Raw genomic sequence first — 41,055 nt, 5'->3', positions numbered from 1 at the left:
TAAGGAACCAATTGATTCTTTTTTGTAAACAGCAAACAAGCCAATAACAGGTAATTCACCACTAAAAAATAAATAAGATGAACGAACGTAGATCTGTAATGAAAAAGCTTTTGGCCTCTGTTATCGGCCTGGCAGGGTTTGGTGTTGCAGCAAGCGCAAGAACAGGTAACGACACTAAATCGGAGAAAGAAGTATTTGATGTGGAGTCTGATCAGGATATTCCATTATTTTCAGGAGCAACAAAGCATAAGGGCCTTGTTTTCATTGCTGGAAAAGGTGCCCACACCGCGCCCTTTGAAATTAAAGAACATACTGAAATTGTTATAAAAGAACTTGAAAAGGGACTGTTGGCTGCAGGATCTTCAATGGAGAAAGTTCTTAAAGTAAACGTTTACCTAAATGATATTGCTGACTACAAAGGCATGAATGAAGTGTATAAAGGCAAATTTGGAAAAAATCCGCCTGTACGTACTACTGTTGCAGTAGCAAAGGGGGGGGTTCCAGGAGACTCACTTGTTGAAATGGATTGTATTGCTTATGTGTAGCAATACTTGTAAATGCGGTATTATAACGAGGAATATGCTGGCGCATACGGAAGAGGATAAATTTTTAAATAGAGCATGTTTTATGGCTTTTATTGTTGCTATGAAAAATTATCAGTACAAGTGAGTGACACAACAATGATGCTTTAAAAAACCGCTGCTGGTTTCAAAGAAATTAGCAAACTTTAATTACTTAAATAATAAAAACTTTCTTCTATTTATTGAAGAAAGTTTTGTTATTGCCTTATAATTATTCTTCATTTCGGAATTGTCAACTTCGATTTGTTAAGAGAGGCAAGGTTGTATTCCACCTACTAAATCTGCTGCTTTTATGAGAAAAATATTTCTACTTTTTGCCATTTCATTGCCCTTGACACTGCTTTATTCGCAACCCTTTGCTATAGTAATAAAAGAGGGCCGGGTGATTGATCCCAAAAACAATATAGATGCTGTTATGGACATAGCCATTAACGATGGCAAAATTGTTAAGGTAGCAAAAAACATTGAGACCAAAGGGGCCTTACAGGTGGTAAATGCAAAAGGGTTGCTGGTCACTCCCGGTTTAATAGATATCCATTCTCATAACTTTTGGGGCACCGAGCCGGACCACCAATATGAAAACGGCCATCTTGCGCTTCCTCCTGATGGATTCACTTTTAGAAATGGCGTTACCACAGTTGTTGACGCGGGCAGCTCGGGGTGGCGTACGTTTCCCACTTTCAAAGCTCAGACAGTTGACGTAGCTAAGACCCGCGTTCTCGCATTTTTGAACATTGTGGGCGAAGGAATGCGTGGAGGCTACGAGCAAAACTTAAATGACATGGACTCGCGCATGGCCGCTTTAGTGGCAAAGCGGTATAAAGACATTATTGTCGGGTTTAAACTGGCCCACTTCGAAGGTCACGACTGGACGCCTACTGACAGAGCGGTAGAAGCAGGGAAACTGGCAGGCGGAATTCCGGTAATGGTAGACTTTGGAGGTAGTACGCCTACCCTTCCCCTTGAAGAATTGTTGATGCAACACCTTCGCCCAGGTGATATTTTTACACACTGCTTTGGCCAGTTAGCAACACGCGAATACCTTGTAGATATACAAACAAATAAAGTAAAACCTTTTGTTTGGCAGGCGCAAAAACGGGGTATCGTTTTCGACGTGGGCTATGGCGGAATTAGTTTCGCATTCTCCCAGGCTATTCCTGCTGTGAAGGAAGGATTTTATCCTAATTCGATCAGTACAGATATTCACGTCGGCAGCATGAATAATGCTATGAAAGACATGCTTACCACCATGTCTAAGTTTATGGCCATGGGTATGGATTTAAAAAGTGTTATTACCGCAAGCACCTGGAACCCTGCAAAAGAAATTAAGCGTGAAGAATTGGGCAACCTGTCTGTAGGGTCTGGTGCAGACGTTGCCATCTTAAATGTGCGAGAGGGAAAGTTTGGGCTTTTTGATTATACAGGTTTTAGAATTCCGGCGGGTAAAAGACTTGAATGCGAAATGACCATAAGAGACGGAAAAATTGTGTACGATTTTAATGGTATTGCAACTCCGGTAACTGTTCCTGCCAGGCCAAGCCGGCAACTCACTAAACAAAAATAAAATTACAGAAGCTTCAATAAAATAATTTCATAAGTGAAATATACTATTACGCTGCTAAAACATTTAATGTTTTCAATTAAAGCCATTGCTTACAAACCCTTGTCTTATATCGTTGCTGTTTTTTTATTGTTTTCGTTCATCAGTTTCACCGCTTTTAAAAATAATAAACGCACTCCTCCATCTGTTATTAAAAACGGGGGACTTGTATTGCCAGGCGGGTTTGAAGCCGTTGTGGTAGTAGACAGTCTGCAAGGACGTTCAAGACATATTGCCGTAAATAACAATGGTGATATATATGTGAAACTTAGGTTTCCTGATTCTATTGGTGGCAATGTTGCCTTGAGAGATACGAATAAAGATGGCCGAGCCGACATTGTTCAGAAGTTTGGCAATTATGATGATAAAGGCAGTTACGGCACTGCCATGCGTATACACAATGGTTATCTCTATTTCAGCTCTGAGCTGAACGTATTCAGGATGAAGCTAACTCCGGGCAAATTAATTCCTGAAGGTGAGATGGAATGGATTCTCAAAGACGACTTTGCACACGGCAGGCACGAGCACATTACAAAGCCAGTAGCCTTTGATGGCAAAGGTCACATGTTTGTTCCTTTCGGCGCTGGCTCTAACGCCTGCCAGGAAAAAAACCGGACACCTGGCTCACCAGGAATAAAAGAGTGTCCCTGGCTAGTCGATCACGCAGGGATCTGGATGTTTGATGAAGCCAAAATAGGGCAAACACCTAAAGATGGAATTAAGTATGCAACAGGATTACGAAGCATTGTAGCCCTTGCTTTTAATAGTTATAATAACTCGTTATATTGTTTAAATCATGGTCGTGATGACCTTACTTCTTTATGGCCCGATGTTTTCTCTCCCTGGCAAAATGCCTTACTTCCGTCGGAAGAATTTTTTAAAGTAGATAAGGGTCTCGATGGCGGATGGCCGTATTACTATTATGACCAGGTTCAAAAGAAAAAGCTATTAAATCCGGAATATGGCGGAGATGGCAAAAAAGAAGGTGACGGGGCAAAACTAAAAAAACCCATTATTGGTTTTCCTGGTCATTGGGCACCGAACGATTTATTTTTTTATACAGGAACCCAGTTTCCCAATCGGTATAAAAACGGAGCATTCATCGCTTTTCATGGTTCAACCAACCGTGCACCTTATCCTCAGTCTGGTTTTTTTGTCGCATTCGTGCCTTTTAAAAACGGAGTTCCATCGGGCCCTTATGAAATTTTTGCAGACAACTTTGCACAGGTAGAGCCATTAATAAGCGTAGGCGATGCAATGTACCGGCCTATGGGTTTAGCAATGGGACCCGACGGCTCTTTATACGTTAGTGAGACAGAAAAGGGTAAGATCTGGAAAATAAGGTACAGGGGAGATAAAAATAACTTCGGCACTCAGCAGTTAGCATCGATGGAAAGAAGAAAGATGCTACCTCATTTTAAAACTCCCCACGAGGTCAAGGATAACCTTATAAGGGGAATGGAAGCCGGAGGAGCAAAAATATATGCAACCCGCTGTATGTCGTGCCACCAGCTCGATGGCAAAGGGGATGGCAACAGGTTTCCGCCGCTGGCAGGCTCAGAATGGGTGGTAACGGGTAGAAGCCTCAGAGATAAAGAAAGGCTGATCAGGGTAGTTCTTAAAGGGCTCGAAGGGCCCATAGAAGTGGCAGGCAAACCTTACAACAACACAATGCCTTCTAATACTTATTTAAGTGATGATGATGCCGCCAAGGTGTTAACCTACATCCGTAATAATTTCGGAAATAAGGCACCTGCAATTTCTGCAAATGAAGTAAGGATCGTAAGAAGTACTCTGGATATAAAATAGGCATCCGACATAACGAAATTGTTATTTATTATTCCAGGTGCGACGTACCCTTATTATCATATAGGAACAGGCTTTTAAAAGCCCTCTTTTTAGGCTCATAGTTTTATCAGTCGTTTTATTTTTTTGTAAACAGCAGTTGTTTTTCAACCAATCTTTCTTTGTGTCACTCACTTGTACGAAAAAACAGATGGCGGCTTTTTTCGAAGCGTTTATGAAAATTTGTTTGTACTTTAAAATGTCATTTTTAAAGCATTGTTGCCAATAGTTGAATTATTAGTAAAAGAGCCAAATACGATATAGGCACAAAAATCAAAATCACTTTATGAAACGAAGGCAACTCCTTAAGTACTTTTCCTTTGCTCCTGTAGCCGGTGCTGTTATAGGCACCAGCATTCCTTTTAAGTCTGTTATTGCTGGCACAAAGGCCTCAAAGCGCGACCTGGTGAAGGAATTAGGATTACGAACGTTTATTAATGCCGCCGGAACATATACTGCCATGACCGCCTCATTAATGCATGACGAGGTGCTGCAAGCTATCAGCAGTTCTTCCAGGGAATTTATCATGTACGATGAAGTACAGGATAAAGTGGGGGAGAAAATAGCGGCCATATGTCATTCTGAAGCTGCGCTGGTAACAGCAGGTTGCTGGTCGGCCCTGGTTTTGGGAACTGCAGGTGTACTTACAGGTATGGATTTAAAAAAAGTTGCTTTGCTGCCTAATGTTGACAGTTTTGAAAAAAATGAAGTAATTGTGCAAAAAGGTCACAATCACGGATACATTCATGCCCTTACCAATACCGGAATTAAACCGGTAGAAATTGAAACTGGGGAGCAACTGCAACGAGCAATTACGAGCAAGACTGCTTTAATGTATTTCTTAAACGAAAGTTCTCTTTTGGGCAAAATTCAGCACCAGGAATTTCTTGAAATAGCAAAGAAAAATAATATCCCAACCCTGATAGATATAGCAGCGGATATACCTCCTGTTGAAAATCTCTGGAAATACAATGACATGGGTTTCGACCTGGTGTGTGTTTCGGGAGGTAAGGCAATCAGGGGCCCTCAAAGCGCAGGCTTGCTGTTAGGAAAAAAACATTTGATTGCTGCTGCAAGATTGAGTGCCCCACCACGTGGCGGAAATATAGGCCGGGGAATGAAAGTTAACAAAGAAGAAGTGCTTGGTATGTACGCTGCCTTAGACAGGTATGTAAAGCAGGATCATGATAAAGAATGGAAAATGTGGGAAGCACAGGTAGCCGTAATTGAAAATGCTGCTAAAAAAGTAAAAGGCGTAACTACCCAGGTTACTGTTCCGCCGATTGCTAACCATACGCCTGCTTTAAAAATTTCGTGGGACCCGGCTGTGGTTAAATTAACCAAAAAAGAAATGCAGGAAAAATTGCGTACCGGAAACCCGTCTATTGAAGTAATGAGTACGGCTGATAATACGATCAATATTACTGTCTTCATGCTAAAGCCGGGACAGGAAAAAATAGTAGCAAATCGGGTCAATGAAGAACTGGTTAGAGCTTCTGCATAATTACTGTGTTCGTTTTATCTATACAAATAACAGTCGCCGGCACGTGCTTGTGCTATGATAACGTAGCAAATTGAAATCGAATAATACAGAACAAAAAGTACAAGAGTGCGACGCAACGGCGGCTTAATAGTAGCATTAAAGGTTGGCTCAAAAAAAACACTTGCCCCGTTTTTACTTTGCAGAAACTATAAACAGATAATAAATATTAAACTAAAACAATGCTGATAAAGAATTACCTACTTCTCTCTACTTTTTTCCTTTTGTTCGCTTCTTTACAAGTTCAGTCACAGACCTATGCAATAGTAATAAAAGGGGGCCACGTAGTTGATGCCAAGAATAATATAGATGCAATAATGGATGTTGCTATTGACGACGGCAAAATTGCGTTGGTGGCTAAAAACATTGATGCAGGTAAGGCAAACCAGGTAGTAGATGCGAAGGGTCTGTACGTAACCCCAGGCCTGATAGATATACATGGGCACGTGTTTGCAGGAACCGAACCCGACCATTACCTGAGCAATGGTTTGGTTGCATTACCACCCGACGGTTTTACGTTTAGGGTTGGGGTTACCACCATTGTAGATGCAGGAGGTGCGGGTTGGAAGTCATTTGCTACTTTTAAGAAAAACATTATTGATAACGCTAAGACAAGAGTACTCTCCTTTCTCAATATTGTAGGTGAAGGCATGCGGGGTGGCGTATACGAGCAAAACCCCCACGATATGGACCCCAGGATGGCTGCGATGGTAGCAAGGCAAAACCGAAATTATATTGTGGGTTTTAAAGTAGCTCATTATGAAGCGGGAGAATGGATAGCTGTTGACCGCGCAGTTGAAGCTGGCAAAATTGCCGGTCTACCGGTTATAGTTGATTTTGGGGGAGATGATACCCATGCGCCGCTTTCAATAGAAGAGTTGTTTTTTAAACATCTTCGTCCGGGCGATATCTATACGCATGCATTTACCGAATTAGACAGAAGAGACCCGATTGTAGATTTAAAGACAAGGCACTTAAAGCCTTTTGTTACTGAAGCACAAAAAAGGGGAATTGTTTTCGATGTAGGGTATGGCGGAGGCAGCTTCGATTTTCGCCAGGCCATACCTGCACTTAAAAGTGGCTTTTATCCAAATACAATGAGCACCGACCTGCATACGGGCAGCATGAACGGAGCAATGAAAGACATGCTAAACGTAATGTCAACTTTTATGGCATTGGATATGAAAATACCCGATATTATCAAAGCCAGTACCTGGACTCCTGCACAGGTGATAAAGCGTGAAGAATTGGGTAATCTTTCTGTTGGCTCAGTAGCGGATGTGGCCATTCTACATGTTCTTCAGGGTGATTTTGGTTTGTTTGACAGAATGGGCTATAAAGTAAAAAGCAAACAAAAGTTTAGTTGTGAAATGACCATCAGGGAAGGGAGAATTGTATACGATCTTAATGGTATTGCAACTCCGATAAATGCGCCGGCAAGGACCAGTGCGGTTCCCAATGCAAACAGACATTAACACGTACGCGACTAATTTAAAATGATTTTTAAAAACTAATCTGTAATGCAATGAAAAGAAGAGATATTATAAAAGGCATTGCCATGCTTCCATTAGCTGCCGGTGTTGCAAGCCGGGCTAATCCCGTTTCCGCAGGACGGGTGGCGGGTGGTACGAAATTCCTGCCAGGAGCATTAACGCCTGGACCCCAAATTTATCAATCAATAGGAGTTGAACCTGTTATCAATTGCCGTGGCACTTTCACTATTATTGGCGCCTCTGTTGAACTTCCTGAAGTAAGGCAGGCAATGGAGTCAGCGTGCCAGTATTTTGTTCAATTAGATGAGCTGGCTATGGGTGTGGGAAAACGCCTGGCCGAAATTACCGGAGCTGATTGGGGAATGGTTTCAGCTGGCTGTGCTGCAGGAATAAAACACGTAACGGTTGGCTGCGTCACGGGGGGTAATCCAGAGAAACTTATTCGTATACCAAATCTCGAAGGATTTGAAAAAACGGAAGTTATTATTCCGCGCTCTTCCCGAAATGTTTATGATCATTCAATCCGTAACGCCGGTGTAAAGATCATTATGATCGAAACACTGGAAGAGTTAAAGAGCGCCATTAGCCCCCGCACCGCAATGATCTATTTTAATTCGGAAGCCCGGGGAACCCTTTCGCTTGAAGATATCGCCGCTGTGGCAAAACCAAAAAAGGTTCCTATACTTGTAGATGCGGCTGCAGAAATTCTTACAGTCCCTAACGTGTACCTGGCAAAAGGTGCAACCGTTGTAGCCTATAGCGGAGGAAAGGCGATCAGGGGACCGCAATGTGCAGGCCTTTTGCTGGGAGATAAAAATGTACTGATGGCTGCATGGCAGGCAAGCGCCCCACATCATGGACCGGGCAGAGACAACAAGCTAGGACGCGAGGAGCATATAGGAATGCTTGCTGCGGTTGAAGCATGGGGCAAGCGGGATCACGACAAGGAAATGAAACTTTGGAATTCGTACCTGGAACATATTGCAAGTAAGGTATCAGGTATTGAGAGTGTAAAAACTACTATAAAGCAACCTGAAGGACTTGGTAACCGCACCCCTACTTTATCTATTCAATGGGACCCTTTGAAACTGCATGTTACAGGACAGGAAGTGGCAAATGAGTTATCAACCACAAAACCACGAATTGCACTTAGTACAGGAGGCGGAGCAGCAGTGCGCACCCAGGCTACGGACCCACCAGTTGCCCCCACCACATCCTTATCCCTTGCTTCCTGGATGATGCAACCGGGAGACGACAAAATTGTAGCCGGTAGAATATTTGAGGTACTCTCGAGAAAGCGCAATCCTAAACCGCAGGAACCAAACACTACGGTTACAGACATAAGTGGACGGTGGGACCTGGTGGTTGATTTCTTTACCAGCCAGGGTCAGCACCAGTTATTCATTGAAAAACAGGATGGAAAATGGCTGGAAGGTTCGCATAAAGGCGATTTTTCTGTAATGGCTATGGCGGGTACCATTGAAGGAGAGCAGGTAAAACTTCGCAGCCAATATAGTGTGCCGGGTGATAGCATCGTATATACCTTTAATGGCACGGTAAACGGAGATACAATGACCGGAAAGATACATATGGGCGAATACCTTACTTCGAATTTTTCTGCGAAAAAATATTTATACAAAAATCCGCGCGTGCCTGTAAATATACCTGTTGGCCCCCCATTGTCCAGCTAAAACCAAAGTGTCATTAACAACAGCCGACAGTTCGAATCATGATGAAATGCTTTGGGAAACTTTAGATTCTATCACTGTTAAGAAGAAAGAAGTTGTATATTTATTTCTATTAAAGAAACGGTTATCTATCAAGGACAGATCATTACTGATAGCTACCTGCCCCTGGTTTTAGTTTCTTAATGCCGTCTATCCTAACGATTGCTTCCATTCACGTTTTATTTCCCTGTTACCAGTTTGATTTCTATCATAATTCAAATTGTAATTCTTAACCAATAACCAAATATTACGCTTATGTTGAAACACTTATGTAGAGTATTTTTTCTGCTCTTACTCTGCCAAACGCAGACTATCGCCCAAACTTTACGAATTACGGGCAAAGTTACTGATGCTGAACACACTCCCTTATCAGGAGTAAGTGTTGTGGTAAGCGGCAGTAACCAGGGTACAACGACCGATTCAAAAGGTGATTATTCTATTAGTGCACCGTCTAACGGAACTTTGGTATTTACTTCAATAGGATTTGGAGTACAGAACATCAATATCCAAGGAAAATCAGTTATTGATCTTCAGCTTTCTTCCGATGCTAAAACATTAAATACAGTTGTTGTTACGGCTTTAGGGCTTCAGAGATCCTCGAAGAGTATTACTTATGCAACACAAAATGTATCAGGCGAAGAATTAAACAGGGTAAAAAGTCCTAATCTAATAAACGCGCTTGCAGGTAAGGCAGCAGGCGTTGTAATTACAGCAGGAAATGGGCCGGGTTCATCGTCAAGAGTATTACTGCGTGGCAGTAAATCTATTACGGGAAACAATCAGCCATTATACGTAATCGACGGCATTCCCATGAGTAATGCCAACGGACCTCAAAGTGGAGGCATAGCTTTTACAAGGGACGGAGGCGATGCAATTTCTAACCTTAATCCTGAAGATATTGAAAGTTTGCAGATCTTAAAAGGAGCTTCGGCTGCTGCTCTTTATGGAAGCCAGGCTGCTAATGGTGTTATTATAATTACAACAAAAAAGGGACGCAGAGGGGTGGCCGCAGTTACCTTTAGTTCAACTGCTATGTTTAGTAATCCACTAGTACTTCCGGAAATACAAACAAGTTATGGACAAGGTGCAGGAGGAAATGCAAATACTGCTATTAATGATAGCTGGGGTCCTAAAATCACTACCGGAAGTGACACACATCTTAAAGATTTCTTTGTAACAGGTACCGACTTAATAAATAGTCTTTCGGTTACTAATGGAAATGAAGTAAGTCAGTTTTATTTGTCTTATGCAAATACTTCTTCTAAAGGTATAGTTCCGCAGAACACTTACTACAGGCACAATATTAATTTACGTGGTAGTACACGGGTGTTTGATAAAGTAACTATTGATGCATCTATCAATTATATCAACCAGAATGCAAAAAATCGTCCCGGCTCCGGATGGAACAATAGTCCGTTGTTTAGCTTGTATTTATTCCCGGTAGGCGACAATTTTTCCAGGTACAGCGGCGCTAATTACCAAAGATTTGACCCTGCCAGAAATATGTTTGTGCAGAACTGGCCCTATGTAAGAAACGAGGCAAGTTCTAATCAAAACCCTTATTGGATACAGAACAGGATTCAAAGCGAAGAAAAACGCAGCCGTGGTATTTATGCCTTATCTGGCAAATGGGATATTGCTGAAGGGCTTAACTTCCAGGCCAGAGGTACTTACGACAGGGCTGCGGATCATTATGAGCAAAGATTACATGCATCCTCCGATCCCATTAATGTTGGTAATAACGGTGGATATACTACCAATCCAACCACTACAGAGCAATTATATTCTGATGTACTGCTAAGCGGAAATAAAAAAATAAAAGAAGCTGTTTCGCTATCCGGAACAGTAGGTTTCAGTAATACAGTAAATACTTTTCATTCTTTGAATTTAGGTACAAATGGCGCTAACACAACCTTAGCTTACCCTAATTTCTTCTCTGCATATGCTTTGCAGGGAAATTTCGTGCATACTGAAAGTTTGCAGAAAAGAGTTTCACGTGCAGTATTTGCTACAGCAACTGTAGGATATAAGGAGACCGTGTTTCTTGATGCTACAGCAAGAAACGAATGGTCTTCTACCGTACCACAATCATTCTTCTATCCATCAGTTGGAGTATCATACGTCTTAACCCAAAACATAGGTACCTCAAATATTCTGTCCTTTGCAAAATTAAGAGGTTCTTATGCTGAAGTTGGTAATGCATTACCATTCGGTGTAGCTAATTTAAATCCTAATTATTCTCTGGCGGTTGACGGGAATATTAATGGCAGAACAGCTTTACCATTCTTTAGCGGTACAGATACTTCCCAGTTAAAGCCGGAACGAACACGTTCTTATGAATTAGGTGCAGAACTTAGATTTTTTAAAGACAAATTGAGCTTAAATGTTACCTATTATCATGCAACTACTTTTGACCAGGTGTTTCAGATAGGTGCTCCTGCCGGTTCAGGCACAACCAATTTCTGGATTAATGGAGGTACTATCTTAAATAAAGGAGTAGAAGCTATAGCAAGCTATAATGGACAGATTGGAAAAGTCAGGTGGACACCTACTCTGAATTTTTCTAAAAATGTTAACCAAATCAGAGAGTTAAGTAATTTATTGGTAACGGACAGGTTTGTATTAAATAGTGGTTTTAGACTTACTCAATTATTCTTAAGCAAACCAGGAAGCCCGACGTTAGGAGGCAGAGAATATGGAGCCTATGGAGATATATTCGGAAGAACCTATCTTAGAGATGATAAGGGCGGCATGCAATATAATGCAACAACAGGCCTACCATTGGTTGCCCCGGCAAATGACCGCTATCTGGGAAATTCAAATCCTAACTTCTTACTAGGCTTCAATAACAGTTTCAATTATAAGAGCTTCGTATTATCATTTCTTATTGACAGCAGGTTTGGAGGCCAGATTGCTTCATCAACAGAACAGTGGCTGGATTTTAAAGGTTTGTCAAAAAGGTCAGGTGAAGCAAGAGACAATGGTGGCGTTATGGTCAACGGAAAATTGATACCTGCAGAAACTTATTATCAATACATTTCTGGTAAGGCAGATATTGCCGCAGCCGCCGAAGAATATGTTTTTGATGCAACGAATATACGTTTCCGAGAACTTGCCATAGGGTTTTCTCTTCCCCCGGTTACAAAGGCAATTAAAAACATGACCCTATCGCTGATCGGTAGAAATTTGTTGATTTTTTATAAGAAAGCGCCTTTTGATCCTGAAATCAGCATCTCAACTGCCAATGCTTTACAGGGTATTGAGGGTTTTTCAATGCCTTCTCAAAGATCCGTTGGTGTGTCACTTAAAGTAACATTATAAAATTTTAAAGTCTATTATCATGAAAAGAAAATATTCAATAAAAAAAGCACCTTTTAAGGTGCTTGGACTAAGCTTGTTAATGTTAACTGCTATGTCTTGTCAGAAGCTCGAAGGTTTAAATGCAGATCAGAAATTGCTTTCCGATCTGGACTTACAGCAGGATGCAAATGAAGGTGGCTTTTTATTGCCTTCAATGATGAATAGTGTTGTTTCTACAGCGACCAATGTTCAGACGCAACAAAATCTGCAGGCTGAGTCCTACGCAGGATACAATGAGTCACCTACACCATTCCTCAATAACGAGAATACCATGACCTACTTTATGGTAGGAGGATGGATTAATACAGCCTGGAATCTAACTACACAGGGAGTGATGGATAACTGGCTGTTGTTGAAGAAAAGGGGATACGATACTAAATATCCTGATTTGTATGCAATTGCTTTGATCATTAAAGTGGCCGGCGGGCATAGACTAGTGGACACCTTTGGCCCATACCCCTACACAAAATATGGCACAGCGGCCCAGGTAGACTTTGATTCTGAAGAGGAAGCATACAACGCATTTTTCGCTGATTTAGACCAGGCTGTTGCTTCATTAAAGGCTGCGGAAGCCGCTAATCCAAATGCTGACATGTCTCGTTTTAGCAAATGGGACAGATCTGTTTTTAAAGGCGAGTATACTAAATGGATAAGACTTGCTAATACTTTACGGCTGCGTCTCGCTATGCGTATTTCCCTGGTTAGCCCAACAAAAGCAAAGACTGAAGGAGAAAAAGCCGTAAATGCAGCCAATGGTGGAGTTCTTGAAGATGCTACCGGATCTTTTTCAATAGTGCCTACTGCTACAAATCCTTATTTCACCATGACTAATGCCTGGTCAGATACGCGTGTAGCAGCACCAATTGAAACCTATTTAAAAGGGTTCGCTGATCCAAGACTTCCTTTATATGCACTTCCTGCTATAGATCCTGCTGCAGGAGGTCAAATAAAAGGAATACGGCCCGGAGTTGAAAAACCAGCGAAGGATCGGTACCAGGATTATTCAAAACCAAATGTCACTGAAACTTCTCCAGTTAAACAAGTGGATGTGGCAGAAAGTTACTTCTTACGAGCTGAAGGAGCTTTAAGAGGTTGGGACATGGGTGGAACGGTGCAACAGTTTTATGAAAACGGGATAAGAGCTTCTTTTAAAGCAACCGGAGCTACAGGAGTGGATGCTTATTTACAAAGTACAACTACGCAAATACCCTACGTAGATCCAAAAAATGCAGCTAACAATTCCCCGGCTTTAACCAGCGTTACTGTAAAATGGGATGAAGGCGCAACAATGGAACAAAAGCTGGAAAAGATCATTACTCAAAAATGGATTGCACTATATCCTGAAGGAACGGAAGCATGGTCTGAATTCAGAAGAACAGGGTATCCGAAGCTGTATCCTGTTATGGTAACTAAAAATGCAGACCTTCCGTTAGGTTCGTTTATCAAACGCTTAACTTATCCAAATGTGGTAACCAATGCCAGTAAAGCTGCAGTAGATAAAGCAGTGGCTGCTCATTTGAATGGAAAGGATAGCCCTGCAACCCGTATTTGGTGGGATGTGAGGTAGTAGAAAAATGAATAGAAGAAAGCATCTTTGAAATAAAAGCACTCCCAAAAAGAGTGCTTTTATTTTTTAGTCTATGAAATTCTTTTGTTACCAGCGTTACACCTTTGGGGCGCTTATGTTGTGTCACTCCCTTTTACTGTTGTAAGTAATTTCATCAAAGCAATTGCGAACCCGACTCTCTATTTGCAATCCGCTCTTACCCGGGCACTTATTTGACTTTTTACCCAACTACACTTAAACTATTAGTGGTTGTTCTTTTGCATCTCCCATTCTCTTCCAGGCTTGTCTACCCTAAATGCCTCTATATTTCCCTGGTCCTGTAGAGTAGTATAAGCGGTGCGTCCATCTGTTCCTCCAAAAGCAATGTTTGATGGTTTTTTGCCTTTTAAGATTAATTCCTGTAGAAGTTTGCCTTCAGGTGAAACTTTTGCGATCGTTCCTTTTCCATGCCTGGTGATATACAAGTTGCCTTCGGTATCACATCGCATTCCATCCATGCCAAAATCGGGAAACCCGATCAGTAAACGCTTATTACTGATCTGGCCCCCTGGTGATAAATCATACACCCACACTTTGCGTTGAACTGATTCATTTACATACAATCTTTTATCGTCGGGGCTTACCTCAATCCCGTTTGTCGTTCCCATATTTTTTTCAAGTAGCGTTACTTTGCCATTTGTGTCTATCCGCCAAATAGCACCAGTACCCGATTTCCAGTTGGGGTCGCTTGCGTACAACCTGTCTTTGCTGTCAATTGCTATATCATTTGGTTGACTCATTGAAGGCTCATGCGCAAAAACGGAAATTTGTTTAGTTGCCATGTCAACCTTTAAAATATTATGGTTTGTATAATCGGCGATTAGCATCTCTCCTTTACTGTTAAAACGGATACCGTTGCCTATGCTCTTATTAGGAAGTTCTATAAAAAGTGAAGGTTGGCCTGTCTGTGGTATTATTCCAATAGTGCCTTCCTTAGCAAAATTTACAGCATACAAAACACCTGCCTTATCTACAGCCGGACCTTCTACACCGCCGGTAAAACTCTTAGCGGGCGTTAAGACCGAAGACTTAAAAAGTTCTTCCGCCTGCGACATCTTCTTAGCGCCCTTACAGGCAAACAAAGTCATTAGCGTCAGTGCAAATAGCATCAGGTATAGATGTTTCATAAAAAGCATTAAAATTTGTTTCTATTAATTTCAACTGTCTAAGTTATAGTCAGCGGAACTCCTGATGTGTAATTTTGAGGCAACGAGGTATGTATCATTATTAGGGCATTTTATTATTTCAGTTCCACAATCATTTCAATTTCTACAGGAATATTACCTGGCAGAGAACCTACCCCAACTGCAGAACGTGCATGCTTTCCATCAATTCCAAATACCTGCACCATCAGATCCGAAAACCCATTTATAACCTGTGAATGATTAGTAAAAGTTGGTACTGCATTTACCATTCCTAACACTTTGACGATCCGTTTAACCTTGCCTAGGGTTCCGATTTCTTTTTTCAAACTCGACAACAATGAAATACCTACCAACCTGGCCGCTTCCTGCCCCTGCTCAATCGTTAAATCACTCCCTAATTTGCCTGTAACCTGTCCTCCCTCAGGCTTATCCGGTCCATGTCCCGAAAGATATACGAGGTTTGCAATACGCACCGCTTTAAGAAAGTTAGCTGTAGGGGCGGCTGGTTCTGTTAAATGAATTCCAAGTTCTTTCACTTTTTTTTCCGGATCAACCTTAGCTGACTGCGCACTGCTGGTAGTGGACCACGATAGAAATAGAAAAAGAGGAATAAAGATTAAATCATGGTTTTTTTTCATTTTTCGGTTTTAATCAGCAAACTTAAAGGTTACCTCCATTACTAATTCCGGTTTGATTGTTTAATTTGGGGATTGAATGTAGAGACTGCTTTTTCTTGCTTAAACGCTTTCCCTGTAGATCAACAGACAAAAAAACAGTATGACGCACCGGAGAATTAAACAGGTTCTTTCCATCAGTTAATACCAAATATATAATGAGGCATTCCCTTCTTCTGCTCATGCTTCCTGCTCTATTTCTTCGCTGTTCATTCAGTCGCCAAACACCTGGTAGCAATTCCCTTGTAAGGTCTAAAACAATTTCGGCTAGTCAAATAAGTGTTGTACAAGCGAGTGATTTTACGATTAACGGTAAAGGAGATAATGCCGAATGGGGAAAGGCTAATTGGAATAATATGACCAAGCTTGACACCGGTGGAAGAAATTATGAAAGTAAGTTTAAAATCATCTACTCCACAACCGGTATATATGTGCTTTTTAGTGGCGAAGATGATAAAATAACTACCAAAGAATACAACGACTTTGAAGAGATTTACAACGGAGACGTATTCGAAGTTTTTTTTCTTCCAACACCCTCATCGCCCGTATATTTCGAATATGAAATAAACCAGATGGGCAGGGAACTGATTTTAACCTTGTCGAAGACAAGCACCCAATTATACTCGTGGGCTCCAAAATACCCTTTGGTTGAAGAAAGAAAACCCATTAAAAAACAGGTAAATGTAACAGGTGGAAAAGCAGAAGTGGGTGGGTTAATCAAAGCATGGACTGCTGAAGTTTTTTTACCATACACCATCCTCAGTCTCATTCCTAATGTTCCGCCTGCAAGCGGTACTGTTTGGATGGCCAATTTTTGCAGACTTGACTATGACGGCGGCAAGATGATCAAATACTCCTGGTCTCCGACCATCCAAAGATCATTTCATGAAATCGAAAAATTTCCGCCTATTAAATTTCAGTAATCTTCCTGCTGATAATTTTATTCTAAATCCGGTCTGTAGTTAAACTGTTTTTGCTATACTTCCATTCATGGCAGTATATATGGCGGCCGAACCTTCGCTCATAAAAACTTCCGATTTAGAAAGTATTAATGCTGTTTTACTACACCAGGAATTGCCCCAAAATGAGCGATCGCAACAGTTAAACAAGACCGCGATCAGCCGGATGAGGTCGTTGACGGGAAATAAGCAAATAAAAAAATTATAAGGCAATTTTCATTAGTCAAAATAGCAGCGAACCAAATAAAACGATTACCATTACCTAAGAAAACAAACTAAATCATTATTAAATAAAGTATCTAACACTATGCGCCACCGCACAAATTCTAATTCAATTTTAATCGCCGCTGCACTTTTCTCAGTAGGCATCACCACTCGGTTAGTGGCACAAAAGGCTACTACCACGACTGATCATTATCTGGCACAACCTCTAGTAAAACATATCTATACTGCAGACCCATCAGCACATGTTTTCAATGGCAAAATTTACATTTATCCATCTCACGATGTTGAGGCAGGTGTAAAAGAAAACGACAACGGAGATCATTTCGACATGCGCGATTATCGCATTCTTTCAATGTCGGGCATACCGGGAAAAGTTACAGACCATGGTGTTGCATTAAGCGTAAAAGACATTCCATGGGCAGGAAGACAATTATGGGCACCGGATGCAGCTTATAAAAACGGTACTTATTACCTGTATTTTCCGGTTAAGGATAAACAGGATGTTTTTAGAATTGGGGTAGCAACAGGCAAGTCACCCATTGGGCCATTTAAAGCGCAGCCAAAGCCGATTGAAGGTAGCTTTAGCATAGACCCGGCAGTTTTTACTGATACCGATGGCAGCTCGTACATGTATTTCGGCGGCATCTGGGGTGGGCAATTGCAAAGATGGGCTAACGGAAAATATGATGCGAACGGTTCAAAAACAGACCTTGGAAAACCCGATGAACCAGCGCTAACCGCAAAAGTGGCAAAAATGAGCAAAGACATGCTGAGTTTTGATGGATCGGTAAAAGATGTACAGATCATCGATAAAGAAGGCAATCCTTTATTGACCAAAGACAATAAGCGCCGGTTTTTCGAAGGTGGCTGGATGCACAAACATAAAGGCAAATACTACTTCTCTTATTCTACCGGCGATACCCATTTACTCGCTTACGCAATTGGAAATAGTCCTTATGGTCCGTTTACTTATGAAGGTACTTTTATGCAGCCGGTTGAGGGATGGACAACCCATCATTCAATAGTGAAGTTTAAAGGAAAGTGGTACATCTTTTACCACGACACACAGCTTTCAGGAAAAACACACCTGAGAAATATAAAGGTGGCAGAACTGAAGCACAATGCAGATGGAACATTAGCAATGGTGGAGACTTACAAAAAATAGTTCTGAGGTTAACTCTTTAAAATAAAAAGGCCACCAATGTTCCCATGAATCCTGGTGGCTCATTTATACCATAAAAATCACGAGGGCCGTTCGTGAGGCGGGCAGGTTATATTTACTGCTGGCACAAAGAGTGGTAATACTCTAGTAATTCCTTTAATGAAATTCCGATGGAACTTACTTCCACGGTTTCATAATAATAATCTTCAGGCATTTGATCTCGTTTCGGTTACAACGCGAAATATGAAGAAATTATTATTCTGTACGAAAAAAGACCGATAAATACGTGTTAGATAGCTGCTTTACGGTTAGCAATTACACGTCTTAATTGTTCTTTACTGAAGATGGGGCAAGAAGTGCACTACCGGTGTTTGGAGGTTTAGCATTAAGCACAGCGTATTACTTAAAGCCACTCAAATACCTACTTCTTCCTTATTATATAAATAACCGAACTACACTTTGTTGTATCGGACATAGCTTTTATATTCGAAACAAGGCCCTTCCAAACAGCGCTGAGCAGATTATTTTTTCCGTGCTTATACTTTTCGCTCAACATACTCACGTAAAAGCTATCAAACCACATAGGCTTAATTGTCTCCAGCATAAAGCCTTCCTTCTCTAGAAGTACCTGCATACTTTTGGGCGAAAAGTGATACAAGTGCCTGGGCACATCATAAGCAGCCCAATGATCTTTATAAACAGTTGCATCGTAACTGGTATAATTTGGAACCGCAACAATTAGCCGCCCCCCGGGCTTAAGGATTTCGAAAAACTTTTCAAAATAACCGTGAAGGTCATGCACGTGTTCCAACACATGCCACATTGTAATGGCGTCAAATGTTTCACCTACAAGATTATCCAGTTCTCCTAATTCCGCCAGGTTTAGATTATAGTTGGTCAAAGCATTTTCCCTTGCTATTCTATCTGGTTCAAGGCCGGTAACGTTCCATCCCGCTTGTTGCATAGTGTTTGTAAAAGCACCTGTCCCCGCTCCTATGTCCAATAAAACACCTTGTTCAAGTCCTGTAGTTTTTCTTATCAGCTCTCTCTTTCCTTTTAACGTATAGTTCCTCACAATATGGTAAAGGCTATTAATAAGTCCCTTTTTCGAATCGCTGTGCGACACATAATCAGACGACTGGTAGTATGAACCAATATAATCGGCTGCAGGTACACACTGGGTAAATCTGAATGTACAAGAGGTGCATTTCCATATATCAAACTGCTCGTGCGAAACAGTATAATCTGTACATGTGAGCACTTTACTAATGGCTGCACTTCCGCAACATAAGCAATGGTCGTAGTTGATGATAAAAGCCATATTGTGGCAAAGAAAGTGAAAAGGCGGTTAAAAAAATGCCGCCCCTCGCATCTCTTTTTTCTATCTTTCTTTCTTTCTTTACCTTGAACGCCGAAATGAGCATGAACTTTTCACAGACGAGAGATAAAATTAAACGCGCTTCTTTTTATATTCCTTTTACGGTCTATTTTGTTGTCTTTTCCATCGCTGCCCTTATTTCGTTTCGCCTGCTTGGCAATAATGAAATCAACGCCGTTTCATCCTACTCCGACATTTTTGGGTTGTTGCTGAAAGTTGCCTTCGCCTTTTGTGCAGCAATAATTACTGTTGCTTTTCTGTCCGTCCTCATTTCATATTTCTATTTTATTTATCAAAAAAGAAAAGACGGGATAGTATTTCAGGTATCAACAGATCTCAGGGAGGGCGGGCAAAACCAGAAACAAACAGTGAAGCTTGTCATAAAACCTTTGTTTAAGCCTCTCTTCGGTTTTATCAAATTGCGGTTATTATACGATAAAAAGCATTTCTCCGAAAAATTCTCATTGCTCGAAAACAGTAAAAAAAAATTTTTTAGCACTTCTATTGAAGGCACATATCATTGGCCTTTGCCCGAAATAAAAGAATACCATGTTGAAAAAGGTTTGATCTATTTTGAAGACTTTTTCCAGTTTTTTTCCGTTGCCGTAACGCTGCCAACCAGCAGTAAGTTTTTTACACAACCTGCTTCTAAAGACCTGCACGATCTTACAGTATTGCCGCGAAAAACTGAAGAAACGAACACCCGTATAGAACAGCTTAGAAAAGTAGAAGGCGAATATTTGAATTACAAAAATTTCGAGAACAACGACGACGTTAGAAGAATTGTTTGGAAGATCTATGCGAAGAACAAAGAACTGGTTGTAAGGATGCCCGAAATAATGGATCCGTATGCATCGCATGTTTACTTATACGCTTCGTATTTCAGCCATTTCAATACCGAGGGGCATGGTGCGGTGGAAGTGCCTTTTTTAAATTACTTTAAAGTAGTTACGTGGTCAGTTTACCAGAATCTTGTTAAGCAGGGTTTTGAGGTCAGATACGTTCCGGACCAGGAAGTTGCGAAAAACAACCTCGCGGATGAACAGCAATGGGTTAAATACAGCATTAGCACCAGCCAGTGGCACAGGGCAAAAGATCTGAAGTCTTATGTAAAGACCAGCGATGCTTCGGTTGTCATAATTTCATCTCTAAGTAATGCTGACGAGGTGAAGGATTTAATTGAGGTGCATGGAAACGATATTACATTCATTTTCATTAAACTGACAGAAAGCTTTAAAAACCAAAATATTGTTGACTGGGTTCAATGGCTATTTGTACAAAACGCTAAAGACGATATTGATGTATATAAAAGAGGTTGGGCTTTGTCTCCTCTAAGGCAGCGGATCAAAGACAATGAAAAACGGCTCGAAGAAATTGTGGCAAAGTACCAGCGAGAGGCAGTAGTTATTTAGTGGTTAAGGCAATGGGGCACAAAGTTAATAGGTCAATTATGAACTTTTTTGGTGACGGGCATTAGTGGTTATATCAACATCGTTGTGTCACTCACTTGTACTTACAGAATTTAAAGCAACGATTAGCCACTAAGGCACGAAGACACAAAGGAAGGTATGTGCCCCTTAAAAGTGTTTTACATTTCGAACGAGACTCAGCAAAGCGTAAAAAGGCCGCACAGCGTTGCTGCCGCTAAACGGAATGCGACGCAACGATGATTAATTGGATTACTAAAGCTGGTACCAAAATTAAACCGGGCAAAATTGCAAACCGGGAATTATAAAATAAACGACAAAAAGCTTGAAGCCCCAGTTAGCAACTAACAGCTTCAGGCTGGCTTTAAAAAAGAAAAATGCAAATCGGAAGAATACATAGCTGGAAAAAAGTTACTGCTCAATTAATTTTATTGGCGCTGCCAACAGTGGCGCTGGCATTATACTTATTACTAAATACCAATCGGTTTTATTCATTCCTGCAAAATAACTGGATCGAACAGGGATTGTATTTTACTACAGGTCTTGTAGTATCGATTATTTTTTATAGTTACCGTTTCAGGTTTATCACTACTGCCTTACTGTTGTTTGGAGCATATTTTATTGCTTATAAGCTACTTGGCCAATTAAGCGTTGGTGAGTTTGATGCATTTTTTGTTTCGGTTAAGTTCTTAATATTTTCACTGCTTTTTTCTGCAGGTTGGCTGGCAGGCTACGGTTTTTCCAGGTCACGATATTTTACCATATTCTGGTCGGTCTTTTTGCTGGGAATGCAGATAGTTGTAGTCAGCAAAACTTCGGAAGTAACAGCAAATGCTTTGATATCAGCCTTTGCTCCAGTTCTCATTTATGCCTTTTATATCATTTATACTTCGGAGCTAATCCGGAATATGAATGAGGATGAACCGGGATTTGGCTGGTTCATCACAAAACGCCTTGCAGGTTTTATAAGCCTCTCCGTGATCTTATTGTTTTCGATGCTGCTCATTTTTCAAAAGCAATTTAATAGCATCGAGCAGGATTGGGGTGGAAGCCAGGGCGGAAACAAGAAGAATGGCGGCAAAGAGAGCATGACCAAACAGAACAAAGATGGCAGCCTCAGCAATAAGGACCAGATGAAAATGACGGGGTCGCTTAGCAAAGACAAAAGGCTTGTATTTGTAGCAAAACTCGACAATTATTTTCCCGACGGAAAAACGCCTAACCCGTTGTATTTCACATCAACTTATTACACTAAGTTCGACACAGCTACACAGACTTTTGAAGAGGACAAAAACTTTCCAAAAAACGACTTGTTTAGTCCGGACCCGTCAAAAATTCCTTTATACTTCACAAAGGTTGATACTGCTGCCATTACCAATACAATGGCCACGCTTAACAGGAAGGTTATATCTGCTGATATTTATAAAGTAATTCTTTCGCCTAACGAATACATTGCCCCGTCGACCGCATTTTTTTGCCAGCCTTTGCCTGTGGAAAATGAATATAAAAAACAGTTTAAAAGCGCATATCGGGCAAAAATGTGGGTGAGCGATTTGAACAGTGCTTATTTCATTTATAATCCCGCAGGTAACAAACAACTGGAAACTTTTCAGCAACAACGTTTTCAAATGTTGCGTAAAGCAACCTCATACGATGGGCTTGACAAGAAGTTCATGGATTATTACACCTACATGCCACGCAATGAAGAGTATAACCGGATAACAGAACTGGCCACGCGGATAACAAAAGATGCAAAGACACCTGTTGATAAGATGATTGCTATCAGGGACCACTTTACCAGCAAAGATCAGTTTGGACAACCATTGTTCAGGTATAGTGATAACCCAGGTATTCCCGGACTTCCAAGTGCAAGTAAACTTAATTATTTCCTTTTTGAAAACAGGAAAGGCTACTGCGCCTACTTTGCCGGTGCTACCTTGTTTATGCTCCGCTCCCTCGGCATTCCAAGCCGTATTGCAGCAGGCTTTTTAACTGTTGACAGAAGCAGCAAGAACCCGGGTTGGTACTGGTTCTATGCAGACCAGGCGCATGCGTGGGTTCAATTATATTTTCCTGGTTACGGTTGGATGGATTTCGATACGACTGTCCCTGACCAGAATACCCAACAATCCCCTCAACCCGATGGCACGCCGCCAATGAACACACAACAGGCTCTAATGGTGGCAGATGGAGAAGCACTAAGTGTGGATACAATTGCCAAACGTGTGACCATGAAAGTAAAAAAGATGCTGTTTCATGATGAAAACGTACCAACCCCTGAAGCCAAAGACTTGCTGATGGATGTATCAATAGCTTCTGTAACCAGGGACACAGGAACGGGCAAACTAAGTGATATAAAAGCAGGAACTAATATCGTAGCTGTTTCTTATGCCGAAGCCTTGAAGAATATTATGGCGAATGAAACCGACAACCTTGCTTCCTTAATAGTAAAGCTTCCTAAACCTGCTCCGGTCGATGAAATTAAGATTATGGAAACTGAACAGCAGAAAAAAGATCGCGAGAAGCAGCAGGAACCAGCATCAAAACCATTTGATTGGGCAAAAGCTTTATGGATCGCTCTAGGCGTAATAGGTTTCTTTATCCTATTGTTATTCTCTTTACCTTGGCTGATCTGGCTGTACCTAAACGGCAAGGCTAAAAGCGATGCGGCTAACGCCAGGATAAAAGCCTATAACATTTACATGGCAAGTATGTATTACTTAAACCAATTAGGAATAACAAGAGAGAGTCAAAGTCCGCAACAATTTGCCGAAACTGCAGACAGGCGTTTTGGTTCAAACTTTAATTCGTTCACCAATGTGTACCAGAAAATAAAATATAGTACTACGCCACTTACAGCCAAAGAAGAAGCGTTGGTGCAAAATTTTTATGAACCATTTAAGGAGCAGGTAAGAAACGATATTCCATTTAAACAGAGATTTGGCAGTTTCTTAAATATTTACAATACCCTGCATTATTTTACAAAATCAAAAATCAGCTAAGAGATGGAGCAAATGACCGAACAAGGCATACAAATAGAAGAGGCACTTGATAATATACAGAAACTGGTAGAAAATATTGAAACGGTAATTAGGGGTAAGCGTACACAAATTCAATTTATATTAACTGCTTTACTTGCTAAAGGGCATATTTTGATGGAAGACAACCCGGGCACCGGTAAAACCGTGATGGCAAAGACGCTGGCTCAAAGTATCTCTGGCAGAACGAACGAAGGCGGGGTTAATTTTAAGCGCATACAATTTACTCCCGATTTACTTCCAATGGACTTAATCGGCTCTCACATTTTTGATGATGTGAAAAAGGAATTTATCTTTAAAAAAGGACCTTTGTTTTGTAATGTTTTGCTCGCCGATGAAATTAACCGCGCATCACCAAAAGTACAGTCGGCTTTGTTGGAGTGTATGGCTGAGCACCAGATCACAATGGGTGAAACTACTTACCCGTTGGAAAAAATGTTTTTCACCATCGCTACTCAAAATCCTGTTGAAATGGAAGGTACCTATCCCCTTCCTGCTGCACAGCTTGACCGGTTTTTCATCAAGATCATTTTTGGCTATGTGGATGAGGAAACGGAATTGGAGATTTACAATAATTACCTTGGTATCGCCAACAACCTCGAACACATCCGTCAGGTTTTGAGCATGGAAGAAATTTTGTTCTTACAGAATGAAGCAGAACGGGTGTTTATACATGCAGAAATCGTAAAAGCAGTAAGAAACATAATCTGGGATACCCGTCGTCATTCTGATATTGTGTTAGGCGCATCTACAAGAAGCGGTATTACTTTTTTAAAATGCCTCAAAGCATTCGCGCTTGTCAATGGAAGAACTTTCGTAACCGAGGACGATCTTCAAAAGATTACTCCTGCTGTTTTGGACCACCGTTTAATCTATAGAAATAAAGATGCAAAAGCAAAGGGGCTTGCGTCGATTTTGAATAAGGAAATGGATCGGTTGAGTAAGTTGAAGTTGAGTTAGGCATAATCGTTAAGTCATTGAGACAATAAGTCATTGGCCCTGCTTTTATCAAAATCACATGTTCTGTTTTGCTAACTTTACAATACGAAAAAAGTGGTATGACAAAGACAATTATAACACCGGAAAACAACAGCGTACTTTTATCTGTACCAGAGGAATATGTTGGGAAAAAATTAGAAGTATTTATGTATGCTGTGGAAGAACTATCGGAAAATAAAATTTCACAGCAACCAATGTCTGCATATAAAGGTATCCTTACACGAGAAGAAGCAGAACAATTGAGATGTTAGGATGGTTTGAAGCTTCGCAGGAACAAATAAACAAACTACTACCTTTTATTAACAATGCCATTATATATCCGTTAAGTGAACCTGTCATTCTTCAAACAATCGAATTAAGACGAAAGCATAAAATTAAAACACCTGACTCCATTATTGCTGCTACTGCTCTGGTTAATAAATTTATTTTAATTAGTCATAACAACAAAGATTTCAAAGCAATACAGGGGCTAGACTTAATAGATCCACATTCTTTATGACATCATTAAAGGCTTTATAGAACCCTTACAAAAAGCTGAGAAGAATAAAAATGAATAAAAGTTTTTTGCTAATTTTTTTGTTAGTCTTTACCAGTCAATTTTCCTTCTCACAAGGCAATCCAACGGCGCGTTACGAAATTGATGCAAAACGCATTGGAATAAACCCACTGGATAAAGATGCGCTGCCGAGAAGCCGGGAGTTTATTCGACTTGACAGTACCTATTATGTTGGATATATGATGGAGGGTACTTATAAAGCTGACAAAAGCAGCGACTATCTTGGTTTTAAGAATTCAATTCCTTCGCTCAAAAAAGCATTTTTGCTGCTGCAAAAAGATTATGGCCGAAACCTGAAGACAATATTCGAATCTCCGCAGAATTATATGCAGTCGATGAACAAATACGTTGACTTTCTGCAAATCTCAAGCACTTTAAAAGAATGCTACGATAATATTGAGATGGCCGATAGCGTAATGTGGGTTTTGGATGTCTTTTCAAGTTATAATTTTCCAAAGGACCATTTGGGTTCTAACACCACCAGGGCCTGGACCTACCATCGTAACCGTTTCTTTACGTCGGAAAAATTTTCATTTTTAAAAAACTCTGTTGAAGAAAATGAAAAGGCAGCTTTCGGATACTGCTACCTGGCGCTGGATAAAATTGATGCAAACCGGGTAAAAAATGATACGTGGTTTGGGCCGGCACAAGCTGAGACCGATAGAATGGGTGTCTTTCATTACCTCGCGTTACTTCATTGTTATAATAAAAACTACGATAGCAGCGAATATTACTACCAACGACTTGCACAAACAGGTGTAGTGTCGTGGAACAATTACGGCAACGAGAAGCACGAACTGGGAGAGTTTTCTGTTGCCCTGGAGTACCTTAACAGAGACAAGTACAAGTACCAGCAGAAGATTTTGAAAGAGCCCTTTTATTTTATTCCCATGCTAAATGTGTATGCTGGCAGAACAAAGGATGCTATGGCTTTGTGTAAAGAGGCAATTATAAATTCGGGCTCAACACCAGGCTTCGGATGGTATAATATTGCCCTTGCCCGCAGCTACATGTACGATGGCCAGTTAGACAGTACAGAGTACACCATTCAAAAAGCTGCAGATTTTAAAGAGATACATATTGGAACCACGCTAACACAAAGCCAATACGATTTCACCATTAACTTGCTGAAATTGCAATTGAATGAAAGAAAGATCGCGTTGGTTAAGTTTGAAAATAAAGGCTGGTGGTACTCTCCCTCTGCCTTGTACAACATTGCGTCTTTAAAATTCGCTAAAATGCTTTTGCAATATGTTGTCATTAACCAGATGGCTGCAAATCCGGAACGGGACAGAACAGTATATGACCTCTTCTGTGGCGAAAGCACCACCACTTTCGATGAAGCTTTTTATCTTATAAAAGATTTTAGTCCCTCCTATTTTGTGAAGAAATATGAGGGCTATCAAACGACAGATCCCCGCAAGAACCTGCAGCGGTATTTTAAATTATTTACCTACCAAATGCAACGGATGAACGGGGATGAGGACAAAGCGTTTGATGGTTATAAGCAAATGGTTAAAGAAGTATTGCTTGACACAGCACATGAAAGGCTGTTTTTAGGCAGGTTATACGAAGGCCTCGCCAAAGGGTACAAAGAGGATGGCAACGAAAGAGACCAGAATTTTTATGCAAACGCGTTGTATGAAGAATATCCTCAACTACTCCCTTTTTCAGGTATTACCGTTCCCATAAAATTAAATACAAGTGGTGTAAACGATGATAATACAAACAAGGTACTGAAGGAATTAAAGCAGTGTAAGATAAATTGGGTAGAGGAAGCTGATGGAAATACACCCATTGCCAACATCTCTTTTGTAAAAAAAGGAGACCAGTACGAAGCTACGGTAAGTGTAAAAAGCGGTTCAAATCTGCCGATGGTAGTTAATGAAAAAATGCTATTCAAAAGCCCTGATGGTGCCGGAAAAGAACTAGCGCTTCGCCTGTTTGGCAAAAGCGGTGCAATGGTTTTTGAAAGACGAGACGCCGGAAATTAAAGAACATCAATCGTTTCGTTAATACCCTCCACTGAAACAGCATCAATTGTATGTTATTTTGGTATTAGTGACATATTTTTAATTTTGTTGTCTTAGTGAATCTTGTAATCGATAATATCCGCGTTAATATTGCTGGATTGTTGCATTGTTCTCGCAGTAACCAATATATTTTTCCCTCACTAAAGCGTCAGTTATTTTCAACCAGTAAATTCCGGTCTTTATTTTTAAATGCAAGAGGTACAATTCTGCCTTTAAACAGTAGATTATTGCCTATTATTTGCAACAGTAGCAGATATTGCTGCCTGTAAAATCAGATGAAAAATAGATAGTGTCGGCACTACAGCTAACCTTTAACGCCCTGTTATTCGTGGAATTGTTTGAGCAGAAATTTCAATATGAGCGTCTGTCAGTACAAAAGAACTATGGAAGCGAAGTTTTAAAATCATTTATTGGGACCCGGTTTGGATGAATATCAAACATAATAAAGTACCTTCTTATAAAAGGATTGTTATGGATGTTATCTCTTGAGAAGTTGTTACCAGCATTCGTGGCTCTTCAAAAAGGGCAATGGAGAATAATTAGCATTGCAGTCAAAAATTGCAATATTTACAAAAAAGCTGTTCCAATGGAAACAATACAATGGGGAATAATTGGGTGTGGCGATGTTACTGAGGTTAAGAGTGGACCTGCTTTTAGTAAAGTACCAAATTCAAAGCTGGTGGCGGTGATGCGTAGAGACGAGGGAAAAGCAAGAGATTATGCAAACAGGCATGGCGTTCCCCGATGGTATACCAACGCGTATGAACTTATAAATGACCCCGAAATTAATGCCATTTATGTAGCTACTCCCCCGCTTCAACACGAGGAGTATACCATTGCTGCTTTAAATGCCGGAAAACCGGTTTATGTGGAAAAACCCATGGCACTAGATACGGCTTCTGCAAAACGAATGGCAGAAGCAGCAAAAGAGAACAAGGTAAGTGTTGCTCATTATCGACGTGCTCAGCCACTATTTATAAAACTAAAAGAACTTCTACATGCTGGCATAATAGGAGACATTCATTATGTTGACCTTAAATTTTTACAAGCTCCCTTATCAGACCGAGACCTCCAATTACCAAAGGTTCAATGGCGTGTTGACCCCACGTTATCAGGAGGTGGTTTGTTTCATGATTTGGCTCCGCACCAGTTGGACCTCATGCTATATTATTTCGGTAAAATTAAAAATGCATCCGGGTTCTCTGCTAACCAGGGAGGTCTCTATAAGGCCGATGATATTGTAAGCGGAAGTATAATGTTTGAAAGTGGAGTGCTTTTTCAAGGGTTGTGGTGTTTTAATGTACCCGAAGAGGAAGGGACAGACAAGTGCGAGTTCGTTGGTTCTAAAGGAAAAATAAGCGTTAGCATTTTTGAAGAACCAGAAATAGTTATTAAGACGAATGGAAAGGTCTCAAAAATAACTTTCGATAAATTGGAGCATGTACAACAACCAATGATCGAAAGAGTAGTGCAATACTTTTTAGGTAAAAATAAAAACCCATCATCAGCAGAAGAAGGTGTGGCGGTTATGCAACTATTGGATGCTTTTACAAGTAAAATTAAAATCTGATATAATATTTTCCGTAGTAACTATTCAGTTGAGTAACTATCGCCTCTCACATTTATCATTCATCAGAAAACCTTGCGTCTTTTGTTATCTGCTTTAAATAAAACATCTTTGCAGTAACAGGTGGCACTTGCGAAAAGTTAGTTGAATGACCAACGCCGGTACAAGAGTGCGACGCAACGATGATGATTGAAAGAATAAAGCAGGAACCAAAAATTCTTTCACTAAAAAAACAAACACATTTGATATGGCTCTAGTTGACTTAGTAATGCCCAAATTGGGAGAGAGTATAATGGAAGCCACTGTTTTGAAGTGGACGAAGAAGCTTGGAGAAACGGTGAAGATGGATGAAACAGTATTGGAAATTGCAACGGATAAAGTAGACAGTGAAGTTCCGTCGACCTCTGAAGGTGTATTGGCTGAAATATTATTTAGTGAAAATGAAGTTGTACCAATAGGAACCGTAATAGCCCGAATAGAAACAACAGCAGATGCAGCGGTTACGACCGAAATGTTAGAAGCAAGTTCTGACATTGAAGTGATTGCTGAAACCAATGAACCACTTGAACCCTTCACCCACGAACATGCTACGGAACGTGATGACGATGATACATTTGAAGAGCCTGTTCCTTTTATACCACACTTGCCTGCAAATACTAACATTACCATGCAGGGAAACAATAAGTTTTACTCGCCTTTAGTATTAAATATTGCTATTAGCGAAGGCATTGGAATGACCGAGCTTGAAAATATTCAAGGTAGCGGAAATGAAGGAAGGGTGACAAAAAAAGACATCTTACAATATGTAGCAGCGAGAAAAGATGGCAGATTTTCTAAGCCTTTTGAAGTTGCAGAACAAGCAGATGAACCGAGGTTGCAAACACCGGCAAGGCAACCGGTTAGAGATTTGCCAGTGCACGAAACGTCGCCGTCGTTTTCTCCTTCAACCGGAAACGTAGAGATCATAGAGATGGACAGGATGCGAAAAATGATAGCCAAACACATGGTTACCAGCAAGCAGATCAGCCCGCACGTGACCAGTTTTTCTGAAGCTGATGTAACAAATATGGTGATGTGGCGTGAGCGGGTTAAAAAGCAATTCGAGAAACAGGAGGGAGTGAAACTGACATTTACGCCAATGTTTATTGCTTGCGTAACAAAGGTGATAAAACGGTATCCTTATATCAACTGCTCGGTTGAAGGCGACAGAATAATTTTGAAAAAAGATATCAATATAGGAATGGCCACTGCTCTTCCATCCGGCAACCTAATCGTTCCTGTGATAAGAAATGCAGATCATCTTAATCTCGTTGGTCTTTCAAAATCTGTAAACAGCCTTGCTGAAGCTGCAAGAAGTAACCGGTTGAAACCGGACGATACAAATGCAGGAACTTTTACCCTTACCAATGTTGGCACTTTTGGAAGTTTAATGGGAACGCCCATTATTAACCAACCACAAGTTGCCATCCTTGCCGTTGGCGCTATTAAAAAACGCCCGATGGTAATTGAGACGAGTGAAGGTGATGCCATTGGTATAAGGCATATGATGTACTTATCGTTAAGCTACGATCATCGGGTTGTTGATGGAAGCGTTGGAGCAAGCTTTCTTACCGAATTGGCAAAAGAATTTGAAAATTGGGATGTAGCAAGGGAGTGGTAGAGGTGGGTACAGTAGGTTGATGGCCGATTGCTTGGCCGGTTTTTGCTACTTGATCGTACATCGGTAGTTTTTAATCCCCTCGTTTTACTTGTGATTTGGGGTCGCCCGCGACTTGTGACTCTTCAATTTACTTATGCTCCAATTCCATTTCCTTTATCGAATTCAGCACAACTTTGGGGAGAAATTGCGAAACGTCGCCCCCATTTCTAATAACATCTCTAACGAGGGTTGATGCTACGGAAGTATACTGAGGCAGGCAGGTGAGAAAGATGGTCTCAATAGAAGCATCAAGGCTTCGGTTCATGTCAGCAATGGCTTTTTCGTATTCGAAATCATTTACGTAACGAATGCCTCTTAAGATAAACTTCGCTCCTACCCTTTTGCAGCAGTCTGCTGTTAACCCTTCATAAACAAGAGCATCAACTTTAGGTTCGTCCTTGTAGATTTCTTTTACCCAATAAAGCCTTTCTTCTGCGGAATAAAGCGGGGTTTTATTTGAATTCTTTCCAATGCCAATAACTACCTTATCAAATAGATTTAAAGACCGGTTGATAATGTCTACATGACCCAGTGTGACGGGGTCAAAAGTTCCTGGAAAAAGACAAATACGGGGCATAATTATGAATTAAACAATTGAAGGGAATAAGGACTTTTAGCAATTATAGGTAATTACTTAACTTTCTCTGTTTGATAGCAGGTACAACACGGCCATTCTTACAGCTACGCCGTTCTCTACCTGTTGCAGAATAATACTTTCGTTGCCGTCAGCTACATCACTATCCAGTTCCACACCCCGGTTGATAGGACCGGGATGCATGATTACAATATTCTTTTGAATGCTATCCAGCAGCTTCCGGGTAATACCAAATGCCAGGTTATACTCGCGCAATGAAGAAAATAAAGGTTGATTTTGTCGTTCAAGTTGAATACGTAACACGTTGGCAACATCGCACCATTCCAACGCTTCTTTTACGTTATAGGTTACATGTACGCCGAATGCTTCTTTGATGAATTTTGGAATTAAAGTTGGCGGTCCTGCAACAGTAACTTCAGCTCCCATTTTGGTAAGCAGGTAAATATTACTCAAAGCAACACGGCTGTGCATAATATCTCCAATGATAGCAATTTTCTTTCCCTGTAGTCCGCCCGTTGCCTCCTCAATTGAAAAGGCGTCGAGCAAAGCTTGTGTAGGATGTTCATTAATTCCATCACCTGCGTTTACAATAGCAGCAGGAATATGTTTGGCCAAAAAGTGAGGTGCACCACTTGCACTGTGTCGCATCACTACCATGTCTACCTTCATGCTAAGAATGTTGTTTACCGTGTCCAACATGGTTTCGCCTTTTGCAACCGAAGATGAGCTTGTAGTAAAATTTAAGACATCGGCGCTTAAACGCTTTTCTGCAAGTTCAAAAGAAATTCGGGTGCGGGTAGAATTTTCAAAGAACAGGTTAACAATGGTGATATCTCTAAGCGAAGGAACTTTTTTGACAGGCCGTTGTAAAACGTCTTTAAATTGTTGAGCTGTGTCTAAAATTAAACGGATGTCAGTTGGCAATAAATCTTTAATTCCTAAAAGGTGCGGCGTGGAAAGTGTCATTTCAAGAGGCAAAGTTAATAGGTATCGGTTAATAAGAAGTAGCTGAAATTCAAGTACGCAAAACTTATTCTGTAATCACTACTTCAGTTACTGCATCTTTCTCCTTCCACTTTACAATTACTTTTTGCGAAATCAAGGCGTCGATTACTTTTCCTGCGTAGTCTGGTTGAATGGGTAATTGCCTGCTAAATCTTCTGTCAATCAGCACACACAGCTCAACTTTTGCAGGACGGCCAAAATCAAGCAAGGCATCTAAAGCTGCACGTATCGTTCGGCCGGTATACAATACGTCGTCAATTAATATTACTTTTTTATTCTCGATGCTAAAATTAATATCTGTTTTATTAGGCACTTTTATTTCGCGCCTCACGTCATCACGATAGAAGGTAATATCTAAAATTCCGTAGTTGACCCGCGTAGCCTTTAAATTGCTTCTAAGTTCTTCCACAATTTTGTCGCTTACAAAAATGCCTCGTGGCTGTAAACCAATAATGACAGTATCAACAAGGTCTAAATGATTCTCGAGCACCTGGTGGGCAAGGCGCTTAATGGTTAGGGAAATTTGTTGTTCGGTTAGAATAGTCTTCAAACAAAGTATTTTGGTAAAAGTAGAAGATTGAAAGTAAAAGTAGAAAGGTAAATTATCAAGAGCGTTTACAGTTCTGGCAAAAGGGGGTTAAAAAAACGAAAGTTCGTTCTCGCAGATGATAACTTTGTTGTTGCCGACACCCAATATCTTTTCAGCATCGTTGTGTCACTCACTTGTACTTTCAGTCATTTATTCATCTTTTCTTAAAATTCAAATGTCGTATTATCTATCCTATTTTTGCCGTAGCAGAATAACAGACAAGCAACCATCATTAGCAGAACGTTAAAGGACGCCTGAAGATTTGCTGATGAACGAAATGCGACGCAACAATGTTTTATTAGAGAACAAAAGCCGGTATTAAAAAACAAAAAAAAGGAAGCGAATTTTGCATAACAACTTTAAAAGATATCATGGTTAAAATTGCCGAAAGCGAATTAATTATTAACAGCAGAGGAGCGATTTATCATTTAGATGTAAGGCCTGAGGAGCTGGCTAATACTGTGATAACCGTTGGCGACCCCAACCGCGTAAAGGAGGTGAGCAAACATTTTGACAACATTGAATATAAATGCCAACACCGCGAATTTGTAACACATACCGGAACAATAGGCAATAAAAGACTGTCTGTGGTTTCAACAGGTATAGGCCCGGATAACATAGATATTGTGGTAAATGAACTGGACGCGCTGGTGAACATAGACTTTGAAAGCAGGACGGTTAAACCAGAACTTACCCGCTTAAATATTATTCGTTTAGGCACATCGGGAGCTTTGCAGGAAGATATTCCGGTAGATAGTATTGTTGTCTCAACCCACGGGTTGGGAATTGACAATCTGCTGAACTATTACAAGCACGACAACAACGACGAAGAGATGCAAATCATTCAACAGTTTGTTGCGCACACGCAGTTAAACAGCAATTTTTCTCATCCATACATTAGTTCAGCCGGGTCTGCCGTTTTAAAACATTTTGTCTCTGGTTTTTACCATGGCATCACCATAACCTGCCCAGGCTTTTATGGTCCACAGGGAAGAGTGTTGCGGCTGGGACTTACCAACCCAGACTTAATAGACCGGCTGACAGAGTTTACATTCGGACAACACAGGATTACGAATTTTGAAATGGAAACAAGTGCTATTTATGGGCTCGGCAGATTGCTAGGGCATCAGTGTTTAAGTTTAAGCACGATAGTAGCAAACCGGATAAAAAAAGAATTTAGCAAAGACGGAAACGCGGCAGTGGCCAATATGATTGAGAAGTCTTTGGGGATAATCAGTGGAATGTAACGTGGCTAGTCGCCGGTAGACGTTAACCGCGGGCGCGGCGATGATTATAGGCCGTTCAACCGGTAACATCGTTGGTGGTGAGTAACGGAAATTGCGAGACGACACAGGTGTTGTAAAACTAGCAGTTAACGAACAAAAGTTTGAGACTAACGAAGTAAAAACCTGCGACTAATAACAAAAACAAATGAACATCGAATTTTTTAAATACCAGGGAACAGGAAATGATTTCGTTATACTAGATAACAGAAATGAACAATATAACGGATTGACAACCCAGCAAATAAGGTTTATGTGCGATCGTCGCTTTGGAATCGGGGCCGACGGCCTGATGCTTTTAAACTTATTGAAGGGTTACGATTTCGAAATGAAGTATTACAATGCTGACGGCAGTGAAAGCACTATGTGCGGAAATGGAGGACGTTGTCTCGTTAAGTTCGCCAATGATATGGGTATAAAAAAGCCCCATTATACTTTCCTGGCTATTGACGGGCCGCACGAAGCTTCGTTTGCAAACAATGATTGGGTTCGACTAAAGATGAAAGACGTAAATGAGATGGATGAAGACGACGGCAATTGCATTGTAGATACAGGCTCGCCACATTACGTTAAGATTGTAAACGACGTAAAGAAATACAACGTGTTTGAAGAAGGCAAACAAATACGCTACAGCAAAAAATTTAAGGAGGAAGGTATTAATGTAAATTTTGTTGAAATTGAACATGGACATATTTATGTTCGCACTTATGAACGTGGTGTTGAAAACGAAACTTTCAGTTGCGGAACCGGGGTTACTGCTAGTGCCCTGGCTTGCGCCCATAACACGGGCTTTAACAAGGTGCAGGTAGAAACATTAGGCGGCCATCTGGCGGTTGAATTTCAAAAAGATGAGAAAGATCATTTTTCAGACATATGGCTGTGCGGTCCGGCAACTTATGTTTACAAAGGTGAAATAGAAATTTAATTAGCTAATTTGCCAATATGCTAATTGTAGATCGGCGCAACATCATTAGCACTTCAACACAGTAGCCCATCAGCACATTGTTCCCATGATACAATATTTTAAAAATGTAAATAACGAAACTGTAGAAATAGACAAGCCTGAAAACGGTATCTGGGTTAATCTTGTTCCGCCCTTTAAAGAGGAAGAATTTTTTGAACTGGGTGAAGAACTGGATATACCGATAGCGTTTTTAAGAGACTCCCTTGATATAGATGAAAGACCCCGGTTCGAATTAGAAGACAATGTGAAGTTCATTGTAATAAAAACCCCTACCGAAAACAACTCTTTTAATGACAGTGATGCATTTTATATCACGATACCTATTTGCATCATTTTAACCCACAACCACATTGTTACCGTTAACTCTTTCGATAACGGGGCGATTAAAAAGTTTCTTAACACTTTTCAAAAGCGCCATCCCGATAAGCGGAACTTAATGGTGTTGAAGATTTTCGAAAAAGTGGTAAGCAACTTTATGGATTACCTGAAGGAGATAAACCAACGAAGAAACCTGCTCGAACAAAAATTGTACGATGCCAATCGCAACGAAGAGTTGCTCCAACTCGTACGCATACAAAAAAGCCTCGTCTATTTCGTTACCGCACTCCGCAGCAACGAACTGCTGATGATAAAGCTGGAAAGAACAAACTTCTTCGGTCTTAATGAGGATGAGCGGGAAGTTTTGAACGACCTGATCGTAGATAATTCGCAAGCCCTTGAGATGGCAAACATTTATACCAACATCTTAAGTTCAACTTTAGATGCCTTTGCCAGCATTATTGCAAATAACCAAAACGAAGTTTTAAAGCGCCTTACAAGGCTTACACTAATACTAACTGTGCCCACGCTTATAGCAAGTATTTATGGCATGAATACACCCATACCCTATAAAGACTCCCCGTATACTTTTTGGATCCCTGTCATCATTTCCTTTATCATATTGTTGGTGGTTAGCTGGAAGTATGTGGACCGTATGCGAAAAACAAAACTTAAATAATGGCATTATTCAACGTGAGGGTTTACGGCATTTTAACAGATAGCCAAAAAAGAATTTTGGTAAGTGACGAGTTTATCCGTGGCAGCTATTTCACCAAGTTTCCAGGTGGCGGACTAGAGTTCGGAGAAGGAACGCGCGATTGCCTGAAAAGGGAATTTAAAGAAGAAACCGACCTTGATATAACTATTGGTGACCACATTTATACAACAGATTTTTTCCAGATTTCCGCTTTCAATAATATCGACCAGATTATCAGTATCTATTATTTTGTTCACGCTGCTGACCCCATCCCTCTCGCAACTAAAACAGCTGTATTTGATTTCGAACCACACCAGGTCGCCAACCCAATGGGTGAGTCTGAAGTGTTCCGTTGGATCGAATGGAACGATTTAAACGAAGAGTCTGTATCGCTTCCAATTGATAAGGTTGTAGTTAAGATGCTAAAAGAAAAAGCAGGCGACTAAACACGTAGCGCTATTCATTAGTATCTTATTGCTTTTTTTTGGGATCAGCAGAAAATAGCCCTTCAACATCGTTGTGTCACTCCCTTGTACTTATATATTTTCAATTCAGCTTTGTACGCGGAAAAGCTTTGTACCTACATGCCCTAATTTCGCCATTCTTAACAAACTTAAATGAACGTTTTAAAAGCAGATTCTATTACTGTACAACAGGCTGGACAAACTATACTAAACAAGGTTAGCTTCTCGGTACAAGAAGGAGAACAATGGGCTATAGTTGGACCAGCCGGTTCAGGTAAGACAACACTATTAAAAGCGCTTACCGGAAGGCAACATTTTAATGGCCGGGTATTGCTTTACAACAATAATACTGCTGCCAGCAAAACAATTGTTTTGGTTGAACAACAACACCATTTTAAAAACCTCTCAAACACAACCAATTTTTATTACCAGCAACGTTTCAATTCGCAAGATGCCGAAGATGCAATTACGGTTGAAGAAGATTTACAAAAGACAGTCGCTAAGAACAAAGCCACAAAAGAACAACTGGCCGAATTAGCTGAATTGTTCGACATTAAAAAACTGTTTACAGAAAGGCTCATACAATTATCGAACGGCGAAAACAAACGGTTACAAATTGTAAAAGCCTTGTTACTGCAGCCTGCATTTTTATTACTCGATAATCCTTTTATCGGCCTCGACGTAAAAAGCCGGCAAAGGCTCGAAGATGTTTTAAACGAAATTGGTAAAAAAGGAGTTCACATCATTATGGTTACACCTGCCGCGCACCTGCCTTTTTTTATTACCAATGTTTTATCTTTCTCAAAAGATGGTTTATATACAACCGAACGAGTAAATGCAGCTAAATGGAATGATGCACATGCTACATCAGTAAAAGATCTGTCATTTGACCATGAACTATTGCGTCAGCTAACTTCAAATAATAAACATGCTCCGTTTGAATTTGCAGTGAAGATGAAGGACGTTAATATTCAGTACGACCATAAGATTTTAGATAATATAAACTGGGAAGTTAAAAACGGCGAACGATGGTCTTTGTCCGGACCAAACGGATCAGGCAAGTCTACCCTTCTTAGTCTTGTAAATGCTGACAACCCACAAGCATATGCAAACGAGATTTATTTATTTGATAGAAAGCGTGGAAGCGGAGAAAGCATCTGGGATATTAAAAAGAAGACCGGATTTGTTTCACCGGAACTTCATTTGTATTTTGAAAAAGGAACGAACTGTTTTGATGTTGTTGCTTCGGGATTATTTGATACTATAGGACTATTTAGAAAAATTAACCAACAGCAATCAACGCTTGTAACAAAATGGATGCAATTACTGAAAATAGAATTGTTGCAAAGAAAATTTCTCAACCAGCTATCCAACAGCCAGCAAAGGCTTGTACTGCTTGCCCGGGCTCTTGTAAAAAATCCTCCCCTGTTAATTTTAGATGAACCGGGTCAAGGCTTGGATGAAGAGCAGACAACGATGTTTAAAGAAATAATTAATGAGATTTGTATAACAGGAAACAAAACGCTTATTTATGTGTCACATTATGCCAGTGAAATTCCTGACTGCGTTACAAAATTTATAAGGTTGGAGAATGGAAAGAGAGTAGAATAGAACTTAAAGTTGCCATAATTGTCTACTGTAATAAAAGCAATAAAAAGTCTGTTGAATATTTTCCTCCTGCAGTCATTAAAAAGCACCTGGCGTTAAACCAAAACAACAACTCCGGCAAAGAGAAAAAAAAGCCGGCGAAACCACTCCTACTTCTGCGCGAACTTTGACCGCATCTCCCATTTTTTTATTTTTACTTTTAACAATCTGAGTGGCACAAGATTTTTTATATATCCTGTGTCAAAAGGTATAATAATTTTAACCTTTATTACATTTTCTACGTCAAACGGTATATTTGATTATCAAATTTTAGCGGAGATGAAAACATTATCTGAAACGTGGTTTACCGAAGGATATATTGATTTCGAATTAAAAAAATACACGCTCTTAGCCTACCTTAACGAGGTTAATAAATACTTCAACGAAAATAAATTATACCCACAACTAGCCGATGTTATCTTTCATTATAACAACATCGTTTCCTTTAGGGAGAACAAAAAATTCCTGCAGGAACATTTTCCTAAACAGCTCACAGATATCAATATTCAAAAACTTCAGTTTGCTTACGAAAAAATGATTGAAGATGATGAGTTAATGAAAGAATTGGAGGACATTATTCAATACTCGGCAAACAAGATAAAAGGCACCATTAAGACAGGTGCAGAAATTTATGAATTTGTAGAAACCAAACTTAGCATAGAACCTGTTGGCCTTGTACCCCTTGATGTGAATGAGGGATATTTATTTTTGAAAGATGGCAAGTACAACGCCATCGTGGTTTACCAATATCGCCTCACCTTTTTCGAAAAACACGATGAAAAATATCGGGGTATCCGCACGGATTACATTCATAAATGGGATAGAACCGTCAGCAATTCGCCCGAAAACATAAAAGGCGAATTAATTAAAAATCGCCGCAATCTTCCGAATCCCGCTGTCTATAACATTCAAACCGACCTGGCATATCCTCTCGAGGAAACTTTATTGCCGATAGCGAAACGATCTTTTGTCAAATACCTAAGCAACTAGAAGGTCAACATCTCCTAATTACAGAAGTTAGACGCAAATTAAAAATTGATATCTCACTTGTTTCAGAGTGCGTTACAGTGACGGCACTTTACCATCTTTCCTTAAAATTATTGGGGGTAATTTTTTTTTAAAATGGGGCGTCAATTATACAGCTTTAATTTATTTTTATTGGTCTTATTATAGATATAAGTTTTTATACAATTTTGTTAGCAACTACCTGAGAGTAATTAACATGTGTTGAATAACTTGTAACGGAGAGTTTCACAAAAATTGACTTAGTTTGAAAAGGATTTAGGGTTAAAAATGAATTAAAATTAAAATGCCTTTTTATAAGATTTAATATGAATGAAACCCGGGAAATTTCAGCGCTATTTTCCCTGATCGATGATCCGGACCAGGAGGTTTTTTCAACCGTCTCGAACCGAATTGTCCATTATGGTCGCGGCATTATACCGAATCTTGAAAATCTCTGGGAAAATACGCTGAGCGAGGAAGTGCAGGAACGCATAGAGTTACTCATTCATAAACTTCATTTTATTGATCTTAGTAAAGACTTCAGCGATTGGAAAAACAACCCTTATCACGACCTGCTTTTTGGCTCGCTACTCGTTGCCAAGTTTCAATACCCTGAATTAGCCACCGCTCCTGTTTTGCAGGAGCTGGAAAGAATTCGCAGAAACGTGTGGCTGGAGCTAAACAGTTTTCTTACTTCACTGGAACAAGCTAACGTAATCTCGAGTATTGTTTATAATTACTATAACCTAAAAGGGGTTGAAATGGGGTATAACAATCCCGACGACTTCTTTATTCACAAAGTAATAGAAAGCAAGAAAGGAAATGCTTTAAGTAATGGCGTTTTATATTTGCTCTTGTGCGAATTACTGGATATAAATGTGAAAGCGATAAATATTCCGCGTCAATTTATACTTGCGTATTTCCACAACGATTATGACCAGTTATTAGATCCAAATCCACAGCAAAAAATTCACTTCTATATTGATGCAATTAACGGACAAATCTTTTCACATAAGGATATGGAAGCTTATTTCAAGCGCATCTCCGTTCCAATAACTCCATTTTATTTTAAACCCCTATCGCACAAGCGCATCATACAAATTCAACTCGAAGAGTTAGCCAAGTGCTTTAAGAATCCCAAATACGATTACAAGTATAAAGAATTGATGAGCTTAAGTAATTTACTGGAGGAATAACGCAGGTACGGAGATGTTTACAGCTATTTTACCCTAAATTCTTGTTCTAACAATTTCCCAAAGTACTATTCCTGCCGCTACTGAAATATTAAGTGAATGCTTCATTCCAAGCTGAGGAATTTCGAGGGCTCCATCGACTAACTGTAGTACTTCATTTTGTACGCCTTCAACTTCATTACCAAATACAACTGCAATCTTATCATCTGTTTTCACTGAAATTTTCTCAAGAGATAAACTCCCTTCGGTTTGCTCAACCGCTAATACTTTATAGCCCCTATTCTTTAGTTCCTGTACAGCTTCGGCTGCATGGGAGAAATAAATCCAGTCAACGGATTCTGTTGCTCCAAGCGCTGTTTTATTGATATCTCTATGAGGAGGTTGAGGAGTGTATCCGCATAAAAAAATGGCTTCGATTAAAAAAGCATCTGCAGTTCGAAAAACGCTTCCAACGTTGTGCATGCTTCTTATGTTATCAAGCACTACTATTACAGGTGTTTTAGATGCCTGTTTAAATTCCTCTATAGACTTACGCCCCAATTCATCCATACTTAATTTACGCATGAGACAAATGTAGAACGAACACAACAAAGTCCGTAAGCAGGATACGCAGAGTAGGTTGTACTATTGAATAAGCTTAGCAATTTTGTCTAACGGATGGCAGAAACAATCAATGATTTT

At 40.2% G+C, this 41,055-nt stretch carries 33 protein-coding genes; 26 read left to right on the top strand and 7 right to left on the bottom strand.

Annotation, left to right across the window (positions count from 1 at the left end; all coding sequences use genetic code 11):
• Positions 1-77 precede the first annotated feature (77 nt).
• The 8 genes from JWR87_RS11625 (at position 78) to JWR87_RS11590 (ending at position 13,713) form a co-directional block, all read left to right on the top strand.
• On the top strand, positions 78-545 hold the full coding sequence (locus JWR87_RS11625; protein WP_297820034.1) for a RidA family protein: 468 nt from the start codon (positions 78-80) through the stop codon (positions 543-545).
• Between the two features lie 328 nt (positions 546-873).
• Positions 874-2,145, top strand: coding sequence for an amidohydrolase/deacetylase family metallohydrolase (locus JWR87_RS11620; RefSeq protein WP_297820032.1), 1,272 nt, complete (start codon positions 874-876; stop codon positions 2,143-2,145).
• A gap of 33 nt (positions 2,146-2,178) precedes the next feature.
• Positions 2,179-3,990 (top strand): c-type cytochrome, encoded by a 1,812-nt coding sequence (locus JWR87_RS11615; protein ID WP_297820029.1) that lies wholly within the window; start codon positions 2,179-2,181, stop codon positions 3,988-3,990.
• A gap of 322 nt (positions 3,991-4,312) precedes the next feature.
• Positions 4,313-5,530 carry an aminotransferase class V-fold PLP-dependent enzyme gene (locus tag JWR87_RS11610; RefSeq protein ID WP_297820026.1) on the top strand — a complete coding sequence of 406 codons (1,218 nt, stop codon included), beginning with the start codon at positions 4,313-4,315 and terminating at the stop codon, positions 5,528-5,530.
• A 218-nt stretch (positions 5,531-5,748) separates the two neighbouring features.
• Positions 5,749-7,041 carry an amidohydrolase/deacetylase family metallohydrolase gene (locus tag JWR87_RS11605; protein WP_297820023.1) on the top strand — a complete coding sequence of 431 codons (1,293 nt, stop codon included), beginning with the start codon at positions 5,749-5,751 and terminating at the stop codon, positions 7,039-7,041.
• Between the two features lie 50 nt (positions 7,042-7,091).
• Positions 7,092-8,750, top strand: coding sequence for a PLP-dependent transferase (locus JWR87_RS11600; protein WP_297820020.1), 1,659 nt, complete (start codon positions 7,092-7,094; stop codon positions 8,748-8,750).
• Between the two features lie 291 nt (positions 8,751-9,041).
• The gene (locus tag JWR87_RS11595) at positions 9,042-12,107 is read left to right on the top strand and encodes a SusC/RagA family TonB-linked outer membrane protein (protein ID WP_297820017.1); all 3,066 of its coding nucleotides are present in this window, start codon (positions 9,042-9,044) and stop codon (positions 12,105-12,107) included.
• A gap of 19 nt (positions 12,108-12,126) precedes the next feature.
• Positions 12,127-13,713, top strand: a complete 1,587-nt coding sequence (locus tag JWR87_RS11590; protein WP_297820014.1) for a SusD/RagB family nutrient-binding outer membrane lipoprotein — start codon at positions 12,127-12,129, stop codon at positions 13,711-13,713.
• 242 nt (positions 13,714-13,955) lie between these two features.
• Here JWR87_RS11590 and JWR87_RS11585 read toward each other — a convergent pair whose 3' ends face one another.
• Both JWR87_RS11585 and JWR87_RS11580 read right to left on the bottom strand, forming a co-directional pair.
• Positions 13,956-14,879 carry an SMP-30/gluconolactonase/LRE family protein gene (locus JWR87_RS11585; RefSeq protein ID WP_297820011.1) on the bottom strand — a complete coding sequence of 308 codons (924 nt, stop codon included), beginning with the start codon at positions 14,877-14,879 and terminating at the stop codon, positions 13,956-13,958.
• A gap of 113 nt (positions 14,880-14,992) precedes the next feature.
• Positions 14,993-15,535, bottom strand: a complete 543-nt coding sequence (locus JWR87_RS11580; protein WP_297820008.1) for a RidA family protein — start codon at positions 15,533-15,535, stop codon at positions 14,993-14,995.
• A 194-nt stretch (positions 15,536-15,729) separates the two neighbouring features.
• Here JWR87_RS11580 and JWR87_RS11575 point away from each other — a divergent pair, with 194 nt between their 5' ends.
• The 3 genes from JWR87_RS11575 to JWR87_RS11565 all read left to right on the top strand — a co-directional run bounded on the left by JWR87_RS11575 (position 15,730) and on the right by JWR87_RS11565 (position 17,920).
• The gene (locus JWR87_RS11575) at positions 15,730-16,494 is read left to right on the top strand and encodes a carbohydrate-binding family 9-like protein (protein WP_297820005.1); all 765 of its coding nucleotides are present in this window, start codon (positions 15,730-15,732) and stop codon (positions 16,492-16,494) included.
• Positions 16,495-16,561: 67 nt separating this feature from the next.
• The gene (locus tag JWR87_RS11570; protein ID WP_297820002.1) at positions 16,562-16,738 is read left to right on the top strand and encodes a hypothetical protein; all 177 of its coding nucleotides are present in this window, start codon (positions 16,562-16,564) and stop codon (positions 16,736-16,738) included.
• Between the two features lie 99 nt (positions 16,739-16,837).
• Positions 16,838-17,920 carry a glycoside hydrolase family 43 protein gene (locus JWR87_RS11565; RefSeq protein WP_297819999.1) on the top strand — a complete coding sequence of 361 codons (1,083 nt, stop codon included), beginning with the start codon at positions 16,838-16,840 and terminating at the stop codon, positions 17,918-17,920.
• 418 nt (positions 17,921-18,338) lie between these two features.
• Here the strand turns inward: JWR87_RS11565 and JWR87_RS11560 are convergent, their stop codons facing one another.
• Positions 18,339-19,238, bottom strand: coding sequence for a class I SAM-dependent methyltransferase (locus JWR87_RS11560; RefSeq protein ID WP_297819996.1), 900 nt, complete (start codon positions 19,236-19,238; stop codon positions 18,339-18,341).
• A gap of 35 nt (positions 19,239-19,273) precedes the next feature.
• On the opposite strand from JWR87_RS11560, the gene JWR87_RS11555 reads away from it, so the two are divergent.
• From JWR87_RS11555 to JWR87_RS11520, 8 genes are all read left to right on the top strand, one after another.
• Complete coding sequence (locus JWR87_RS11555; protein ID WP_297819993.1) at positions 19,274-20,707, top strand: DUF58 domain-containing protein; 1,434 nt, start codon at positions 19,274-19,276, stop codon at positions 20,705-20,707.
• A 392-nt stretch (positions 20,708-21,099) separates the two neighbouring features.
• Positions 21,100-23,724: a transglutaminase domain-containing protein gene (locus JWR87_RS11550; RefSeq protein ID WP_297819990.1), complete on the top strand. Its 2,625-nt coding sequence runs from the start codon at positions 21,100-21,102 to the stop codon at positions 23,722-23,724.
• 3 nt (positions 23,725-23,727) lie between these two features.
• Positions 23,728-24,720, top strand: a complete 993-nt coding sequence (locus JWR87_RS11545; RefSeq protein WP_297819987.1) for a MoxR family ATPase — start codon at positions 23,728-23,730, stop codon at positions 24,718-24,720.
• 98 nt (positions 24,721-24,818) lie between these two features.
• Positions 24,819-25,010: a hypothetical protein gene (locus JWR87_RS11540; protein WP_297819984.1), complete on the top strand. Its 192-nt coding sequence runs from the start codon at positions 24,819-24,821 to the stop codon at positions 25,008-25,010.
• On the top strand, positions 25,004-25,258 hold the full coding sequence (locus tag JWR87_RS11535; protein WP_297819982.1) for a type II toxin-antitoxin system VapC family toxin: 255 nt from the start codon (positions 25,004-25,006) through the stop codon (positions 25,256-25,258). The genes JWR87_RS11540 and JWR87_RS11535 overlap by 7 nt, the downstream gene beginning before the upstream one ends.
• 50 nt (positions 25,259-25,308) lie before the next feature.
• Entirely contained in the window at positions 25,309-27,309 is a 2,001-nt protein-coding gene (locus tag JWR87_RS11530) for a hypothetical protein (protein ID WP_297819980.1), read from the top strand.
• Between the two features lie 625 nt (positions 27,310-27,934).
• Positions 27,935-28,918, top strand: a complete 984-nt coding sequence (locus JWR87_RS11525; protein ID WP_297819979.1) for a Gfo/Idh/MocA family oxidoreductase — start codon at positions 27,935-27,937, stop codon at positions 28,916-28,918.
• A gap of 244 nt (positions 28,919-29,162) precedes the next feature.
• Positions 29,163-30,575, top strand: a complete 1,413-nt coding sequence (locus JWR87_RS11520) for a dihydrolipoamide acetyltransferase family protein (RefSeq protein ID WP_297819978.1) — start codon at positions 29,163-29,165, stop codon at positions 30,573-30,575.
• 127 nt (positions 30,576-30,702) lie between these two features.
• On the opposite strand, the gene coaD is transcribed toward JWR87_RS11520, so the two are convergent.
• From coaD to pyrR, 3 genes are all read right to left on the bottom strand, one after another.
• Positions 30,703-31,191: a pantetheine-phosphate adenylyltransferase gene (gene coaD / locus JWR87_RS11515; RefSeq protein WP_297819976.1), complete on the bottom strand. Its 489-nt coding sequence runs from the start codon at positions 31,189-31,191 to the stop codon at positions 30,703-30,705.
• A 57-nt stretch (positions 31,192-31,248) separates the two neighbouring features.
• On the bottom strand, positions 31,249-32,175 hold the full coding sequence (locus JWR87_RS11510) for an aspartate carbamoyltransferase catalytic subunit (RefSeq protein ID WP_297819974.1): 927 nt from the start codon (positions 32,173-32,175) through the stop codon (positions 31,249-31,251).
• A 64-nt stretch (positions 32,176-32,239) separates the two neighbouring features.
• The gene (gene pyrR, locus JWR87_RS11505) at positions 32,240-32,764 is read right to left on the bottom strand and encodes a bifunctional pyr operon transcriptional regulator/uracil phosphoribosyltransferase PyrR (RefSeq protein ID WP_297819972.1); all 525 of its coding nucleotides are present in this window, start codon (positions 32,762-32,764) and stop codon (positions 32,240-32,242) included.
• A gap of 410 nt (positions 32,765-33,174) precedes the next feature.
• Between pyrR and JWR87_RS11500 the strand changes: the two genes are divergently transcribed.
• From JWR87_RS11500 to JWR87_RS11470, 7 genes are all read left to right on the top strand, one after another.
• Positions 33,175-34,050 (top strand): nucleoside phosphorylase, encoded by an 876-nt coding sequence (locus JWR87_RS11500; protein WP_297819970.1) that lies wholly within the window; start codon positions 33,175-33,177, stop codon positions 34,048-34,050.
• Positions 34,051-34,234: 184 nt separating this feature from the next.
• Positions 34,235-35,011 carry a diaminopimelate epimerase gene (gene dapF / locus JWR87_RS11495; RefSeq protein ID WP_297819968.1) on the top strand — a complete coding sequence of 259 codons (777 nt, stop codon included), beginning with the start codon at positions 34,235-34,237 and terminating at the stop codon, positions 35,009-35,011.
• 85 nt (positions 35,012-35,096) lie between these two features.
• Positions 35,097-36,047 carry a magnesium transporter CorA family protein gene (locus JWR87_RS11490; protein ID WP_297819965.1) on the top strand — a complete coding sequence of 317 codons (951 nt, stop codon included), beginning with the start codon at positions 35,097-35,099 and terminating at the stop codon, positions 36,045-36,047.
• Positions 36,047-36,511, top strand: a complete 465-nt coding sequence (locus JWR87_RS11485; RefSeq protein ID WP_297819963.1) for an NUDIX domain-containing protein — start codon at positions 36,047-36,049, stop codon at positions 36,509-36,511. The genes JWR87_RS11490 and JWR87_RS11485 overlap by 1 nt, the downstream gene beginning before the upstream one ends.
• Positions 36,512-36,682: 171 nt before the next feature.
• Positions 36,683-38,140, top strand: a complete 1,458-nt coding sequence (locus JWR87_RS11480; protein WP_297819960.1) for an ATP-binding cassette domain-containing protein — start codon at positions 36,683-36,685, stop codon at positions 38,138-38,140.
• A 315-nt stretch (positions 38,141-38,455) separates the two neighbouring features.
• Positions 38,456-39,166: a hypothetical protein gene (locus JWR87_RS11475; RefSeq protein ID WP_297819957.1), complete on the top strand. Its 711-nt coding sequence runs from the start codon at positions 38,456-38,458 to the stop codon at positions 39,164-39,166.
• 341 nt (positions 39,167-39,507) lie between these two features.
• On the top strand, positions 39,508-40,377 hold the full coding sequence (locus JWR87_RS11470; protein WP_297819954.1) for a transglutaminase family protein: 870 nt from the start codon (positions 39,508-39,510) through the stop codon (positions 40,375-40,377).
• A gap of 33 nt (positions 40,378-40,410) precedes the next feature.
• Here JWR87_RS11470 and JWR87_RS11465 read toward each other — a convergent pair whose 3' ends face one another.
• Positions 40,411-40,938 (bottom strand): RNA methyltransferase, encoded by a 528-nt coding sequence (locus JWR87_RS11465; RefSeq protein WP_297819951.1) that lies wholly within the window; start codon positions 40,936-40,938, stop codon positions 40,411-40,413.
• Between the last annotated feature and the right edge of the window lie 117 nt (positions 40,939-41,055).

The organism is Segetibacter sp., assembly GCF_025963695.1.
Lineage (GTDB): Bacteria > Bacteroidota > Bacteroidia > Chitinophagales > Chitinophagaceae > Segetibacter.
The sequence above is the reverse complement of the archived record's forward strand: the minus strand, read 5'-3'. Positions and strand labels throughout refer to the sequence as shown.

Bases quoted from the DNA above. Each gene is read 5' to 3' on its own strand.
- JWR87_RS11565 (WP_297819999.1), top strand. From the start codon at position 16,838: ATGCGCCACCGCACAAATTCTAATTCAATTTTAATCGCCGCTGCACTT.
- JWR87_RS11485 (WP_297819963.1), top strand. From the start codon at position 36,047: ATGGCATTATTCAACGTGAGGGTTTACGGCATTTTAACAGATAGCCAA.
- JWR87_RS11570 (WP_297820002.1), top strand. From the start codon at position 16,562: ATGGCAGTATATATGGCGGCCGAACCTTCGCTCATAAAAACTTCCGAT.
- coaD (WP_297819976.1), bottom strand. From the start codon at position 31,191: ATGCCCCGTATTTGTCTTTTTCCAGGAACTTTTGACCCCGTCACACTG.
- JWR87_RS11585 (WP_297820011.1), bottom strand. From the start codon at position 14,879: ATGAAACATCTATACCTGATGCTATTTGCACTGACGCTAATGACTTTG.
- JWR87_RS11465 (WP_297819951.1), bottom strand. From the start codon at position 40,938: ATGCGTAAATTAAGTATGGATGAATTGGGGCGTAAGTCTATAGAGGAA.
- JWR87_RS11500 (WP_297819970.1), top strand. From the start codon at position 33,175: ATGGTTAAAATTGCCGAAAGCGAATTAATTATTAACAGCAGAGGAGCG.
- JWR87_RS11605 (WP_297820023.1), top strand. From the start codon at position 5,749: ATGCTGATAAAGAATTACCTACTTCTCTCTACTTTTTTCCTTTTGTTC.
- JWR87_RS11560 (WP_297819996.1), bottom strand. From the start codon at position 19,238: ATGGCTTTTATCATCAACTACGACCATTGCTTATGTTGCGGAAGTGCA.
- JWR87_RS11470 (WP_297819954.1), top strand. From the start codon at position 39,508: ATGAATGAAACCCGGGAAATTTCAGCGCTATTTTCCCTGATCGATGAT.
- JWR87_RS11540 (WP_297819984.1), top strand. From the start codon at position 24,819: ATGACAAAGACAATTATAACACCGGAAAACAACAGCGTACTTTTATCT.
- JWR87_RS11600 (WP_297820020.1), top strand. From the start codon at position 7,092: ATGAAAAGAAGAGATATTATAAAAGGCATTGCCATGCTTCCATTAGCT.
- JWR87_RS11490 (WP_297819965.1), top strand. From the start codon at position 35,097: ATGATACAATATTTTAAAAATGTAAATAACGAAACTGTAGAAATAGAC.
- JWR87_RS11610 (WP_297820026.1), top strand. From the start codon at position 4,313: ATGAAACGAAGGCAACTCCTTAAGTACTTTTCCTTTGCTCCTGTAGCC.
- JWR87_RS11545 (WP_297819987.1), top strand. From the start codon at position 23,728: ATGGAGCAAATGACCGAACAAGGCATACAAATAGAAGAGGCACTTGAT.
- JWR87_RS11480 (WP_297819960.1), top strand. From the start codon at position 36,683: ATGAACGTTTTAAAAGCAGATTCTATTACTGTACAACAGGCTGGACAA.
- dapF (WP_297819968.1), top strand. From the start codon at position 34,235: ATGAACATCGAATTTTTTAAATACCAGGGAACAGGAAATGATTTCGTT.
- JWR87_RS11590 (WP_297820014.1), top strand. From the start codon at position 12,127: ATGAAAAGAAAATATTCAATAAAAAAAGCACCTTTTAAGGTGCTTGGA.
- JWR87_RS11575 (WP_297820005.1), top strand. From the start codon at position 15,730: ATGAGGCATTCCCTTCTTCTGCTCATGCTTCCTGCTCTATTTCTTCGC.
- JWR87_RS11555 (WP_297819993.1), top strand. From the start codon at position 19,274: ATGCCGCCCCTCGCATCTCTTTTTTCTATCTTTCTTTCTTTCTTTACC.
- JWR87_RS11475 (WP_297819957.1), top strand. From the start codon at position 38,456: ATGAAAACATTATCTGAAACGTGGTTTACCGAAGGATATATTGATTTC.
- JWR87_RS11595 (WP_297820017.1), top strand. From the start codon at position 9,042: ATGTTGAAACACTTATGTAGAGTATTTTTTCTGCTCTTACTCTGCCAA.
- JWR87_RS11620 (WP_297820032.1), top strand. From the start codon at position 874: ATGAGAAAAATATTTCTACTTTTTGCCATTTCATTGCCCTTGACACTG.
- JWR87_RS11525 (WP_297819979.1), top strand. From the start codon at position 27,935: ATGGAAACAATACAATGGGGAATAATTGGGTGTGGCGATGTTACTGAG.
- JWR87_RS11580 (WP_297820008.1), bottom strand. From the start codon at position 15,535: ATGAAAAAAAACCATGATTTAATCTTTATTCCTCTTTTTCTATTTCTA.
- JWR87_RS11550 (WP_297819990.1), top strand. From the start codon at position 21,100: ATGCAAATCGGAAGAATACATAGCTGGAAAAAAGTTACTGCTCAATTA.
- JWR87_RS11530 (WP_297819980.1), top strand. From the start codon at position 25,309: ATGAATAAAAGTTTTTTGCTAATTTTTTTGTTAGTCTTTACCAGTCAA.
- JWR87_RS11535 (WP_297819982.1), top strand. From the start codon at position 25,004: ATGTTAGGATGGTTTGAAGCTTCGCAGGAACAAATAAACAAACTACTA.
- JWR87_RS11510 (WP_297819974.1), bottom strand. From the start codon at position 32,175: ATGACACTTTCCACGCCGCACCTTTTAGGAATTAAAGATTTATTGCCA.
- JWR87_RS11625 (WP_297820034.1), top strand. From the start codon at position 78: ATGAACGAACGTAGATCTGTAATGAAAAAGCTTTTGGCCTCTGTTATC.
- JWR87_RS11520 (WP_297819978.1), top strand. From the start codon at position 29,163: ATGGCTCTAGTTGACTTAGTAATGCCCAAATTGGGAGAGAGTATAATG.